Raw genomic sequence first — 55538 nt, 5'->3', positions numbered from 1 at the left:
ATAGTCAGGCATATGGACGCTGATTCACCAATAAAAGTCAGTCGCTGAGCTGATCGGTGTCCGCCAGGAGTTTGATCGCTGTCGCACCGACCTTGCGAACCGCGTCTTCGATCTGCGGTGTTGGTTTGGCAGCGTAGTTCATGCGCAGGCAATTGCGGTACTTGCCCGAGGCGGAAAAAATACTGCCCACGGCAATCTGTACGCCTTGGTCGTGCAAGGCGCGATTCAGTTTCAGGGTGTCGAAGCCTTCCGGCAGTTCGACCCACAGCATGAAGCTGCCTTGCGGGCGACTGGCGCGGGTGCCGGCCGGGAAGTAGCGGGTTACCCAATCAATCATCAAGTCGCGATTGCGCTGGTATTGCGTGCGCATCCGCCGCAAATGCGGTTCGAAATGGCCGCCCTTGAGAAATTCGGCGATGGCGATCTGCGGTTGCGGCGCGGTAGAGCCGGTGCTGATGTATTTCATGTGCAGCACCCGTTCCAGATAGCGGCCGGGCGCGACCCAGCCGATGCGCAGGCCCGGGGCCAGGGACTTGGAAAACGAACTGCACAACAGGACGCGACCGTCCTCATCGAAGGACTTGATCGTACGCGGACGTGGATAGGTGTAGGCCAGTTCGCCATACACATCGTCCTCGATGATCGCCACGTCAAACCGCTGCGCAAGCGTCAACAACGCGCGTTTACGCGACTCGGGCATGATGTAGCCCAACGGGTTGTTGCAGTTGGGGGTCAACTGTATGACCTTGATTGGCCACTGCTCCAGGGCCAGTTCCAGCGCTTCGAGGCTGATGCCGGTCAGTGGATCGGTGGGGATTTCCAGGGCCTTCATGCCCAGGCCCTTGAGGGTCTGCATCGCACCGTGAAAGCTCGGCGAGTCCACCGCCACAATGTCTCCCGGTTCGCAGATCGCCCGAATGCTGGTGGACAGCGCTTCGTGGCAACCGGTGGTCACTACCAGGTCGCTGGCGCCCAACTGGCAGCCGGAATCGAGCATCAGGCGGGCGATCTGTTCGCGCAGTTCGAGGTTGCCGTGGATGTTGTCGTAATACAGACCGGGCATGTCCTGCCGCCGGCTGATCCGTGCCAGGTCGCGCAACAGTGGCTTCATGGTTGGACTGGTGATGTCCGGCATACCGCGGCCCAGTTGCACCACGTCTTTGCGCGGCACGGCGCGAATCAACTCCAGCACCTGATCCCATTGGGAGATGTCCACCGGCCGTTGGGCCGGGCGGCCGACTGCCGGCAAATCCGGCAGTTCGCGGCTGGCCGGGACGAAGTACCCGGACTTGGGACGCGGCGTGGCCAGCCCGCTGTCTTCCAGCACCCGATAGGCCTGCTGCACCGTGCTCAGGCTGACGCCGTGCTCGACGCTCAGCGCCCGTACCGAGGGCAGCCGGTCACCGGGGCGATAGAAGCCCTGCTCGATACGCGTGCCGAGCAATTCGGCCAGGTTGACGTAAAGGGTCATGGTGCAGCCTCGATAGGGATGATTCGGTCAACCAGTACAGATCAGACGAAAAATCGGGATTCAGTGGCGGAATCGGCAAAACTGTATGGAGTTAATACAGCCGCTTTGAATCTGTAATGCTTTTACCCGCCCGCGCATCATGGAACCTCTGGCTACCCAAGTAAACAGGAGCATCCAAGATGAACGGTTTGAGCGATGTGCGGCTGACGTTACACAGTCAGGAACTGGCGACAGGGCAGAACAACGGCGCGCGGGAGGCGGGCATGCACACTGCGTCGTCCGGCCTGAGTCGTTGGGACCAGTTCTGGCGTCGGCTGCACACGCGCAAGGCGTTGCTGGCGCTGACCCCCGACCAGCTCAAGGACATCGGGCTGACGCGGGAGCAGGCGCGGGAGGAGGGACTGAAGCCTTTCTGGCGGATCTGAATGTTGCAGTGTTCTTCAGGGCCTCATCGCGAGCAAGCTCGCTCCCACAAGGACCGGCGGTGAACACAATTCTTGTGAACACCATCATTCCCTGTGGGAGCGAGCTTGCTCGCGATAACGTCGGCACAGACACCGCCAATCCTTCAGACCAACTCTTTAAGCCGATGCCACAACATCCCCAGCGCCAGTAACGGCGAGCGCAAATGCTTGCCGCCGGGGAAGGTGATGTGCGGCACCCGGGCGAACAGATCGAAGCCGCGGCTGTGCTGGCCGCTGATGGCTTCGGCCAGCAGCTTGCCGGCCAGGTGCGTGGCATTCACGCCATGACCGGAATAGGCCTGGGCGTAATACACATTCGGCTGTTCCTTGAGCCGGCCGATCTGCGGCAGGCGGTTGGCGCCGATGCCGATCATGCCGCCCCATTGGTAATCGATCTTCACTGCGCTCAACTGCGGGAAAACCTCGAGCATTTTCGGACGCATATACGCGGCGATGTCTTTCGGGTCGCGGCCGGAGTAATGGCAAGCGCCGCCAAACAGCAGGCGCCGGTCTGCCGAGAGCCGGTAGTAGTCCAGCGCCACCCGTTGGTCACAGACCGCCATGTTTTGCGGCAGCAGGGCGTGGGCCTGCTCCTCGCTCAGTGGTTCGGTGGCGATGATGTAGCTGCCGGCGGGCAGGACTTTACCGCTGAGTTCCGGGTTGAGGTTGTTGAGGTAGGCGTTGCAACCCAGCACCAGGGTTTTGGCGCGCACCGAGCCCTCGGCGGTATGGACCTTGACCTCGGGGCCATAGTCGATGCGGGTCACGGCCGACCGTTCGAACAGTCGGACCCCCAGTTGTTGCGCCGCCGCCGCTTCACCCAAAACCAGGTTCAGTGGGTGCAGGTGCCCCGAGCCCATATCGATCAGGCCGCCGACGTACCGTGTGGAGCCGACCACCGTGTGCATCTCATTGGCTTGCAACAAGCGGGTCTCGTAGCGATATCCGAGGCTGCGCAGTTCTTCGGCATCCTCGGCGAACCCTTCAAGGTCGCGGGGCTTGTTGGCGAGGTCGCAGTAACCCCAGGTCAGGTCGCAGGGGATCTGGAACTGCTCGACCCGTTGCCGGACGATTTCCACGGCTTCCAGGCCCATGAGTTTCATTTGCCGTACGCCTTCGGCACCGATGACGTTGGCGAATTGATCGAGGCCGTGGCCGACGCCACGAATCAGCTGCCCGCCATTGCGTCCACTGGCGCCCCACCCGATTCTGTGGGCTTCAAGCAACACCACGCTGAGCCCGCGTTCGGCCAACTCAAGTGCCGTGTTCACCCCCGAAAACCCGCCGCCCACCACACAGACATCGGCCAGCACTTCGCCTTTGAGCACCGGAAGTTCGGGCTGCGGCAGGCAGGTGGCGGCGTAGTAGGACGCGGCGTGGTTCAGAGCAGGCTGTTGAGCACGGGGGGTCATGTGCGTGTTCCTGATTCTTGCGTTTAGAAAATTTGACGGAGCATAAGCCGGACCTTCCCGGACGGGCAACATTGGTCGGGTGGTGCTGTCTGGATCGCGGCTTTTGCGTCAGAATCGCGCTCTATTCCGCTTTGGGTCACCGCTCCAATGAGCTGCAACAGTCAGACAATCCGCACATTGCGCCAACAGATTCCCTCGTTCGAGTGCGTGCCCGGCTGCCATGACTGCTGCGGGCCGGTGACCACCTCGCCGGAAGAAATGTCGCGCCTGCCGCGCAAGACGCGCGCCGAACAGGATGCCGCCATGGAAGAGCTCAACTGTGTGCATCTGGGGCCCAATGGCTGCACGGTGTATGACGAACGGCCGCTGATCTGCCGGTTGTTCGGTACCACCAAGACCTTGCCGTGCCCCAATGGGCGCGGGCCGGTGGAGTTGATTCATCCGCGGGTGGAGAAGCAGGTGTTCGAGTATATGGCCAGTACCCGGCAGGTGCTGGTTTAAAGGATCGCAGCGGGCCACGCGCTCCTATGTAGGAGCTGCCGAAGGCTGCGATCTTTTGATCTTTTGTTCCTCAATCCGGAATCGGCAGAGTCAAACTCTCCTTCACCTCTTCCATCACGATATAGCTCTTGGATTCCCGCACATGGGGCAGCTTGAGCAGGATGTCGCCCAGCAATTTGCGGTACGAGGCCATCTCGGAAATCCGCGCCTTCACCAGGTAGTCGAAATCCCCTGACACCAGATGACACTCCAGCACATGGGGCAATTTCAGCACCGCACGTCGGAACTCTTCGAACGTATCGCCGGATTTGTAATCCAGGCTGATCTCGACGAACACCAGCAGACTACCCTTCAGGTGTTGCGGATTCAGCCTGGCGTTGTAGCCCATGATGATCCCCTCGCGCTCCAGACGCCGGACCCGCTCAGTACAGGGCGTGGTCGAGAGCCCGACCTTTTCCCCAAGCTCGGTAAAGGAAATCCGCCCGTCCGCTTGCAGGATCCGCAGGATGTTGCGGTCGATCTTGTCCAGCTCACGTTTGGTCTGAGTGTTGGTACGCATAGGGGATGCGCCTCCGTGAAAAGGGTTTTTGCCGAGAATTGTCGCCAAATATAGGCACTTATATAGTGAAAAGCACTGGCAAATCTTTTTTACACTGCGCGCATCTAAAGCTCTGAACAACAAACGTCAGCGGTTAGCCGCGATGAGGGATATGAAAATGCGCGTCATGGTCTTGGGCAGCGGCGTCATCGGTACCACCAGTGCTTATTATCTGGCCCGTGCCGGGTTTGAAGTGGTGGTCGTCGACCGGCAGCCGGCTGCTGCCATGGAGACCAGTTTCGCCAACGCCGGGCAGGTCTCGCCCGGTTATGCCTCGCCGTGGGCCGCACCGGGTGTGCCGCTCAAGGCCATCAAGTGGCTGTTGCAGCGCCACGCGCCCCTGGCAATCAAGGCCACTGCCGACATCGACCAGTACCTGTGGATGGCACAGATGCTGCGCAACTGCACCGCCAGCCGTTATGCGGTGAACAAGGAGCGCATGGTCCGTCTGTCCGAGTACAGCCGTGACTGCCTCGATGAACTACGCGCCGAAACCGGCATCGCCTACGAAGGCCGCAGCCTCGGCACCACCCAACTGTTCCGCACCCAGGCTCAACTGGACGGCGCCGCGAAAGACATCGCCGTGCTGAAAGAGTCCGGTGTGCCGTTCGAATTGCTCGACCGCGAAGGCATCGCCCGCGTTGAGCCGGCGCTGGCCAGCGTGACGGACATCCTCGCCGGTGCCCTGCGCCTGCCGAACGACCAGACTGGCGACTGCCAGATGTTCACCACCAAGCTCGCAGAAATGGCCGCGAACCTCGGTGTGCAATTCCGTTTCGGCCAGGACATTCAGCGTCTGGACTTCGCCGGTGACCGCATCAACGGCGTATGGATCGACGGCAAGCTGGAAACCGCCGACCGCTACGTACTGGCCCTGGGCAGCTACTCGCCACAACTGCTCAAGCCGCTGGGGATCAAGGCGCCGGTGTACCCGCTCAAGGGCTACTCCCTGACTGTGCCGATCACCAACTCGGCGATGGCCCCGACCTCGACCATTCTCGACGAGACCTACAAGGTCGCGATCACCCGTTTCGACAACCGCATCCGCGTCGGCGGCATGGCCGAGATTGCCGGTTTTGACTTGTCGCTGAACCCGCGTCGCCGCGAAACCCTGGAGATGATCGTCAACGATCTTTATCCTCAGGGCGGCGATCTGGCCCAGGCCAGCTTCTGGACCGGTCTGCGTCCGACTACTCCGGACGGCACCCCGATCGTTGGCGCCACCCCGTTCAAGAACCTGTTCCTGAACACCGGTCACGGCACGCTCGGCTGGACCATGGCCTGTGGCTCCGGCCGTTTGCTGGCCGACCTGATGGCGAAGAAAAAGCCGCAGATCAGCGCCGAAGGCCTCGATATTTCCCGTTACGGCAACAAAACCCAGGAGTCTGCAAAGCATGTCAGTCCAGCGCCAGCTCACCAATGAGCGCATGAGTCAGATCGTCACCCATAACGGCACGGTTTACCTGGCCGGACAGGTAGGCGACGACATGAACGCCGGGATTGAACAGCAGACCCGTGAAACCCTCGCCAACATCGAGCGTTTGCTCGATCTGGCCGGCACCGACAAGCACAACCTGCTGTCGGTGACGATTTACCTGAAAGACATCGATGCGCACTTCGAAGGCATGAACGCGGTGTGGGACAACTGGCTGCCAAAAGGCGTCGCCCCGGCCCGTGCCACCGTTGAAGCGAAATTGTGTGAACCGGAAATCCTGGTCGAGCTGTCGGTTGTAGCCGCTCTGCCATAAGCCTGTCAGAAAAGATCCCTCTCCCGGTGCTGTTGGTGGTTCACGCTGTCAGCCAGCACCGGTTTTTCTTCCCGATAACCCGACCAGAAGTGTGCCGCCATGCGTCCTGCCCGTGCCCTGATCGACCTTCAAGCCCTGCGCAACAACTACCGAATCGCCCGTGAGCTCACGGGGGCCAAAGCCCTCGCGGTGATCAAGGCCGATGCCTATGGCCATGGCGCGGTGCGTTGCGCCCAGGCGCTGGAAGCCGAGGCGGACGGGTTTGCCGTGGCCTGCATCGAAGAGGCGCTGGAGCTGCGGGCGGCGGGCATTCGTGCGCCGGTCCTGCTGCTGGAAGGTTTTTTTGAAGCCGATGAGCTGGCGCTGATCGTCGAGCATGATTTCTGGTGCGTGGTGCATTCGCTGTGGCAACTCGAAGCCATCGAGAAAGCGGCGTTGAGCAAGCCGATCACCGTGTGGCTGAAGCTCGATTCGGGCATGCACCGCGTGGGGCTGCACCCGGCGGATTATCAGGCGGCCTATCAACGGCTGCTGGCCAGCGGCAAGGTCGCGAAGATAGTGCTGATGAGCCACTTTGCGCGTGCCGATGAACTGCACGAACAGGCCAGTGCCGATCAGGTGGCGGTATTTGAAGCGGCGCGCAAGGGCTTGTCCGCCGAGGTCAGCCTGCGCAACTCGCCGGCGGTGCTTGGTTGGCCGCAGATTCCGAGCGATTGGGTACGTCCCGGCATCATGCTCTATGGCGCCACGCCGTTCGAAGAGGCCAATGAAGTGGCATCACGCCTGCAACCCGTGATGACCCTTGAGTCGAAAGTCATCAGTGTCCGCGAACTGCCGGCTGGCGAGCCAGTCGGTTACGGCGCCAGGTTCATAACGCCCAAACCGATGCGCATTGGTGTGGTGGCCATGGGGTACGCCGACGGCTACCCGCGTCTGGCACCGACAGGCACCCCCGTGCTGGTTGCCGGGCAGCGCAGCCAGTTGATCGGCCGGGTGTCGATGGACATGCTCTGCATCGACCTGACCGATGTGCCGCAGGCCGGTCTCGGTTCGACCGTCGAATTGTGGGGCAAAAACATCCTCGCCAGCGACGTGGCCATGGCCGCTGGTACGATTCCGTACCAGATTTTCTGCAACCTGCGCCGGGTGCCACTGCTCTATTCCGGGGCTTAGTGCGCAAGGCTCCAGACCGGAAGTCGCCTCGCTGAGCAGGATTCAGGTCAAGGTGTTGTAAATACTGAACGCTGTCGCCATGATAACGTCCACTATTCCAACAATTTTGAATCCTGGAGGCGCAAGCTTTGGACGTCGGTGAACGACTGCAATCCATCCGTAGGCTCAAAGGCCTTTCCCAGCGTGAGCTCGCCAAACGGGCGGGTGTCACCAACAGCACCATTTCGATGATCGAAAAGAACAGCGTGAGCCCTTCGATCAGTTCGTTGCGCAAGGTGTTGGGCGGGATTCCCATGTCCATGGTCGAGTTCTTTTCCGAAGAAATACTGCAGGAAAAGCCGACCCAGATCGTCTACAAGGCCAACGAGCTGATCGATATTTCCGATGGCGCCGTGACCATGAAACTGGTCGGCCGGGCCCACCCGAGCCGGGCTATCGCATTCCTCAATGAAATCTATCCGCCAGGCGCCGACACCGGTGACGAGATGCTTACCCATGAGGGTGAGGAAACCGGCATCCTGGTCGAAGGAAAACTGGAACTGGTGGTCGGTCTCGAAACTTTTGTCCTCGAAGCCGGTGATAGCTACTACTTTGAAAGTACCAAGCCACACCGTTTCCGGAATCCGTTCGATGCGCCTGCGCGACTAATCAGCGCAGCCACGCCGGCGAATTTCTAAGAAAAGAGGCGTCCTGCCAGCATCGCAGAGGCGCCCGGGCCGTTTTTCCGCCGCAGCCTAAGACCCTTGCGACTTTGGGGTTGTTTCAGTGCGGCGGGCTTACCGCTATACTTGCGCCCGCCTGCGAACCGTGGCCGTAGGCGTGACTAGCCACCATTGAGGGTGAACGCGTGAACCTAATTATGAAAATGCTGGCTGCACCAGCAACCGTACTGGCCCTATGGGCTGTCAGTGTCAGCGCTCAGGCTGCGACCAACGACGATATCGCCAAACGCCTTGAGCCAGTCGGCCAGGTCTGTGTTCAGGGTAAAGAGTGCAAGGGCATGGAAGTGGCCGCTTCCGCCGGCGGCGGGGGTGGTGCAAAAACTCCGGATGAAGTGATTGCAAAACATTGCAACGCTTGCCACGGTTCAGGCCTGTTGGGCGCACCGAAAATCGGTGATGCTGCCGCTTGGGGCGAGCGCGCCAAGAAAGAAGGTGGTGTTGACGGCCTGCTTGCCAAAGCGATCTCCGGTATCAACGCGATGCCGCCAAAAGGCACCTGCGCCGATTGCGCAGACGCTGACCTCAAAGGCGCCATCCAGAAGATGTCCGGCTTGAAGTAAGCGCCAGATCTTCCGCAAAAAAACCGTCTTCGGACGGTTTTTTTGTGCCCCCAATCCCTGTGGGAGCGAGCTTGCTCGCGATGAATTCGAAGGCGCCGTGGGGTGTCAGGCTCGCCGCGTTATCGTTGACGACCATCGCGAGCGAGCTCGCTCCTACAAGGTTTTGTGTCGGTCGATTGGCCCATACAGGCTGTTCATTGCAGCAAAGACCCGGCAAGCTCGGTCCAGGCCCAAGTCATGGAACGTGAGGGAGGATCCGATGGTTCAGCTGTGCTCTATCGAACAGGCAGTCGATGACGTCCTGGCAAGGTTGCCGGCGCATATCCACATGGGCTTGCCTCTGGGGTTGGGTAAACCCAATCACTTCGTCAACGCGTTGTATCGACGAATCGCACAGTTGCCCGAGCGGCGGCTGACGATCTACACCGCGTTGTGCCTGGGCCGCCCGCCCTTGGGTGACGGATTGCAAAAGCGCTTCCTCGAACCCTTTGTCGAACGGGTTTTCGGCGATTATCCGGAGCTGGATTTCCTCGCCGACCTGCGTCGCGATCAGCTCCCGGGCAACATCCACATCCAGCAGTTTTTCATGCAGCCCGGCAGCCTGCTCAACAGTGCCACGGCGCAGCAGGATTACGTCAGCAGCAACTACAGCCATGCGGCGCGGGACATCAACGCCGCCGGGTTGAACCTGGTGGCGCAACTGGTGGCCAGCCATGCCGAGCATCCCGACCGCTTGAGCCTGAGCTGCAACCCCGACATCACCCTCGACCTGTTGCCGATGATCGCCAAGCGCCGCGCCGCCGGAGAAACCATCCTGATGGTCGGCCAGGTGCACAACGATCTGCCTTACATGCCCGGCGATGCGGAGCTCGGCATCGACACCTTCGACCTGCTGATCGATGAGAAAGACCACACCACGCTGTTTTCCACGCCGAACATGCCGGTGGGGTGCCAGGACCATTTCATCGGCTTGCATGCCAGCACCCTGGTGCGCGACGGCGGTACGTTGCAGATCGGCATCGGCTCCATGGGCGATGCGCTGACGGCGGCGCTACTGGCGCGGCAAGCGGACAACGACGCTTACAAGGCGTTGCTGGCCGACGTAAACCTGAGCCACTGGGCGCAACTGATCGAGCGCGAGGGCGGTATCGAACCGTTTGCCAAAGGCCTGTATGGCTGTAGCGAAATGTTCGTCAACGGCTTGTTGGTACTGGCTGATGCCGGGATCGTGCGGCGCAAGGTTTATCCGGACGTGGCGACCCAGCAGCAAGCGAATGCCGGCAGCCTCGACGAGGCTGCGCAAACCGATGGCATCTCGGTGCACGGCGGTTTCTTCCTCGGTCCGCGCAGCTACTACGAACGCTTGCGCGAGTTGCCACAAAACAAGCGGCTCGAATTCAACATGACCCGCATCAGCTACATCAACGAGCTCTACGGGCAGGAAGAACTCAAGCGCTTGCAGCGCCTGGATGCGCGGTTCATCAACACCGCGTTCACCGTGACCTTGCTGGGTGCCGCGGTGGCGGATCAGCTCGAAGACGGACGTGTGCTCAGCGGCGTAGGCGGGCAATACAACTTCGTGGTTCAGGGCCATGCGTTGCAGGGGGCGCGCTCGGTGCTGCTGCTGCGCAGCTGGCGTGAGTCTGGCGGCGACGTCAGCTCGAACATCGTTTGGGAGTATGGCCACTGCACGATTCCCCGGCACTTGCGGGACATGGTGGTCACCGAATATGGCATTGCCGATCTTCGTGGCAAAACCGATGCGGCAGTGATCGAGGCCTTGCTCAATATCAGCGACTCGCGTTTTCAGTCGGGATTGATTGAGCAGGCGCAGAAGGTCGGCAAATTGCCCAAGGACTTCCGACTAGAGCCGCGCTTTACCGATAACACTCCGCAGCGGTTGCAGGAGATCCAGGCGCGGCATCCGCGGCTATTCCCAGAGTATCCGCTGGGGTGTGATTTCACCGAGGTCGAGCGAGATGTGTTGCGGGCGCTGAACTGGCTCAAGAGCAAGTTCAAGCTGAGCGAGGTGCTGGAGTTGGGCAAGGCAGCGCTGGATGCGCCGGAGGCAGCAGCGTTCCCGGAGCATCTGGAACGCATGCAGCTGGCCAATCCGGAGGGGCTGAAGGAGGATTTGTATCAGCGGTTGCTGCTGGCTGGCCTGAAAGCCACTGCGTAATAACAGCCAACATAAATCAAATGTGGGAGCGGGCTTGCTCGCGAAGGCGGTGTATCAGTCAAAAATCAGTCGACTGACACACCGCCTTCGCGAGCAAGCCCGCTCCCACAGGGGGAATTGCGGTGTGGCGGCTTACTCGATAAAGGTCACGACACCATCGGCCAGCGACTTCACACGGGCCAACGACTCCACGCGATAACCCTGCGAATCCAGCTCCGCACGGCCGCCCTGGAACGACTTCTCGATCACGATGCCCAGGCCCGCCACGGTCGCGCCGGCCTGCTTGATGATCGAAATCAGCGCCTGGGACGCCTTACCGTTGGCCAAAAAGTCATCGATGATCAGCACGCGGTCACTGCTGGTCAGGTGGCGCGGGGAGATCGCCACGGTGCTTTCGGTCTGCTTGGTGAACGAGTACACGGTCGCCGACAGCAGGTTTTCGGTCAGGGTCAGGGACTGGTGCTTGCGGGCGAAGATCACCGGCACGCCGAGGTTCAGGCCGGTCATGATCGCCGGGGCGATGCCCGAGGCTTCGATGGTGACGATCTTGGTGATGCCCGAGTCCTTGAACAGCGTGGCGAATTCGTCGCCGATCAGCTTCATCAGGGCCGGGTCGATCTGGTGGTTCAGAAAGGCGTCGACCTTCAGGACCTGGTCGGAAAGCACAATGCCTTGTTCGCGAATTTTCTGGTGCAGGGCTTCCATGAAGCTGTCCTCTTTTGGCGCCTGTGCGCCGAAGGTCATATAAAAGTGGTCAATTCTAGCGCTTTAACATCGCGCGTATATCTGCCAATGCGTTGTTGCCCCGCACGGCTTTGACTTCGGTCGGTGTGTCGTCGTTGCCTTCCCAGGCCAGATCGTCCGGTGGCAGCTCATCGAGGAAGCGGCTCGGCGCGCAATCGATGATCTCGCCGTACTGCTTGCGCTTGGCGGCGAAGGTGAAGGCCAGGGTCTGGCGCGCGCGGGTAATGCCCACGTAGGCCAGGCGACGTTCTTCTTCGATGGTGTCGGCCTCGATACTGGAACGGTGCGGGAGGATTTCCTCCTCCATGCCCATGATGAACACGTAGGGGAATTCCAGGCCCTTGGACGCATGCAAGGTCATCATCTGCACGCCTTCGGCACCGTCTTCCTCTTCCTGCTGACGCTCGAGCATGTCACGCAGGACGAGTTTGCCGATGGCGTCCTCGACGGTCATTTCGCCTTCTTCGTCTTTTTCCAGGGTGTTCTTCAGCGCCTCGATCAGGAACCACACGTTACCCATGCGGTAATCGGCGGCCTTGTCGCTGGAGCTGTTGGTGCGCAGCCAGTTCTCGTAGTCGATGTCCATGACCATGCTGCGCAGGGCGGAGATCGGGTCTTCACCAGCGCACTGCTCGCGAACCCTGTCCATGAAGCGCTTGAAGCGCGACAGGCGATCGGTGAAGCGGCTGTCCAGATGCTCGCCCAGGCCGATTTCGTCGGTGGCGGCGTACATCGAGATCTTGCGCTCGGTGGCATAGTTGCCGAGCTTCTCCAGCGTGGTCGAGCCGATCTCGCGGCGCGGCACGTTGATTACCCGCAGGAAGGCGTTGTCGTCATCCGGGTTCACGATCAGGCGGAAGTAGGCCATCAGGTCCTTCACTTCCTGACGGCCGAAAAAGCTGTTGCCGCCGGACAGGCGATACGGCACCTGGTGGTGCTGCAATTTCAGCTCGATCAGCTTGGCCTGGTAGTTGCCGCGATAGAGGATCGCGAAATCACTGTACGGACGGTCGGTGCGCAAGTGCAGGCTGAGGATTTCCATGGCCACACGCTCGGCCTCGGCGTCCTCGTTGCGGCAGCGGATCACACGGATCTCGTCGCCGTGCCCCATTTCACTCCACAGCTGCTTTTCGAATTCGTGGGGGTTGTTCGAGATCAGCACGTTGGCGCAGCGCAGGATGCGGCTGGTGGAGCGGTAGTTCTGCTCCAGCATCACCACTTTCAAGGACGGGTAGTCCTCCTTGAGCAGCATCAGGTTTTCCGGGCGGGCACCGCGCCAGGCGTAGATCGACTGGTCGTCGTCGCCCACCACGGTGAACTGGTTGCGTTTGCCGATGAGCATTTTCACCAGCAAATACTGGCTGGCGTTGGTGTCCTGGTATTCGTCGACCAGCAGGTAGCGCACCTTGTTCTGCCACTTTTCCAGGATGTCGGCGTGTTCTTCGAACAGCTTCACCGGCAGCAGGATCAGGTCGTCGAAGTCCACTGCGTTGAACGCCTTGAGCGTGCGCTGGTAGTGGGTGTAGACGATGGCGGCGGTCTGCTCCTTGGGGTTGCGCGCGTTTTCCAGGGCCTGGGCCGGCAGGATCAGGTCGTTTTTCCAGGCGCCGATCATGTTCTTGATCTCGTCGACACCGTCGTCGCCCGAGTATTCCTTCTGCATGATGTCGGTCATCAGGGCTTTGACGTCGGTCTCGTCGAAGATCGAGAAGCCCGGTTTGTAGCCCAGCCGCACGTGTTCCTTGCGGATGATGTTCAGGCCCAGGTTGTGGAAGGTGCAGACCGTCAGCCCGCGACCTTCACCGGCACGCAGCAGGGTGCCGACCCGTTCCTTCATCTCGCGGGCGGCCTTGTTGGTAAAGGTCATGGCGACGATGTACTGGGCGCGGATGCCGCAGCTCTGGATCAGGTGCGCGATTTTGCGCGTGATCACACTGGTCTTGCCGGAGCCTGCACCGGCGAGCACCAAAAGAGGGCCGCCGACGTAGCTCACGGCTTCTTGCTGCCGGGGATTGAGTCGGGACATAGGTAAATTCAGGAGTCAGTCACGAAATGGGCCGGCATTTTAACAGGCTCAGCGAATTGTGCTGCTCTGTCCGACTTGTGACGTACCGCGCTATCTGCAATTGCCGGTTTTGTTACTTTCACGCAGGATGCGCAACGAATTTGCGGCTAATGTTCGTAATTCCAGATACAAAGGGCTCGTTTTGATAACTGATGTCATTGTCATTGGTCATCGGGACGGCATAATGCCCGTCGCCTACATCTTTGCAGAGTCTAGGGAGCTAGCTTGTCTACGCCTGTCGAACCCTTGCGTTTGCTGCTACTGGCCGAAGAGCCAGCGTGGGCAGCGTTGTTGCGCGAGTGTCTGGCTCCGATGGGGAGCTCGGCCGTGCTCATCAGCGCGCCGAGTTGGGAGTCGGTCAGCAGCCTGTTCGATGACAACCGCAGCGCGGTGTTATTGACCATCCCGCAACTTCAACCGGCGCCGGGCCGTTGCAGCCTGCCGACGGTGTTGCTGCTCGACCATGAGCCGCTGACCCCGCCCGACGGTGTAAGCGACTGGCTGGTGCGCGATCATCTCGATCCGGGCATGTTGCGCCGTTGCCTGCGCCATGTGCGCGAACGTGGCGTGCTGGAAAACACTCTGCAACGCCTGGCCGAGCAAGATCCGCTCACCGGCATCGCCAACCGCCAGGGCTTTCAGACCCTGTTGACGGCGCGGCTGGCGGAAAACGACGGTCGCGGCCTGGCTCTCGGTCATCTCGACCTCGACAATTTCCGTTACGCCAACGACGCCCTCGGCCATCAGGCCGGTGACCGCCTGATCCTGCAAGTGGTGGCGCGGCTCAAGAGTCAGCTTGAAGCCGGCGATCAACTCGCGCGCCTGGGCAGTGATGAATTCGCGCTGCTGATCGACACCCGTCGCGCACCCCAGCGTGCCGAGTGGATGGCCGAGCGCATCAGCGAAGCGCTGGCCGAGCCCTATTGGATCGACGGCGAAAGCCTGTTGATCGGCTCCAGCCTGGGCATTGCCCACGCCCGGGCCCAGGCTGGTGCGGACCCGCTGATGTGGCACGCGCACATTGCCATGCAGCAGGCCAAAAGCACCCAAGGCTGCACCTTTCACATTTTCAACGAACGCATCAATCGCAATGCCCGCAGCATCGCCGACCTCGAAACCGAACTGCGCCGGGCACTGCGCCGCGATGAGCTGGAACTGCACTACCAGCCACGGCTGAACCTTGAAGACGGACAGATCGTCGGCCTCGAAGCGTTGGTGCGCTGGCGCCATGCCGAGCGCGGCTTGCTGCCACCGAGCGAATTCGTGCCGCTGGCCGAGCAAAGCGGCCTGATCGTGCCGCTGGGCTACTGGGTGATTTCCCGGGCCTTGCGCGACATGCAGGCGCTGCTTGAGCTGGGTTTGCCGCCGTTGCACATGGCGATCAACCTGTCGTTCCGGCAGTTCCAGGACAGCCAGTTGCTCTCGACCCTGAGCCGCTTGATTGCCGAGCGCGGCGTCGAGGCGCAGTGGCTGGAGTTCGAACTGACCGAAACCGCCGTGATGCGCCGCAGCGACCTGGTCAAGCAGACCATGGACGCACTCGGGCGCCTCGGTGTGCGCTTCTCCCTCGACGACTTTGGCACCGGCTTCTCGTCGTTCGTGCACCTCAACAGCCTGCCGATCACTTTGCTGAAGATCGACAAGAGCTTTGTCGGTGGTATGGAGCAGCGTGAGGAAAACCGCAATCTGGTCCACGCGATGATCAACCTGGCGCACAACCTCAACCTTGAAGTGGTCGCCGAAGGTGTGGAGACACCGGAGCAGCTGGATCTGTTGCGCGGGTTCGAGTGCGATCAGGTGCAGGGGTATCTGATCAGCAGGCCATTGCCGTTGGCCGAGCTGGTGGAATATCTGATGTTTGGCTCCAGCCAGCAGCCGCCACTGGAAGTCGTAAGCTGATCACGAGTAATTGGTTGCCACCGAACCCTGTAGGAGCGAGCTTGCTCGCGATGGTCGTCAACGATAACGCTGGTTGGCAGGTGCCCCGCGGCGTTCTCGGGTTTATCGCGAGCGGGCTCGCTCCTACAAGGGATCTCAGTCAGGCTGAGCGACTTCGAAGCGCTGCTCTGACGTCGTTTCGCGTTTGATCATCCGCTTCATCTTCCACTCAAACCCCAGCGTCAGGCTCACCGCCGCACACGCCAGCCCCAACGCCAGGCCCCACCAGACACCCGTTGGCCCCCAGTCCAGGTGGAACGCCATCCACCACGCCGCCGGAGCGCCAATCAGCCAATAGCAACCCAAACCCACCAGGAACGTGGTCTTGGCATCCTTGAGCCCGCGAATGCAGCCCATGGCGATGGTTTGCGTGCCGTCGAACAGCTCGAACCATGCCGCCACCGCCAGCAGGCTCACGGCGAGGTTGATGACATCGCGGAACGCCGGGTCGTTGTGGTCGAGAAACAGACCGACCAACTGATTCGGCAACAGCCAGAAGACCATGGCGAAACACAGCATCGCCGCCGCCCCGAACGCAATGCCGACCCGTCCGGCCAGCCGCGCATCCAGCAGTTGCCCGGCGCCGTAGTGCTGACCGATGCGCATGGTGATCGCATAGGAAATCCCCGCCGGCACCATGAACGCCACCGAAACGATTTGCAGGGCGATCTGGTGTGCACCCAGTTGCGTACTGCCCATGGTGCCCATGCACAGCGCGGCGAAGGCAAACAGCCCGACTTCCACCGCGTAGGTGCCGCCAATCGGCAGGCCCAGACGCCACAACTCCTTCAGGTACTGGCGATTCAGCCGCGACAGGCCCTGGCGCAGCGGATAGGCCTCATAAGCCGGATGCCGACGAATGTGCCACGCCAGTGCCAGGGCCATCAGGTTGGCGACAATCGCCGTGACCAGTCCGATGCCCATCAGCCCCAGCTTCGGCAGGCCGAACATGCCGGTAATCAGCGCGTAGTTGAGCAGGAAGTTGGCCACGGTTCCGCCCAGGCTGATCACCATCACCGGTGTCGCGCGGCCAATGGCGCTGGTGAACCCGCGCAGGGCCATGAAGCTCAGGTAGCCGGGCAGGGCGAACGGCAGGAAGATCAAAAACTGCCCGGCCATCTGGACATTGCTTTCGGTCTGGCCGAACAGCAGCAGTACCGGTTTGAGGTTCCACAGCAGCAAACCGGCGACCAGCGCCATCAGCCATGCCAGCCACAACCCGGCCTGGGTCAGCCGGGTCGCCCCGAGAATGTCGCCAGCCCCCTGACGGATCGCCACCAGTGTGCCGACGGCAGCAATCACGCCGATGCAGAAAATCGACACGAACGAATAGGTCGCCGCGCCGAGCCCGCCACCGGCCAGTGCCTCGGGACTCAGGCGCGCCATCATCAGGGTGTCGGTGAGGACCATCAGCATGTGCGCCAACTGCGAGGCAATCAGCGGCCCCGCCAGCCGCAGGATGGCCCAGAGTTCAGTACGTGCTGGATGCTGCATGGTCATCACGCTCGATTCTGGAAGTGGACAGGAAAGCGTCGATTCTCGGCGCTCTGCGGCGTTTGCACAAAGGGATAAAAAGGATGGGTAGCATGATTCAAACTCATGCTGGATAGTTTCTGCTAGGGTATCCCAAAACCGCTGTAGGAGCTTTCCTGATGTCGCGTCGTCTTCCTCCCTTGTATGCCCTGCGCGCATTTGAAGCGGCGGCGCGACACACGTCGTTTACCCGGGCCGCGGAAGAGCTGTCGATTACTCAAAGTGCGGTCAGCCGGCACATTCGTACGCTCGAAGAGCATTTTGCCTGCCGCTTGTTTCACCGCAGTGGCCGCAACCTGCAACTGACCGAGTCGGCCCGTTTGCTGTTGCCGGGTATTCGCGAGGGCTTCACCGCCCTGGAGCGCGCCTGCAATACCTTGCGCGCCGAAGACGACATCCTGCGCATGAAAGCCCCGTCGACCCTGACCATGCGCTGGTTGCTGGCGCGCCTCAGTCGCTTCCGCCATCTGCAACCGGGAAACGAAGTGCAGCTGACCAGTGCGTGGATGGACGTCGATTCCGTGGATTTCAACGACGAGCCGTTCGACTGTGCGGTGCTGTTAAGCAACGGACATTTCCCTCCGGACTGGGAGGCGAGTTACCTGTTCCCCGAGGAGTTGATCCCGGTCGGCGCGCCCAACCTGCGAGGCGACCAACCCTGGGATGTCGAGCGCCTGAGCAACACCGAGTTGCTGCACCCGACGCCGGACCGCCGCGACTGGCGCAACTGGCTGGAGCGCATGGGCTTGGCCGAACAGGTGTCGCTCAAGGGCGGGCAGGTGTTCGATACCCTGGAACTGGGCATGATCGCCGCTGCGCGAGGCTATGGCGTGTCCATGGGCGATCTGCTGATGGTCGCGGAGGACGTGGCGCAGGGCCGCTTGAGCCTGCCGTGGCCGACAGCGGTGGCCAGCGGCTTGTGTTACTACCTCGTGTGGCCGAAAACCCGTCCCGGCGGCGAACGCATGCGCCGGCTCAGCGACTTTCTGCAAAACGAAGTCCGGTCCATGGAATTGCCGGATGTCGTGCACTTGAGTTGAACGATGTCTCCGCTTTCTCCCCTCATCGCCGTCCCCTGTGGGAGCGAGCCTGCTCGCGAAGGGCGCGCCTCGGTTTCAGCACTCACTGAGTCGCCGGCCGATACTGCAACGCCTCCGCCAAATGCTCACGGCTGATCGCATCAACCTGTTCCAGATCCGCCAGCGTCCGCGCCACCTTGAGCAAACGGTGCGCCGAACGCAGTGACAGGGTCAGTCGTTCACAGGCGGATTCCAGCCAGTGCTCATCGGCTGTGGATAACTCGCAGTGCCGGCGCAGACCCGGCAGATCGAGAAACGCATTGGCACAACCCTGGCGGTTCTGCTGGCGCTCACGAGCCTCGGCGACAAGCACCGCAGCACTGGCGCTGTTCTCGCCTGGCTTCACTTTGGGATTCAACGCCGTGGCTTCCCGGGCGACAGTCAGATGCAGGTCGATGCGATCGAGCAGCGGCCCCGACAGCTTGTTGCGATAACGCTGCACCATGTCCGGCGTGCAGGAGCAGCGCCCGCTTGGCTCGCCAAGATATCCACAGGGACACGGATTCATCGCCGCCACCAACTGGAAGCGTGCCGGAAAGCGCACGCGATCTTTCGCCCGCGAGATGACGATATGCCCGGATTCCATCGGCTCCCTCAGGACTTCCAAGACTCTGCGTTCAAACTCGGGAAGCTCATCAAGAAACAGGACGCCGTGGTGGGCGAGGGTAATTTCACCCGGCTGCGGTTTCGAACCGCCACCCACTAAGGCGGGGCCAGAGGCGGAGTGATGGGGCTGGCGAAAGGGGCGCTGTGGCCAGTGACGCAAGGGCACACAACTGGTGACCGATTGAATCGCCGCCACTTCCAGCGCCTCGCTTTCGGTCAGCGGCGGCAGCAGCCCTGGCAGGCGACTCGCCAGCAAGGTTTTTCCGGTTCCGGGGGGACCACTGAGCAACAGGTTGTGAGCGCCTGCAGCCGCAATCAGCAGCGCACGCTTGGCCGCCAGCTGCCCTTGTACTTCATTCAGGTCGGGATAAGGTTTGCTGGCGCAGAGCAGTCCATCGGAAGCGTAAGGCTCGATCGGTGTATGCCCGTTGAAATGCGCGACGGCCTCCAGCAAATGGTCAACAGCAATCACTTTCAGTCCCGACGCCAGGCACGCTTCCTCAGCGTTCGCCCGTGGCACCATCAGCCAGCGCCCGGCCTTGCGCGCCGCCAACGCCGCCGGCAACACCCCTCGAACTGCCCGTACCGCACCGGACAGGGCCAACTCCCCCAAACACTCCACGTCATCCAGTGTCAGCGTCGGCACCTGCACGCTGGCCGAGAGAATCCCCAGGGCAATCGCCAGATCGAACCGCCCGCCATCCTTGGGCAAATCCGCCGGCGCCAGATTCAACGTGATCCGCCGCGCCGGAAATTGCAGCCCCGAATTGATGATCGCACTGCGCACCCGGTCCTTGCTTTCCTTCACCGCCGCTTCGGGCAGGCCGACCATGGTCAGGGATGGCAGGCCGTTGGCCAGATGAACTTCTACGGTGACGGCGGGTGCCTCCACGCCGATCTGGGCGCGGCTGTGGACGATGGAGAGGGACATGGGCGTTCCTTGAGTTGAAGAGCACCGCTTCCTGCGGGTTTTTGAAGGGTAGTCGTGGGAGGGCGTTGCGGTGTGGGGGCTGGGGCGGCAAACATTCACCGGATGTTGCGAGACCGACAGTCACCACCCTGTGGCGAGGGCGCTTGCTCCCGTTGGACGGCGTAGCCGTCCCTCTTTTGGGGCCGCTTCGCGACCCAATGGGAGCAAGCTCCCTCGCCACAGGTCATTCACCGCTCGGTCTGTTTCTGCACAGGGTGGGTGCCACATGAGTGACTTCTTTGGGCTCAGCGCGGTTGCAGTACCCGCGAAGCTCGCCTCCACCACGGCTCGCTCACCGCATGCTGTGGTCGTTCGTGGTCAGGCAGCATCTGCGGAACATCCTGCAACCGAATCCACGGCTGGTTATTCCAGTGCAGCAGGCTCAACGACATTTCCGGCCAGTTGAGCAGGCTCAGTTGTGGGCGTTCGGTTGTGGTGGGGTGTTGGGCGTCTCGCAGGGCGGGGACGACTTCGTGGGTGAGCCATTCACGCAAGGCTCGGTATTCGGGGCAGTAGTGGTAGACGAGCATGGCGTAGACACCGGATTCGCTGATCAGCAGGGTGTTTTCGATGTGACCGTGGATGAGGGTTTTGGTGGTTTGGTATTGGTCGGGATCGAGTTTTCGGAGTTGGCGGTCGTTGAGATGGATGCGCAGTAATCGGCCGAGGTCGCGGGCGCTGAACCAGGGTTGGTTTTGCAGGAGGAGGGCGTGGAGGTGGAGTTTGTGGCGGGTGAAGATATGAGGTGTTAGATAGTTTTCGTCCATGTTGTAGTACCCAAATTCGCATGAAGGACACTGCCGCTTATCGTCGCCAAACAATAAGGGTGGCAGCTGTGCGCGGGTTGGCGAACCGGTGCATGCGAAAAACCGGCAGACCCGAAGGTCTCCCACGCCCAGCCGCCATAATTCGAAAGGGAAAATGCCCGATATCGAACGTGGTCACTGTGCGTCACATGCTATTCAGGTCGCCAAACCCAGTGCTGAACATTCAGCGGGGATGAGCTTAGAGACCGGATACCTGGCGACGCAATCGGACGGCGGTGTGATGTTTGTAGGACGTTGCCGGGATTTTTGCGGGGCTTGGGATCAAAAGATCGCAGCCTTCGGCAGCTCCTACAGGGGGCTGTGTTTCAAAGCGGGATTGATGGGTTACTCGGTTGGCGGGTTGAGCTTCGCTTCCATCTCCGCGACCTTCGTTTCAAGAGCTTCCAGTCGCGCCCGCGTGCGCGCCAGTACAACCATCTGGCTATCGAACTCTTCCCGGCTCACCAGATCCAGCTTGCTGAAGCCGCTCTGCAGCAACATTTTGAACTGGCTTTCGATTTCGGCTTTCGGCAGAGGCGTGTCACCGCTGAAGAGGCGGGAGGCGGTGCCGGTCAGGGCGTCGAGGAAGTCTTTTGGCGCGAGCATGGGCAATGTCCTGGAAACAATGACGGGCAGTGTATCACGCAGTGTCTATAGTCATTTGCGCGGGCAAAGGGTGCACGGTTTTCGCGCATCGGGACGGGCGGTGTCGCACCGTTGTTGTGCGTAACGTGCCGGGTGTTGTCGCGAAGTATCCGCTATCCACCGGTAAAGACTTGAAAACAGTCAGTTTTGTGGAGATGGCAAGCTTTCTGCTTAGATGCTGGTGACCCATGCACTGATGCAGTCGCTGTGACGAATGCAGTGCGCCAGGCGAATCACGGGGAGTGCTTCGCAAGGAGCGGTTAGCTGGCGTCGGACGGGCAGGTAAGGCCGACGATGCGTTACAAAGCCAGGCACTGCGCTTAGACTTGAGACGGGTTTGTTTTCCTGGGGCAAGTCCACCAATTCGGGAGAGAGTTTTCATGAAGCTAGTCACTGCCATCATCAAGCCGTTCAAGCTGGACGACGTACGCGAGTCGCTGTCCGAGATCGGCGTGCAGGGCATTACCGTCACTGAAGTCAAAGGCTTTGGCCGGCAGAAGGGGCACACCGAGCTGTATCGCGGCGCGGAATACGTGGTCGATTTCCTGCCCAAGGTGAAGATCGACGTCGCCATCGACGACAAGGATCTGGACCGGGTAATCGAGGCCATCACCAAGGCGGCCAACACCGGCAAGATCGGTGACGGCAAGATCTTCGTGGTCAATCTGGAACAGGCGATTCGCATCCGTACCGGCGAAACCGATACCGACGCAATCTAAGCCGCCACAAACCCAACGCCCCAGGAGAAAACAATATGACTCTGCGTAAATTCGCAGGGCTAGGAGCCCTGTTGTCCATCGTAATGCCCAGCCTTGCTTTGGCGGCAGACGAAGTGGCGGCCCCGGTCCTCAACTCTGGCGACACTGCCTGGATGTTGACCTCTACAGCCTTGGTGCTGTTCATGACCATTCCCGGCCTCGCGCTGTTCTACGGCGGCATGGTCCGGTCGAAAAACATTCTTTCCGTGATGATGCAGTGCTTCGCCATTACCGGTCTGATCAGCGTCCTGTGGGTCATCTATGGCTACAGCATCGCGTTCGACACCACCGGCATGGAGCAGGGCGTCGTCAACTTCAACTCGTTCTTCGGCGGCATGGGCAAGGCATTCCTGGCCGGTGTCACGCCAGCCAGCCTGACCGGTCCTGCGGCGCTGTTCCCTGAAGCGGTGTTCATCACCTTCCAGATGACCTTCGCCATCATCACGCCGGCGCTGATCGTCGGTGCCTTCGCCGAGCGGATGAAGTTCTCCGCGATGCTGGTCTTCATGGGCATCTGGTTCACCCTGGTTTACGCGCCGATTGCGCACATGGTCTGGTCCGGTAACGGCGGCCTGATGTGGGACTGGGGCGTTCTGGACTTCGCCGGCGGCACCGTGGTGCACATCAACGCCGGTGTGGCCGGTCTGGTTGCCTGCCTGGTGCTGGGCAAGCGCAAGGGCTTCCCGACCACGCCGATGGCACCGCACAACCTCGGTTATACCCTGATGGGCGCGGCCATGCTGTGGGTCGGCTGGTTCGGTTTCAACGCCGGTTCCGCCGCTGCGGCCAACGGTACCGCCGGTATGGCGATGCTGGTGACGCAAATCGCGACTGCCGCTGCTGCGCTGGGCTGGATGTTTGCCGAGTGGGTCACCCATGGCAAACCTAGCGCACTGGGCATCGCTTCGGGCGTGGTTGCCGGCCTGGTGGCAATTACCCCGGCTGCCGGCACCGTTGGCCCGATGGGTGCGCTGGTCATCGGTCTGGCGGCTGGCGTGGTGTGCTTCTTCTGCGCGACCACCCTGAAACGCAAGCTCGGCTATGACGATTCCCTGGACGCCTTCGGCGTACACGGTATCGGCGGTATCCTCGGCGCAATCCTGACCGGTGTGTTCGCTGCGCCGTCCCTGGGTGGCTTCGGCACCGTGACCGACATCGCCGCACAAGTGTGGATTCAGTGCAAAGGCGTAGGTTTCACGGTGATCTACACCGCAATCGCCACGTACATCATCCTCAAGGTGCTGGATGCGGTCATGGGTCTGCGCATCAATGAAGAAGAAGAGGCGGTCGGCATCGATCTGGCGCTTCACAACGAACGCGGCTACAACTTGTAAGCACGCGCATAAAAAACTTGCCCGGCTTGCCGGGCATTTTTTTGTCTGAAATTTGTCTTTGCAGGGTGAGCTGAAAGGTTTTTTCCTACAGGTTTTAAGATGTTTACGTCGGGTGTTTTTGTGCGGTCGAAGGCTTACATGATTGAAGGAATATTAGGGCCTTTGTTTTTTCCCAGAGCGCGCTAGAATGCGCCCCGAACGTGCGGAGAACTGTATGTGGCAACAGACTCTGATTACCTTGCGGGCGAGGCCCCGAGGCTTTCACCTGGTAACGGACGAGTTACTCGCCGGCCTGCCTGAACTCAAGGTGTGTCGGGTCGGTCTGTTGCACTTGTGGCTGCAGCATACCTCGGCGTCGTTGACCATCAACGAGAACGCCGATCCGGCGGTACGTCGCGACTTCGAACGGTTTTTCAATCGTCTGATCCCACAAGGAACAGACGGCTATGAGCATAACGACGAAGGCCAGGACGACCTCCCGGCGCACTTCAAGGCCAGCGTGCTTGGCTGTCAGCTCTGTTTGCCGATTTCGGCAGGCCGGCTGGCGTTGGGAACCTGGCAAGGCGTTTACCTGGGCGAGCACCGCGATCATGGCGGTGCCCGTAAAGTCCTCGCCACCGTGCACGGTGAAGAGGCATAACCGCTGGTCAGCAGCGGCTGTTGATTTTTTTCCGGCAGCCTTCGACAGAGGGCAAAGCTGGGCTATAACTAATCTGCTTTTCGCAAGTCATGAGGTAGAACATGAGCGACGATGATCTGGAAAACGACGACCTCGAAGTAGGCGACGACGACGAAACCGAAGAAGGTCTGGAAGCAGCGGCGGAAGACGTCGCTGAAGACGACGGCGGTGATGCGCCGGTTCCGGCCGCCAAAGGCAAGGCCAAGGCAGCGGTATCGGTCGATGAGCTGCCGAGTGTCGAAGCCAAGAACAAGGAACGCGATGCCCTGGCCAAGGCCATGGAAGAGTTCCTTGCGCGTGGTGGCAAGGTGCAGGAAGTGGAGGCCAATGTGGTCGCCGATCCTCCCAAGAAGCCGGATAACAAGTACGGCAGCCGGCCTATCTGAGCCTGCTACCCGCTTGCTGAAAAAGCCCGCCGTCGCTGCGGGCTTTTTCATGCCCGGAACAAAAAATATGAAACCTGTGGTGATCCCTGTGGGAGCGAGCTTGCTCCGGGCGGCGATCCGACGATGGCGGAGTGTCAGGCAACATTATTTTGAATGTTAAGCCCTCATCGCGAGCAAGCTCGCTCCCACAGGTTTCTTCGTCAGGCCGAAGCCTTGTTCCACCGCGCCAACAACGCCGGCAATTCGGTCAGGCTGCAAATCTCGGCATCCGGCAACCGTTCCGCTTCCCAGACCTTGCCCGCCGGGTTGAACCAGATCGCCCGCATCCCCGCTTGTTGCGCACCGGCTATGTCATCGCCCGGATGATCGCCAATATGCACCGCCGTATCAGCCGTCGCGCCGCCGCGTTGCAAGGCTTCATGGAACAGCCGTGCATCAGGTTTGGCGATGCCGATGTCTTCGGCGCACAACGCAAACTTGAAGTAGTCCGCCAGCCCCAGCCGACGCACATCGGCGTTGCCATTGGTGACCACGCCGAGGGCGTAATGGTTGGCCAGCAACTCCAGGGTCGGTTGCACCTCCGGAAATATTTCCAGCTGATGCCGGGCATGCAGAAACACTTCGAAACTCTGATCGGCCAGGTCCGACGCTTCGGCATGGGGATATCCGGCTTCTTCCAGGGCCTGGAACAACACGCGCCGGCGCAAGGCGCTGATGCGGTGCTTGAGGTTCGGCTCGATGCTCAGGATGCGTTCGCGTATGGCCCACAAATGTTCCACCGGCACCGCCCCCAGGTTGGGCGCATGTTCGGTCAGCCATGCACGCAATATGGCTTCGGCGCTGACGATGACGGGTGCGGTGTCCCACAAGGTGTCGTCGAGGTCGAAGGTGATCAACTGAATGCTCATGAATCGTCGCCCTTAATGCGTTTGGCCCGTGGGTGGGCGCTGTCGTAGACCGTGGCCAGGTGCTGGAAGTCCAGATGGGTGTAGATCTGCGTGGTCTTGATGTCCGAGTGTCCGAGCAGTTCCTGCACCGCGCGCAGGTCCTGGGAGGATTCCAGCAAATGGCTGGCGAAGGAGTGCCGCAGCATGTGCGGATGCAGGTTCTGTCCCAGTTCGCGCTCGCCGGCAGCCTTGACCCGCACCTGGATCGTTCGGGGGCCGAGACGTCGACCCTGTTGGCTGACGAACACCGCATCGTCCACCGGGTTGGCCATGGCCCGCAGTGGCAGCCACTGCTCCAGCGCTTCGCGGGCTTTTTTCCCCACCGGCAGCAGGCGGGTCTTGCTGCCTTTGCCGAGCACCTGGACCATGCCGTCGGCGAGGTCGAGTTGATCGAGATTGAGTCCTGTCAGCTCCGACAGCCGCAGCCCGGAAGAGTAGAACAACTCCAGAATCGCCTGGTCCCGACGTGCCAGAAAGTCATCCTCCACACCACCTTCCAGCAGTTGCAGGGCGCGGTCTGTGTCGAGGGTTTTCGGCAGGCGGCGTTCACCTTTCGGCGGCGCCAGGCCATTGGCCGGATCGTGGTCGCACAGGCCTTCGCGATTGAGGTAGTGATAGAGCCCGCGAACGGCCGACAGCAATCGCGCCAGGCTGCGGGACGATTGCCCTTGAGCGTGCAGGCGGGCAATCAGGCTGCGCAGGCGCTGGATGTCCAGCGCCGCCCAACTGCCGATGTTCTGTTTGACGCACCAGCCCAGCACTTTATCGAGGTCGCGGCGGTAGGCTGACAGCGTGTGCGGCGACACCTGCCGCTCACTGCGCAGGTGTTCGCAGTAAGCGTCCAGTTGTCGTTCCATGTTCAGCGTACCGAGCGCAGGGAATTGTTGACCCGTGGCAGCACGCGACCCATGACTTCAGCGATGTAGCTCAGGAACAAGGTGCCCACCGAGCTTTTGTAGTGCTGCGGATCACGGCTGGCGATGGCCAGGATGCCGTGGATGCCCTGGTGGCTGATGGCGACGACCGCGGTGGAGCCGATCTGCTTGCGCTGTTCTTCGCCGAACAGGAAGTCCAGCTCATGCTCGCGCAGGCTGCCGCTGACGCTCTTGTCTTCCGAGAGCAAACCGCCGATGGCCACTTGAGCTTCGGCGTGAGTGGCCCAGCGGCCCACCGGCATGGCGTTGTCGCCGAGCAGGATGAGGCTGACGAAGGGCACCTGGAATTCCTGGCGCAGGCTGTCTTCGACGCACATCACCACGTCTTCCAGGCTGGCGGCGTCCATCAGCGCGAGGATCAGGCGACGGGTCTTTTCGAACAGCCGGTCGTTGTCCCGGGCCACGTCCATCAAATGCGACAGGCGATGACGCAGTTCAATGTTGCGGTCGCGCAGAATGGTCATCTGACGCTCCACCAGCGACACGGTATCGCCGCGTCGATGGGGAATACGCAGGGACGGGAGCAGCTCTTCGTGCTCGACGAAGAAGTCCGGATGAGCCTCCAGGTACGCGGCAACAGCCGCCGCCTCCAGGCTTTCGGACGGTGATTCGTCAGCTTGTCGTGCGGGTACCTGAGGCTTGTCTGTCATGGATTTCGCTCACTCAAAGACGCACTTGTCCTTCGTATACGCGCACTGCCGGGCCGGTCATCATCACCGGTTGGCCAGGGCCTGCCCATTCGATGGACAAGCGCCCGCCAGGCAGGTCGATCAATAGCGGCGAATCCATCCACCCCTGGCTGATCGCGGCCACTGCGGCGGCACAGGCGCCGGTTCCGCAAGCCTGGGTTTCCCCGGCTCCACGCTCCCAGACGCGCAACTGCGCGCGGCTCCGGTCGATGACCTGGAGAAAGCCGACATTGACCCGTGCCGGAAAGCGCGGGTGATGTTCGATTTTCGGCCCCAGTTCATGCACCGGCGCGTTGTTGATATCGCTGACCCGCAGCACGGCATGGGGGTTGCCCATGGACACGGCGGCCAGATCGACCGGGGTGCCGTCGACGTCGACCTGATAACTCTTGGCCTGCTCCGGTGCCTGGAACGGAATATCCGCCGGCACCAAGCGCGGGGCGCCCATGTTCACGCTGATCTGGCCGTCGTTACGCACGTCGAGCTCGATAATGCCGCTTTTGGTCTCGACCCGAATCAGCCGTTTTGCGGTCAGGCGCTTGTCGAGTACGAAGCGGGCGAAGCAGCGCGCACCGTTGCCGCACTGTTCCACTTCGGAGCCGTCGGCGTTGAAGATCCGGTAGCGGAAATCCACGTCCGGATTGCTCGGTGCCTCGACGATCAGCAACTGGTCGAAACCGATGCCGGTGTGCCGGTCGCCCCATTGCTTGGCATGCTTGGGCAGGATGTGCGCGTGCTGGCTGACCAGGTCGAGGACCATGAAGTCATTGCCCAGGCCGTGCATCTTGGTAAAACGCAGCAGCATGGTTTTACTCCGGCAGCAGGCTTTCGCCAGCAAACAACTCGGCTACCGTTTCACGGCGACGCACTTCAAATGCCTGATCACCGTCCACCAACACTTCAGCGCTACGGCCGCGGGTGTTGTAGTTGGAACTCATGACAAACCCGTAGGCACCGGCCGAATGCACGGCCAGCAGGTCGCCTTCTTCCAGGGCCAGCTGACGATCCTTGGCCAGGAAGTCGCCGGTCTCGCAGATCGGGCCGACGATGTCGTAGGCGCGGGCCGCCGATTGACGCGGGCGCACGGCCGTGACGTCCATCCAGGCCTGGTACAGCGCCGGGCGGATCAGGTCGTTCATGGCGGCGTCGACGATGGCGAAGTCTTTGTGCTCGGTGTGCTTGAGGTATTCGACCTGGGTCAGCAATACACCGGCGTTTGCGACGATGAAGCGGCCCGGCTCGAACACCAGCGCCAGGTCGCGACCATCGAGGCGTTCACGCACGGCCTTGATGTAGTCGGCAGCCAGTGGTGGCTCTTCGTCCTTGTAGCGCACGCCCAGGCCACCACCGAGATCGATGTGGCGCAGGTAGATGCCGCAATCGCCGAGGCGGTCGACCAGGCCCAGCAGGCGGTCGAGGGCGTCGATGAACGGCGGCAGGGTGGTCAGTTGCGAACCGATGTGGCAATCGACGCCGACCACTTCCAGGTTCGGCAACTGCGCGGCGCGCACGTACACGTCTTCGGCGTCGGCGATGGCGATGCCGAACTTGTTCTCTTTCAGACCGGTGGAAATGTATGGGTGGGTGCCGGCATCGACGTCCGGGTTGACGCGCAACGAAATCGGCGCGCGAACGCCCAGTTCGGCAGCGACCACTTGCAGGCGTTCGAGCTCGTCGGTGGATTCGACGTTGAAGCAGTGCACGCCGACTTCCAGGGCGCGACGCATGTCGTCACGGGTCTTGCCGACGCCGGAGAACACGATCTTGTCGGCGCTGCCGCCAGCGGCCAGTACACGCTCCAGTTCACCACGGGAGACGATGTCGAAACCGGCGCCCAGACGCGCCAGGACATTCAGGACGCCCAGGTTGGAGTTGGCCTTGACTGCGAAGCACACCAGGTGCGGCGTGCCGGCCAGCGCATCGGCATAAGCCAGGTACTGGGCTTCGATGTGTGCACGGGAGTAAACGTAGGTCGGTGTGCCAAAGCGCTCGGCGATGGCAGACAGGGCAACACCTTCCGCGAACAGTTCACCGTCACGGTAGTTAAAAGCGTCCATGAGGTTCCCTTATTATTGGTAGACGTCGTGCTTGTGTGCTTTGGAGGCAGGCTGCTGCTGCGACGACTTGGCTTGCTCGACAGGGTCCTGGTCTTCATCGGGCAGGTACAGCGGGCCTTTTTGACCGCAGGCCGACACAAGGCAGGCAACCGCGAGGAGCGCAGCAAGGGAAGAGATCAGGCGCTTCATGGCGAAATCCTTGAAAATGCATTAATTGCGCCGGAGTATACCGGCCACCCGGCAGCTTGCCTATGCAACGGACCGCCCGTCCGGCGGGGGTTGGGCCGATGTCCGTAACATAAGTGCAATCCATTGTGGGAGCGGGCTTGCTCGCGAAAGCGCTGCATCAGTCAATGCGGATGTCGACTGACACACCGCATTCGCGAGCAAGCCCGCTCCCACAGGTACAGCACTTGACCTATTGATATCGGCCCGCGGTCGTTATTCTTTGCATTCAGCAGGGCTCGGTCGTATCTTGCGGCGCTTGAGCCTGATCAGACACTTTTTGAGGTTGCCGTAATGAGTTTGTCCGAAGCGCGTTTCCACGACCTGGTCGATGCCACCCAGCAAACCCTGGAGGACATCTTTGACGACAGCGACCTGGATATCGACCTCGAAAGCTCGGCCGGTGTGCTGACCGTCAAGTTCGAGAACGGCAGCCAGTTGATCTTCAGTCGCCAGGAGCCGCTGCGTCAGCTGTGGCTGGCGGCGGTGTCCGGTGGTTTCCACTTCGACTACGACGAAGAAAGCGAGCGCTGGATGTGCGACAAGAGTGAAGAGCAGTTGGGTGAAATGCTCGAGCGTATCGTCCAGCAGCAGGCCGGTGTCGAGCTCGATTTCGAAGGCCTGTGAGATCGTGACCCAGCCTGCGTCTGTCCGCCCACCGAAGCCGCTCTACAGCAATGTCAGCCCGGCGGTGCCGTCGCCGTGCAGCGGTGTGTGTCGGCTGGACGAGCAAAAAGTCTGCCTCGGCTGCTTCCGCCATGTCGAAGACATCCGCGAATGGCGCTCGGCGGACGATGATCGCCGCCGTGTCATTTGCGCCCAGGCCTCTGAGCGCAAAGCCACCGCCCTGTAGGAGCTGTCGAGCGAAGCGAGGCTGCGATATTTTGATCTTCAGCGTCTTCAGAGCCGCCAAAAATCCAGATCAAAAGATCGCAGCCTTCGGCAGCTCCTACAGGGGGCGGTGCTGGCATCCGGCCCCGGCTTGTATATTTTTTGAGCTGTGATAGTGTCCAGATACGCCTCAACCCATCGAGGCTTGTGAAAACCCCGCCTTTTTCTGGCGGGGTTTTGCTTTTTTCGTGCAGAAGAAAGGAGTCTGCCCAGATCATGACCGCACCTTCCATCACCCTTACCCGTCTGGACGTCCAGCGTCTGGAGCGTCTGATCGACAGCCTGGACGACACGCTGCCGGGCGTTATTGCGTTGCAAACCGAACTGGATCGCGCCGATACCGTGGTCGGCCACGATGAAGTGCCGGCGGATGTCGTGACTATGAATTCCCGTGTGCATTGCCGGGAAGAAGGCAGTGGCAAGGACTACCACCTGACCCTGGTGTACCCCAAGGATGCGAATGCCGACGAAGGCAAGGTCTCGATCCTGGCGCCAGTGGGCAGCGCGCTGCTCGGCCTGAAGGTTGGCCAGCACATCGATTGGCCGGCTCCGGGCGGCAAGACCCTGAAGCTGACGCTGCTGGAAGTCGAATCGCAGCCGGCCAATGGCGGCGCGTTCCCGGAGTGACATCCCCTCAGACCTGATCGAGCGCCTCGTTCAATGCCTGCTCCAGGTCTGCTTTGTAGCGCAGGTACAGATGGGTGGAACTCTGCCCTTCGCCGAGCAGGCCTGACAGGTCGAGGTCGGTGATGTAGCAGCGGTAGCGTTCGGTTTCCCGGCGCTGCCCGACGATTTCCCGGGCGACCACGCTGAACAGCTGGTCGCCATGCTCCAGTTCGGAAAACTCCCGTTGATTGCAATACAGCGTCACCTGCACCTGACCCGGTGCGGCTTTGCCGACGATCGCCTGTACGTCGTAAAACGGTTTGTTCGCTGGCGTCTGCGGTACCGGCCGGGCTTCAATGCGGCGTGCCCGACCAGGGCCTGACGGCAGCAACTGGCAATACCGGGTGTCGAGGTTCAAGGGGTGGGCAGCGTCCATCGGCAACAGGGCATCGCGACGGTACTGGATCGATTGCAGGAAACGCTGCAGCGGCACCAGCAGGCTTTGCTCGTCGTGCCAGGGCAGGCGTTGCTGCCACAGGGCGTTGAATTCATCGAGCACGTACAGATCAGCCTGATCTTCGTTGACCCGATAGAACACTTGAATACAGTCCGGCTGGCCCGTTGGCAGGAACAGCGCAAGGTCGTGCTCTTCCAGTGCGTTTGGGTCCAGGTGAAGCGGGCTGTAGCTCGCCATGTCTTCACCCAGGTAGTCGATCAACGCCGGCAGGGTGGCCAGTGCGATGTGCTGGACCTGTCCCGGCACCAGCTCCAGCACGTGGTAGTGCTGCTGGACCTGGATCAGGTAGCGGTGATTGAGCCGGCTCAGAAGCAGGTTCTGCGCGGTGTCGAGGATGTCTTCCACCCGTTGGGCGATGAACTGCGCGCGGTTATGGCAGAAACAGCGCACCCTCAGCTTCGGCTGTTGCGGCCCGGCTGGCAGGTTGTTGAGATAGTCGCGAATGCAGTCGAGCAGGGCATGGGGGCCGTCGTAGCGAGCCACCAGCACTTCGTTCCAGCTATTGAGCGTGACCTGGTCCAGCGTCAGCACCAGGTTTTCCCGAACCCCGGCGTAGCTCAGGGAATCGGTGCGCTCGGTGGTCATCAGGATGTTCAGGTCGCGATGGTGCTTGAGCGGATCGATGCCGACATTCACCAGAATCAGCACTTCACTCGGCACGCTGGCGCGCAACAGAGGTTCTTCGGCGACCGTGGGCAAGGGCAGGGCGATAGTCTGTTGCAGGCTGCCGAGCAGGTTGAACAACTCGAACTCGCTCAAGTCGCTGGTGCCAGGGTGCAGGGCCAGGCGGGTACTGCTGTCGATTACGCCATTGCGGTGGCACCAGCTCAGCAGCTCGAGCAAGTGACGGCTGCGTTTGATCGGCGCGAAATGTTCCCACTCCAGCGCCGTCAGGCTGCCGTTGTACACACCCCACTGGCTTTGCCCCGGTTCTTTCCTGTTCGGCGCGTGCACCAGCGTCAGGGTGTCTTCAGCCAGGTCCGGGGCGATCCCGGGGTTGATGAATTCGACTTTGCCGGCCTTGCGCTCGAACGCGGCGTATAGCCGACGTCCGAGCACGCTCAGGTCGCGCTTGTTGATGCGGCTGACCGTTTGCTCCTGTCGGGCAAACTGGGTGAGGAAGCGGTAGCTGTAGTTCAGTTCATTGACCAGCGCCCGCCGCTCGGAGCCGACCTGGCGGACTTTCCACTGACTGCGGCTATCGAGCAGGGCCAGTTGGCGCTGGTCCCAGCGCCATTCATGGGCCAGGCGCTCGAGCAAAGAGCGTTGCCAGCTCTGGGTGCGGCTGCTGCCGGTCAGTTTGCGATTGACCTTCAGGTACAGCGCGCGACGCACCAGTTCCAGCCGTTCCGGTTCGTTGCGGGCGATCAGGTATTCCTCGATGCGCCGGTACACCACGACGTACGGGTCCAGTTCGTCGAGGTCGAGCCGGTTGGCGAACACCGCTTGCTTGAAGCGCAGGCTCAGGCAATGAACCCTGGGGTGTTCGCTGGCATAGACCTCGGTCAGCAGCAGCTTGAGTACCGACTTGTAGGGCGACTCGATGCCCTTGAACAGCTGCCAGAGCCCGGCGCCGATAAATTCGCCGGGCGGGATAAAGGCCAGGTTGCCGAGGTCGAGGGTTTCATCGGCGCGGATAAAGCGTTTGGAGATCAAGGTATGGGTGTAGCGGTCGTAACTCGATTCTTCGTAGACAGGCACCAGCCACCAGATCGGCGTACGCCCGGCCAGCCAGATCGCGGTGCGGTAAAACTCGTCCAGCAACAGGTAGTGCTGGGTAGTGCCGCAATCTTCCGAGCTCAACTGGGTGTCGCGCTCGCCACGGACGAAACGGGTCGGTTCGATCAGGAAAAAGTGCGCTTCGGCGCCCTGGCTGGCGGCCCAGGCTTCCAGCAGCTGGCATTTTTTGCGCAGTTCGGCGAGTTCGTTCTCGGTCAGGTCCGGCCCATGGCAGACCCACACATCCATGTCGCTCTGGTCGGCCTGGGCCAGGGTGCCGAGGCTGCCCATCAGGAACAGTCCGTGAATCGGCCTCGGCGGGTTGCTCCCGTGGCGAGGCTTGTAGGAAAACGAGCGGGTCAGGCGCTGGGCTTCTGCGAGGACACTGGCGTCCGGTTCGAAATTCGACAGCCCCGCCGGCGTACTGCCGGAAACGTAGCCGGGCAATAGCGGATGATTAACGTGGAAAAACAGCGGCAGCAAGGTCAGGACCCCTTGCTGGCGGGTCGACAAGCCTTCCATGGCGCGCGCCATGCGTCCTTCGTTGAGTTTCAGAAAACGTGCGCGCAGCTGGCTGAGAACCTTGCGGTCGATTCCCTCGTCCAGATCGGGGCGGATTTCATGGGTGCGCGTCATGTCAGCTCAAACCGGCTCGCAGGGCTCGGACGTGGGGCTTTTCGGATGAGGGGCAGTTTAGCGCCTTGAGGCGAGGACTTTTAAGCTGATTTATTTTTCTGGCGTCAGATTTTTATCGGTGGAGACAGAAATCAGGGGGGGGATGTGCCCGCGGAAATCCCTGGATCGGGGTCTCCGTGGGCGATGCGGCAGAATTCAGGCTGTTACTTCGGCGTTAAGAATTGTCAGCACGCTTTGCACATTTTGCGCGGCATCACGACCCAGGCTGGTCAGGTAGCCACCATCAGGCTGATCGGTCAGTTCTTTTTCAAAGAGGCGTTTGGCGGCGGCAATGTGTTTCGGGGCAGCGGTCTGATGAATTTTCAGACCTTCCTGGGAACTGTCCAGGTTGAAGAGTGCGAGGACTTCCAGTTCGGCAACCAGCTCAGGGGTAAGCGACATAAGGACTCCAGACTTTCTAGGAATTGGACGACAGCGCTCCTAAGGTGAACCCGCTTGTCCGGCATGTCCAGTGCTGGCGACAGAGATTTTTTGCCTCGCATAAAAAAGATCGCAGCCTGCGGCAGCTCCTACATGGATCGCATTCCAGGTAGGAGCTGCCGCAGGCTGCGATCTTTTGATCCTACTGCTTTTGCGGCGGCAACTCGGGCAATGCGCGCAGCGCAGCTTCGTACCATTCGGTGTTGAACGCGCGGTCTTCTTCGAGGATCGCGTCGATTTCTACCGCCAAAACGTGAGCCATCAGGTTGAGAATCTCTTCCCGCTCGTAGCCCACCAGGGTCAGCTTGTTGAAGGTCGCCTTGGCCGCTGGCGGGTTGTCGCTTTCGATCTGGTTTTCGATAGCTTCGATCAGGGTATTTTCGGCGAACTCTTCTTCGTCGTCTTCGATATCGATTGGCTCGCTCATGGCAGGCTCCTTAGGGAAAGGCGGCCAGTTTACCCGTATTCATTGGCGTGATGCTGCTGGCAAGAAACCCTCGAGCGTTCTATAAACAGGCACTGCCCACCCCGCACGGCCTGGAGGCTTTGTGATGATCAAGCTTTATGGATTCTCCGTCAGTAACTACTACAACATGGTCAAACTGGCGCTGCTGGAAAAAGGACTGCCTTTCGAAGAAGTGCCGTTTTATGGCGGCACTGCCCCCGAAGCTCTGGCCATCAGCCCGCGTGGAAAGGTCCCGGTGCTGCACGTTGAACAGGGGTTCATCAATGAAACCAGCATAATCCTCGAGTACCTCGAGCAAAATCACAACGGCACGCCGCTGCTGCCGAGCGACCCGTTCGAGCGCGCGCAGGTGCTGGCACTGGCCAGGGAAATCGAACTGTATATCGAGCTGCCGGCGCGAGCCTGCTACGCCGAAGCGTTTTTCGGCATGAGCCTGCCGGATGCGATCAAGGAAAAAACCAAGGCTGAACTGTTGCTGGGGATGGCTGCGCTGGGCCGGCACGGCAAATTCAGCCCTTACGTGGCGGGTGACAGCTTGAGCGTGGCGGATCTGTATTTCCTGTATAGCGTGCCGCTGGCGTGTGGCGTGGCGCACAAGTTGTTCGGCATTGATTTGTTGGCTGAAATGCCGAAGGCCAAGGCGTTGCTGGAGCGTCTGGAGCAGAATCCGAATGTGCAGCGGATCGCGGCTGACAAGGAGGCGGCGATGCCGGCGTTCATGGCGATGATTGCGGCCAGGAAGTAGATTTTTGCGGCGTTCTGTCGATCGCCTTCGCGAGCAAGCCCGCTCCCACAATGGATTGGGTTCTCACATCAAACCTGTGGGAGCGGGCTTGCTCGCGAAGCTTTTGACGATTTAGCGGCTGGCCAGAAGTGCCTGACCGCGAGCCACAGCAGCCTTCACCTGCGCCGGCGCGGTGCCGCCGATGTGGTTACGGGCATTGACCGAGCCTTCGAGGGTCAGCACGGCGAACACGTCCTGATCGATCTGGTCGCTAAACTTGCGCAGTTCTTCCAGGCTCATTTCCGCCAGGTCCTTGCCGCTGTCCACGCCGTACTTGACGGCATGGCCGACGATTTCGTGGCAATCACGGAATGGCAGGCCGCGACGCACCAGGTAGTCGGCCAGGTCGGTGGCGGTGGAGAAGCCGCGCAGGGCTGCTTCGCGCATCATCGCGTGCTTGGGCTTGATCGCCGGCACCATGTCGGCAAAGGCCCGCAGCGAGTCGCGCAAGGTGTCGGCGGCGTCGAACAGCGGCTCCTTGTCTTCCTGGTTGTCCTTGTTGTAGGCCAGGGGCTGGCCTTTCATCAGGGTCAGCAGGCCCATCAGCGCGCCGAATACGCGACCGGTCTTGCCGCGCACCAGCTCCGGCACGTCCGGGTTTTTCTTTTGCGGCATGATCGAGCTGCCGGTGCAGAAGCGGTCGGGCAGGTCGATGAACTGGAATTGCGCGCTGGTCCACAGCACCAGCTCCTCGGAGAAGCGCGACAGGTGCATCATCGCGATGCTGGCGGCCGAGCAGAATTCGATGGCGAAATCGCGATCGGAGACGTTATCCAGCGAATTGCCGCCAACCGCGTCGAAACCCAGCAGTTGGGCGGTGTATTCACGATCGATCGGGTAGGTGGTGCCGGCCAGTGCCGCGCTGCCCAGCGGCATGCGGTTGGTGCGCTTGCGGCAGTCGACCAGGCGCTCGTAGTCGCGGCTGAGCATCTCGAACCAGGCCAGCATGTGGTGCCCGAAGGTCACTGGCTGGGCGGTCTGCAGGTGGGTGAACCCCGGCATGATGCTGGCGGCTTCGCGCTCGGCCTGCTCCAGCAAGCCTTTTTGCAGGCGGGTGATTTCGGCCAGGATCAGGTCGATTTCGTCACGCAACCACAGGCGGATGTCGGTGGCGACCTGATCGTTACGGCTGCGGCCGGTGTGCAGTTTTTTACCGGTCACGCCGATGCGGTCGGTCAGCCGCGCCTCGATGTTCATGTGGACGTCTTCAAGGTCGATGCGCCAGTCGAACTGGCCGGCCTCGATTTCACCCTGGATGGTCTTCAGGCCATCGATGATGCTGTCGCGCTCGGCATCGGTCAGCACGCCGACCTTGGCCAGCATGGTGGCGTGGGCGATCGAACCCATGATGTCGTGGCGATACAGGCGCTGGTCGAAAGTGACGGAGGCGGTGAAGCGGGCGACGAAGGCGTCGACGGGTTCACTGAAGCGGCCGCCCCAGGACTGATTGGTCTTGTCAGTGCTCATGAATTCGCTCGTATCGGCTTGAAGAAAGAAGGCGTGGAACGCTGGCGCGGATAATAACAGGGTTGCCAACCCTGTCGCTGACACTGGTCGATACGTTTTTTTGTGTAGGAGCGAGCTTGCTCGCGATGAACCTGAAGTCGACACGTTTATCCAGGAGGCACGCGTTATCGTTAACGCTCATCGCGAGCAAGCTCGCTCCTACGTTAGCGCAACGATATTTTTCAATTGAGCAATAACGTCCCGGCAACCGTCTACAGTTGGACAGTAGGGTCAGCGCACTTCTCGGTGCAGCCGCTGACCATAAGAAGAGGGGGGGTGTTCATATTGCATATCAGCAAACCCTGTGGCGATGTGTCGCCAATGCGGGCCTGGGCCGCCAATCGCCCGGCAGATGAAAATTTAGCCGCCGGACCAGCGGCACTTTTTGACGCTCGGGCTAGTCTTAGCGTGGATCGCGGTGACGGACGTCACTTCACCTGTCTACGCTATCCTTGTGCGAGACTCACGCAGGAATCCAGCGCAATATGAATGTCCTGATCGTTGATGACGAACCCTTGGCCCGCGAGCGCCTGTGCCGAATGGTTGGCGAACTCGAGGGGTACAGTGTCCTGGAGCCTAGTGCCACGAATGGCGAAGAGGCGTTGGCACTGATCGACAGCCACAAGCCGGATATCGTGCTGCTTGATATCCGCATGCCCGGCCTCGATGGCCTGCAAGTGGCTGCACGGTTATGCGAACGCGAAACTCCGCCCGCCGTGGTGTTCTGCGCCGGGCCCGATGAATTTGCCGTGGAAGCCTTACAGGCCAGCGCCGTAGGCTATCTGGTGAAACCTGTGAGAACTGAACAGTTACATGACGCATTAAAGAGAGCCGAGCGCCCAAATCGTGCCCAGCTCGCCGCCCTGACCCGCCCTGCTGCCGAAAGCGGCAGCGGACCGCGCAGCCATATCAGCGCCCGAACCCGTAAAGGGATCGAGCTGATTCCGCTGGATCAGGTGGTGTACTTCATTGCCGACCACAAATACGTAACCTTGCGTCACGAAAGCGGTGAAGTGCTGCTCGATGAGCCACTCAAGGCCCTTGAGGACGAATTCGGTGACCGTTTCGTGCGTATCCATCGCAACGCACTGGTCGCCCGTGAGCGTATCGAGCGACTGCAACGCACACCCCTGGGGCATTTCCAGCTGTTCCTCAAAGGCCTCAATGGTGATGCGCTGATCGTCAGCCGGCGCCATGTGGCTGGCGTGCGCAAGATGATGCAACAGCTCTAAAAAGCTGTGCGCAGGCGAATTTCACACCCGATTGCCGGACATCCGGGGCCAGGGAGGCCGAGTAGTATCTGATACAAGTCAAAGTGGATTTGGCTGAGCTGTTATTATCCGCCGTATCTATTCAGTACGGATTGATCCATGTCCTCTCGCCAGATCCGCATCGCCACCCGCAAAAGCGCTCTCGCCCTGTGGCAGGCCGAATACGTCAAAGCCCGCCTTGAAGCGGCTCATCCGGGCCTGCTGGTGACCCTCGTTCCCATGGTCAGCCGTGGTGACAAGTTGCTTGACTCACCGCTGTCGAAAATCGGCGGCAAGGGCCTGTTCGTCAAGGAGCTCGAAACCGCGCTGTTGGACAATGAAGCCGACATCGCCGTGCACTCCATGAAGGACGTGCCGATGGACTTCCCTGAAGGTCTTGGCCTGTACTGCATTTGCGAACGGGAAGACCCGCGCGACGCCTTCGTTTCCAACACCTTCACCAGCCTGGATGAGTTGCCTCAGGGCAGCATCGTCGGCACCTCCAGCCTGCGCCGCCAGGCTCAATTGCTGACCCGTCGCCCTGATCTGGAGATCCGCTTCCTGCGCGGCAACGTCAACACGCGCCTGGCCAAGCTCGATGCCGGTGAATACGACGCCATCATCCTGGCCGCTGCCGGCCTGATCCGGCTGGGCTTTGAAGATCGCATCACTTCGGCCATCAGTGTCGACGACAGCCTTCCGGCCGGTGGCCAGGGCGCGGTGGGTATCGAATGCCGCAGTGCCGACAGTGAAATCCATGCGCTGCTGGCGCCCCTGCATCACCAGGACACCGCCACCCGCGTGACCGCCGAACGTGCCCTCAACAAGCACCTCAATGGCGGTTGCCAGGTACCGATTGCCTGCTACGCCGTGCTGGAGGGTGAACAGCTCTGGTTGCGCGGGCTGGTGGGCGACCCAGCCGGTGGCCTGCTGCTCAGCGCACAAGCCCGTGCCCCTCGCGGCGATGCCGAGGCACTGGGTGTGCGTGTCGCTGAAGACCTTCTGAGCCAGGGTGCCGACGCCATTCTCAAAGCGGTCTATGGCGAGGCAGGTCACGAGTGACCGGCTGGCGCTTGCTGCTGACACGTCCCGCCGATGAGTCGGCGGCGCTGGGCAGTCTTTTGGCCGAGCAGGGGATATTCAGTAACAGTCTGCCGCTTTTGGACATCGTGCCGATTACGGCGACTGACACAATGCGCCAGGTGATTCAGACGCTGGAAAGGTTCTGCGCAATCATCGTGGTCAGCAAGCCTGCCGCCCGGATCGGCGTCGAACTGCTCGAGCGGTTTCGGCCAGCGCCGCCCGCTGTGAAGTGGTTCAGCGTCGGCGCGGCGACAGCGCAGATCCTCCAGTCTCACGGATTGGATGTGAGCTTCCCGGCAGAAGGCGATGACAGTGAAGCCCTGCTCGAACTTTCCCGTCTGCGCGAGGCTATCGCACCACCCGATGCGCGGGTGCTGATCCTGCGCGGGGAGGGTGGGCGCGAGTTGCTGGCTGAGCGTTTGCGTGAGCTTGGTGCTAGTGTCGAGTATCTGGAGCTGTACCGCCGGGCAATGCCGATTTACCCGCCGCAAGTGCTGCCGCAACGGATCCAGGCGGAACGCCTGAACGGGCTGGTGGTCAGCAGTGGACAAGGTTTTGAGCACCTGCATCAATTGGCCGGCGATGCCTGGCCGCAGTTGGCGCGGTTGCCGTTGTTTGTACCAAGCCCCAGGGTTGCCGAGCTGGCGCGTGCCGCCGGGGCCAAAACAGTTGTGGATTGTCGCGGCGCGAGTGCCGCGGCCTTGCTGACGGCGTTACGGGAGCAACCCGTACCCGTTTTCTGATGCAAAGGATGGATACGTGAGCGAAACAGCCCTGCCTAAAGATGACTCGCGACCGGTGCTTGATGCACCTGTTGATGCTCCTCTAGAAGAAATGCCGCCGCCACCAGCTGCCGAGCAGCGTAGAGGCAATGGTCTGGCAATCCTCGCACTGTTGCTGGGCGCGGCCGGTGTCGCGGTGGGCGGTTGGGGTGTCTGGCAGGTGCGTCACCTGCAGGCCAACAATCAGCAGCAACTGAGCCAGGTGCAGGCGCTGAATGACCAGGCGCAGAACCTCAAGCTCAATGAGGAACGCCTGAGCGCACGCCTGGCACAATTGCCGCCTGCCGATGAGCTGGAAGCACGCAGTCGCCTGGTGATCCAGCTGCAAGGTGATCAGCAGCGTTTGAACCAGCGTCTGGAAACCGTACTCGGCGCCAGTCGCAAGGACTGGCGTCTGGCCGAGGCCGAGCACTTGCTGCGTCTGGCCAGTCTGCGACTGTCTGCCTTGCAGGACATCAGCAGCGCCCAGGCACTGGTCCAGGGTGCCGACGAGATCCTGCGCGAGCAGAACGATCCGGGCTCCTTTGCCGCGCGCGAGCAGGTGGCCAAGACCCTGATTGCCTTGCGCAGCACCGAGCAACCGGACCGTACCGGGCTGTTTCTGCGTCTGGGCGCGCTGCGCGATCAAGTGGCCAGCCTCACCGAGCTGGCACCGGAGTACAAGGACCGTGGCGATTCGCTGCTGGGCCTGACTGCCGATGGCGACGGTGCCAGTCGCTGGGCGCAATGGTGGGATCAGATATCGCGCTACATCCGTATCGATTTCAATGCCGATAAAAACGTTCGCCCATTGCTGGCCGGTCAGAGCCTGAGTCAGGTACGCCTGGCCCTGAGCCTGGCGCTGGAGCAGGCACAGTGGGCCGCACTCAATGGTCAGCCTGCGGTGTACTCCCAAGTGCTGGACGAAGCGCGGGACATCCTCAAGGGCAACTTCAACCCGGACAACTCGCAAAGCAAAGTCATGCTTGAGCAGGTAGCCGAGCTGAGCAGGCAACCTGTCACCGTAGTCACTCCAGACATGACCGGCACCCTGAGCGCGGTGCAGGGGTACCTGGAACGACGCAACGTCAACGCCGAAGATTCGGTCAAGCCAATGGCCAGGCCTGCCGCGAGCACCGCGCTGGAGGCCACGCCATGAAGCGCCTCTATGTGATCGTGTTCCTCGCGATTGCCGCTACCGCTGCATTGGGGCTGGCGATCGCCGAACATTCCGGTTACGTGCTGATTGCTTACAAGACCTTCCGCTATGAGTCGAGCCTGTGGGCTACTTTGGCACTGGTGGCCGTGCTGTGGTTGGTGATCTGGGGTATCAAGGCGCTGGTCGAACTGGTGATGGCTTCCAGCGGGGTGGTCAACCCGTGGTCGCGGCGTAACCGCAGCCGCCGGGTGCAGGTGGCGATCGAGCACGGTCAACTGGACCTGGCCGAGGGGCGCTGGGCCAGCGCGCAACGTCACTTGCATCGGGCTGCCGAGGCCGAGCGCCAGCCGTTGCTTTACTACCTCGGTGCGGCCCGTGCCGCAAACGAACAAGGCAATTACGAAGAAAGCGACAACTTGCTGGAGCGCGCCCTGGAGCGTCAGCCTCAGGCCGAGTTGGCGATCGCCTTGAACCACGCCCAGTTGCAGACCGACCGCGGTGATACCGACGGCGCCCTCGCCACCCTGCAAGCCATGCGTGAGCGCCATCCTCATAATGCACAGACCCTGCGTCAGTTGCAGCGCCTGCTTCAGCAGCGTGGTGACTGGTCGTCAGTCATTCGCCTGCTGCCGGAGCTGCGCAAGGACAAAGTTCTGCCGGCGGCCGAACTCGCAGAACTGGAGCGTCGGGCCTGGGGGGCGAACCTGTCCCTGGCGGCGCAACGGGAAGAGAACGGAGCGGTGGGGCAGCAAGCGCTCGAACGTGCCTGGCAGCAACTGACCTCGGCGCAACGCCAGGAGCCACAACTGGTGCTCGCCTATGCCGAGCAACTGCGGCAACTGGGGGCTCAGGTCGAAGCCGAGGAAGTCCTGCGCACCGCGCTCAAGCGCAGCTACGACAGTCATCTGGCTCGCCTCTACGGGCTGGTGCGCGGCAATGATCCGGCCCGCCAGTTGCAGGCCGCTGAAGGCTGGCTCAAGGACCATCCGGCCGATCCGGGCCTGCTGCTGACACTGGGCCGTCTGTGCCTGCAAAACAGTTTGTGGGGCAAGGCCCGGGACTATCTGGAAAGCAGCCTGCGTGTACAACGCAATCCGGAAGCCTGTGCAGAGCTGGCGCGGCTGTTGGCGCAAATGGGTGATGCCGAGCGCAGCAACCAGCTGTTTCAGGAAGGCCTGGGATTGTTGGATGAACGCTTGCTTGCGGCCCCTCTACCCGTGTCAGTCCGCGCTTGACCCATTCGCTGGGGCCAGGCTCCGGCGACTGTGTGATGAACTGCGGCGAGGAAGTAATTGTCCTCGTCGCAGTGAGATAATTCGCTGAAATTCGGTTACCCATTCTCGTCGCAGGCAAAGTCCTACAGAGGACTACTTTTTATCCTCTCTTATGCGTCGGGATTTCCCTACACTTCTGCTGAAGTCTCCGTGGGCGCCTGCCTTGAAAGGCCGCCGCGCTTTCCTCTACCGTAACGGTCTGTCACTACTTTTACGGATAAGCCATGTCTTTGGCCTGCTCACGCTCCTTGTTTTTCATGGCTTTCATTGCGGGTGCCCTGGCGTTGGGCGTTTCCTACTACCTGGAATATGCGGTCGGCCTGAGGCCTTGCGGCTTGTGTCTGGTGCAGCGGTTTTGTCTGGCGCTCCTGACCGGTGTCTGCCTGATGGCTTCGGTCCATGGTCCAGGTCGCATCGGAACCGTTCTGTATTGGCTGCTCAGTCTTGGATGCAGCCTGGCCGGCACTGTCACGGCGTGGCGGCAGGTTCTGTTGCAAAGCCTTCCGATGGAACAGGCCGCAGCGTGCTCGACCCATCTGGCGGATCTGCTCGCCGGTTCTCCGTGGCTTTCCGTCCTGCAGCAAGTGTTCAAGGGCGCTGTCGATTGTGTGGAAATTTCCTGGACGCTGTTCGACCTGAGTCTCACGGAGTGGAGCCTGCTGTTCTTCGTCGCGATGATGATTCTGGCCGTTTACCAGTCGTTGCGACTGGTCTGGATCAGCTATCAGCGACCGCTCAGCGACGAGTCGTCGCACCGGGCCTTTGCCGGCGATTAAACACTTGTATGAACTTTATCGCCTGCGTACCTTGAAGCCAGTGTCGTGCGGGCATAATCTGGCCCGCACGTGTCATTGGAATTATGTTGCTCGATGACGCTCTGCCTGACCGCCCACCGATGTTACAAGAGGCGTGCGGGCATAGAGCAGCTGACCCACAAGGGAAGAGAGATCACCATGCTCGAAAGTTGTCAGAATGCTCAGGAACGCTGGGGTGGAGTGCACCTGCTGATCGATCGCTGGTTGCAGGAACGACACGAACTGATCGGGGCCTATGACGCTCTTGGCGCAAAGCCTGAGGCGTTGGGTGAGAACCGCAAGCCTTTGCAGGAGTTCTGCGGCGTGCTGGTCGATTATGTATCGGCCGGGCACTTCGAGATCTACGAGCAGCTGACGGGGGAGGCCAAGGCCTTCAACGACACGCGTGGCCTGGAGCTCGCCGAGACGATCTACCCGCGCATCGACGTCATCACCGAGAAGCTGCTCGCGTTCAATGACCTGTGCGATGAAGGTAAATGCGTCGCCGAGAAATTCAAGGAACTGGGTGGCCTGCTGCATGAGCGCTTCGAGCTGGAAGACTGCCTGATCGAAGTGCTGCACACAGCCCACAAGGAAGCCGATTCGGTTCAGGCCTGAAGCGCTTTCTGCAAGATCTCGAAACGGCGTGCCAAGGCACGCCGTTTTTCGTTTGTGTCGTCAGCCGGTGGCACCGCGCAATTCGACTTCAAACACCAGTGGTGTGAACGGTGCGATCACGTCACCGGCACCCTCGGCGCCATAGGCCTGGGCCGATGGAATCACCAGTCGCCATTTCGCCCCGACCGGCATGTTTTGCAATGCGCTGCGCCATCCGGCGATCACGCTGTCGAGACTGAACCATTGAGGCTGACTGTTCTGATCGAACACCGTACCGTCGGGCAAGCGACCGATGTACAGCACCTGCACCTTGCCGTTGGGTCCTGCCTTGGCGCCAGCGCCCGGCGTCAACTCGGTCAGCAGTACGCCGTCAGCCAGTTCGCGCACGCCAGGCTTGGCTTTCTCGGCGGCGAGAAAACGCTGTTCCTTTTCCAGTGCCAATTCGCTCTGCGGCTCGGCTGACTGAATGGAAATCTGCGCTTCATGCTCGGTCAATATCTGCTGGATCTGCTCGTCTTTCAACGCCAGCGGCTTGCCCTGATAGGCTTGTTGCAATCCCTCGACCAGTGCCTGGAGTTGCAGGTCGGGAGCCTCTTGGCGCAAGCGTTCGCCAAGGCTCGCACCCAGGCTGTAAGCGAGATCGTGGGCGTCATTTTCCGGTGTTGTTTCGGCGGCCTGGGCGACCGAAAAAAACACGCACAGCGATAAAAAAAGGCAGCGCGACATGGGCACTCTCCGACCTGAATTGCGGACGATTATGCCAGCGAGAATGCGCGCAACGGTGAACTGCTTTCGCGTCGAAGCAGAAGTTTTTCAGTCCTTTGCAACACAACGCTTTCGATAGTGTCAACATGCCCTAGCGGCGGTTGCTGCAGAGGTCTAGTATGAGCCGCACTCACTTCAGCCAGGAGGTAAACCATGTCGGCCACCAAGAAGCCAGTAAGCACTCCATTGCACCTGCTCCAACAACTCTCGGGCAGCCTGCTCGAGCATCTGGAAACCGCTTGTTCCGAAGCCTTGGCTGATGCTGAAAAACTGCTCGCCAAACTGGAAAAGCAGCGCGGAAAAGCGCAAGAAAAACTGCACAAGTCCCGCACCAAATTGCAGGACGCTGCGGCGGCCGGAAAAGCCAAGGCGCAAGCCAAGGCCAAGGGAGCAGTGACCGATCTTGAGGAGCTGCTCGATGCCCTCAAGGATCGTCAATCGGAAACCCGCGGCTACATTCTGCAACTCAAGCGCGATGCCCAGGAAAGCCTGAAACTGGCCCAGGGCGTCGGTCGTGTACAAGAGGCTGTCGGCAAGGTGTTGTCCCTGCGCGCGGCCAAGCCTGCTGCGGCACCTGCGAAGAAAGCCGCTGCCAAGCCGGCTGCTGCAAAAGCACCGGCCAAGCCTGCTGCTGCAAAACCGGCAGCTGCCAAACCGGTCGCTAAAACCGCCGCAGCCAAACCGGCTGCAAAACCTGCAGCGAGAAAACCGGCCGCTGCCAGCGCCGCAAAACCGGCTGCTAAAACCACGGCTGCCAAACCTGCCGCTGCACGTCCTGCTGCTGCAAAAACCGCGGCTGCCAAACCAGCCGCTGCTAAAACCGCTGCTGCTAAACCGGCTGCAAAACCAGCTGCAAAAACCGCGGCAAAACCAGCCGCCAAACCAGCTGCCCGCACCGCTGCTGCGAAACCTGCTGCCAAGCCGGCTGCAAAACCTGTCGCTGCAAAACCGGCCGCTAAACCAGCAGCCAAGCCAGCGGCAAAACCTGCTGTAAAAGCGGCTGCCAAACCTGCTGCTAAACCAGCCGCCAAACCAGCTGCAGCAAAACCAGTCGTTGCCGCCAAGCCAGCAGCGGCCAAACCAGCTGCTAAACCAGCTGCGGCTAAACCAGCTGCAAAACCTGCTGCAAAACCCGCAGCCAAACCTGCTGTGAAGAAGCCGGTTGCCGCCAAGCCAGCCACCGCTCCGGTTGCAAAGCCAGCCACCGCACCGGCTGCCAAGCCAGCCAACCCGGCTCCGGTAGCAACGTCTACTTTGGCAGCAGCCACCTCGACAGCCACGCCAGCGCCAACGCCGGCCGCCGCATCGATCGCAGCAACCACCCCAACCAGCGCTTCCTAAGTGCCGGTTACCGCGACGCGCAGCTGATGCAGCGCGTCGCGGTGCAGGTGGGCGGCCTCGGTCGCCGCACCTTCCAGCCAGGCCGCCAGATCGGTCTCGGCATTTTGCGGCCAACTCTGCGCCGCTCTCTCCAGCCGCAACAACAGATGCCGTTCGGCTTCCAGCTCGAGTGCCTTCACTTGTTCACGCAAGGTCTGCAAGTCGGCGTCTTCCGTGGCCGCGGCTTTCCACTGTGTGCGCAAGGTGCGCAACGGCCGCACGACTTCGATGTCCCACGAGGTGGCCACACTGCGCAGTTGCTGCAAGCGCTGCTCATCGCAGGCCACGCCTCGGTGTCCCAGCCACGCACCACACAGCAACAGACACACATTGACCCCCGCCGACTGCAATTGCAGGCATGCCTGCTCAACACCGGGACGGGCGTAAGTGGTCAGGGAAAAGCTCCACAGGTCAGAGGACATAGTGCTACTCGCGCCAGTTGCGAGCGAAGCTGGTAGACTCCGCCGCCATTATGATTCGACTTCAGAACCTGACTTTACAGCGTGGCCCGCAACGTCTGCTAGAAGACGCCGAGCTGACCCTGCACGCCGGCCAGAAAGCCGGCCTCATCGGTGCCAATGGCGCCGGCAAATCGAGCCTGTTCGCCTTGCTTCGGGGCGAGCTGCACCCGGACTCGGGTGATTGCTTCCTGCTGGCCGACTGGCGTATCGCCCACATGCGCCAGGAGGTCGACACCCTCGAACGCCTGGCGGTCGACTACGTGCTCGATGGCGACCTGCGCCTGCGCCAGGTGCAACGCGACCTGGCGGCAGCCGAAGCGGCCCATGACGGTGCCGCACAGGCCCGCCTGCATTCGGAACTCGACAGCGCCGACGGTTACACCGCCGACGCCCGGGCACGCAAGTTGCTGGCCGGTCTTGGGTTCATCAACGAGCAGATGGATCGCCAGGTCGGGGATTTCTCCGGTGGCTGGCGGATGCGTCTGAACCTGGCGCAGGCCTTGATGTGCCCATCGGACCTGCTGCTGCTCGACGAACCGACCAACCACCTGGATCTCGACGCCATCATCTGGCTTGAGGAATGGCTCAAGAGCTATCCGGGCACCCTGATGCTGATCTCCCACGATCGGGACTTCCTCGATGCCGTGGTTGACCACGTGGCCCACGTCGATCAGCGCAAGATCACCCTATACCGCGGTGGCTACAGCGCCTTCGAGCGCGCCCGTGCCGAACGCCTGGCCCAGCAACAGCAAGCGTACGAGAAGCAGCAGGCGCAACGTGCGCACATGGAAAGCTACATCGCCCGCTTCAAGGCCCAGGCCACCAAGGCCCGTCAGGCCCAGAGCCGGATCAAGGCCCTGGAGCGGATGGAAGAGCTGACCGCTGCCCACGTCGATTCGCCGTTCGACTTTGTCTTCCGTGAATCGCAGAAAATTTCCAGCCCGCTGATCGACCTGTCCGATGCCCGCCTGGGTTACGGTGACAAAGCCGTGCTGGAGAAGGTCAAGCTGCAACTGACCCCGGGTGCGCGCATCGGTCTGCTCGGCCCTAACGGTGCCGGTAAATCGACCCTGATCAAGAACCTCGCCGGTGAGCTCTCGCCATTGGCCGGTCGCTTGACCCGTGGCGAGAACACCGTGGTCGGTTACTTCGCCCAGCATCAGCTCGACTCTCTGGATTCCAAGGCCAGCCCGTTGCTGCACCTGCAGCGCCTGGCACCGACCGAGCGTGAACAGGCCCTGCGCGACTTCCTCGGCGGTTTCGATTTCCGTGGCGCGCGGATCGACGAGCCGGTGCTGAATTTTTCCGGTGGTGAAAAGGCGCGCCTGGCCCTGGCACTGATTGCCTGGGACCGGCCGAACCTGTTGCTGCTCGACGAACCGACCAACCACCTGGACCTGGAAATGCGCCTGGCGCTGACCATGGCCCTGCAGGAGTTCAGTGGTGCGGTACTGGTGGTCTCTCACGATCGTCATTTGCTCAAAAGCACCACCGACAATTTCTATCTGGTGGCGGATGGCAAGGTCGAAGAGTTCGACGGCGACCTGGAGGACTACACCCGCTGGCTGGTGGAGTATCGCCAGCGTAATGCCCCGGTCAGCAGCACCCCGGTCAACCCGGACAAAACCGACAAGAAAGCCCAGCGCCAGGCCGCAGCGGCGTTGCGTCAGCAACTGGCCCCGCACAAGCGTGAGGCTGACAAGCTTGAAGCCGAACTGGGCAAGCTCCACGAAAAACTGGCGAAGGTCGATACCAGCCTCGGCGACAGTGACATCTACGAGCCGGCACGCAAGAACGAGTTGCGTGATCTGCTGGCCGAGCAGGCCAAGCTGAAAGTGCGTGAAGCGGAGCTGGAAGAGGCGTGGATGGAGGCCCTGGAATTGCTGGAAAGCATGCAGGCGGAGCTGGAGGCGCTGTCCTGATGGACGCCTTCAAGCTGCCGTTGCCGGCGGTGTGGGTCGAGCCGATCTGGCTCGGCGTGCAAATCCTGCTGATCCTGCTCGCCGGCTACTTCACCCAGCGCTTCGTCGCCAAAGGCCTGACCCGTCTCGGTGAGCGTTACCCGTTTCCGCCGCAATTGATGATGCCGCTGCGGGGCGGCTTGCGCTGGCTGATCATGGGCAGCGCGCTGATTTTCGTCCTCGAGCGACTCGGCGTATCGGCCACGGTGCTCTGGACCGCGTTGTCCGGTTTCGTCGCGGTCGCGGCGGTGGCGTTTTTTGCCATGTGGAGCGTGCTCTCGAACCTGCTGTGCGCGATCCTGATCTTTACCGTCGGCCCGTTCCGCATCGGTGACGTGGTCGAGTTGGTGGACACCACCGACAAGCCCGGCGTCAAAGGTCGGGTGGTGGCGATCAATCTTCTTTACACCACGTTGCTCGAGGCCGAAGAAGTCGGCACCGGCAGCGCCATGGTGCAAGTGCCCAACAGCCTGTTCTTCCAGCGTTCGGTACGGCGCTGGCGGGGAACTGATGTGTTCCCTTCGAGCGGGTTCGAAAAGTAAGCAGGCTTGCGGAAAAGATCGCAGCCTTCGGCAGCTCCTACAGGGAATCGCATTTCAATGTAGGAGCTGCCGGAGGCTGCGATCTTTTGCTTTTGCCGTTTAACGATCGTCGGCTCCCCACAAAAAATCGGTAGTCACCAACCCAAAGCCGCATTAGCTTAGACATCTGTCACGAGTCCGAGTCGAGGTGTGCAATGGAGCTTCAAACATGGCTGGCGTTTTTTGCCGCCTGCTGGGTGATCAGCCTGTCCCCCGGTGCCGGCGCCATTGCGTCGATGTCCAGCGGTCTGCAATACGGCTTCTGGCGCGGCTACTGGAATGCCCTGGGCCTGCAACTGGGCCTGGCTTTGCAGATCGCCATCGTCGGTGCCGGTGTCGGCGCTATCCTCACGGCTTCGGCCACGGCCTTCTACGCCATCAAATGGTTTGGCGTGGCGTATCTGGTCTACCTCGCGATCAAGCAATGGCGTGCGCTGCCCAGCGATATGAGCGATGACGCGGCGGTGCGCCAGATCGGCAAGCCGATGGCCCTGGTGTTCCGTGGTTTTCTGGTGAACATCAGCAACCCCAAGGCGCTGGTGTTCATGCTGGCGGTGTTGCCGCAGTTCATCGACCCCCATGCTCCGCTGCTGATCCAGTACCTGGTGATCGGCGTGACCATGGTCTGCGTCGATCTGATCGTCATGGCGGGCTACACCGGTCTGGCGTCCAAAGTGCTGCGTCTGCTGCGCACACCGAAACAGCAAAAGCGCATGAACCGGACCTTTGCCGGGCTGTTCATCGGCGCGGCGGCGTTTATGGCGACGTTGCGCAGGGCCGCCGTGTAATACGGCGACTGACAAAAAAAGGCGGCCCTGGTGGTCGCCTTTTTCGTTTGGGGAGCCGTTCCCGAAACCGATGCAATTACGAAGAAGTATCAACAAAGCTTGAGCGAAACCCGTCAGGCGTTAACAATGTGTAACTTCGTATTTCCAATTGAGATTCATTCATGATTGCCCCCTCCCGTTTCCTGGCCTGGCTGTTGCTGCCGCTGTTGGCTGCGTGCAGCTTTCAACTGCTGGCCGCCTCCGTCGAAGGTACGCCGCAGGCGCTGCACTTGCTCGACTACATCGGCGCGGATTACCCGGACACGGTGCAGGCGGGCAGCATCACGGACCAGGCCGGATTTCGCGCGCAGCAAGACTCGGTCAAGACGCTGGGAAGCCTGATTGCAGCCCTGCCGGCCACATCGGAAAAAGCCGCGTTGGAGCAAAGCCTGGCCGCGCTGGGAAATTCCATCGGCGCCCATCAGGACGGTGCCGACGTCGCGCGCCAGGCCCGGCAACTGGGTGCGAAGCTGGCCGTGGCCTATGAAGTCAGCCAGGCCCCGGTCATTACGCCGGACCCGGTAAGAGGCGCGCCGCTGTTCGCTCAGCAATGCTCGGTCTGCCATGGCGACTCAGGGGCCGGCGACGGCCCGGCAGGTGTCGGCATGACGCCTGCGCCGACCAATCTGCGTGACGCCTCACGGCTGGACCGCCTGAGCCTCTACGCGATCTACAGCACCCTCGGCCAAGGCATTGAGGGCACTGACATGCCGGCCTTCGCCGACCAGCTGGATGATCGTCAGCGTTGGGACCTGGCCACCTATATCGCCAGCTTCAGTGTTGACCCAGCGACGGCCAAGGCTGAAAAGACCTACAACATCGCCGACCTCGCCCGTCAGACCCCGGCCGAAGTACAGGCCGTCGAAGGCCCGCAAGCCGCCGCGACCTTCCGTGCCCAGCGGGCGCAACCGCCCCAGGTCAAGCGTGGCCCGGCGCAACTGCTTGACTACACGGCGGCCACCCTGGACAAGAGCATCGCGGCGTATCGTGCCGGTGAGCATGATCAGGCCTATGACTTATCGGTAGCGGCGTATCTGGAAGGCTTCGAGCTGGTCGAGAGCTCGCTGGACAACATTGACGCCAACGTGCGTAAAGACACGGAAAAATCCCTGATGGCCTACCGTCAGTCGTTGCAGGACGGCTTGCCGGTGAGCGAGGTCGAGCAACGCCTGGACGTGGCCAAGGACAAGTTGAAGGCATCGGCCGGCTTGTTGGGCAACGACGGTTTGAGCTGGTCGCTGAGTTACATTTCCGGCTTGCTGATTCTGCTGCGCGAAGGTCTGGAAGCGATCCTGGTGCTGGCGGCGATCCTGGCCTTCCTGCGTAACACGGGCCAACAGGCGGCGGTGCGCAGCGTCAACGTCGGTTGGGGGCTGGCATTTCTGGCCGGATTGGGCACCTGGGCGCTGGCAGCTTATGTGATCGATGTCAGCGGTTCGCAGCGCGAACTGTTGGAAGGCGCGACGGCGTTGTTTGCCAGTGTCATGGTGCTGTGGCTGGGCGTGTGGATGCATGACCGTCGTCACGCGGCGGCCTGGCAGGATTACATCAAGACCAGCCTGGTGGGGGGCGGTGGGCGTTTCGGCTTTGCGACCCTGGCGTTTTTCTCGGTGTATCGCGAACTGTTCGAAGTGATTCTGTTCTACGAAACCCTGTGGTTGCAGGCAGGTCCCGCAGGGCACAACGCCGTGTTGGCCGGTGGGGCCACGGCGGTGGTGCTGCTGGTCGGCCTGGCCTGGGTGATTTTGCGCGGTTCGGCGAAGTTGCCGCTGGCGCTGTTCTTCAGCATCAACGCGGGTCTGCTGTGCGCCTTGTCGGTGGTGTTTGCCGGGCATGGCGTGAAAGCGCTGCAGGAAGCCGGGATTTTCGGCACGCGGCCGGTGCCGTTCTTTGACTTTGACTGGCTGGGGATCCACGCCGATGCGTATTCGTTGAGCGCCCAGGCCGTGGCGATCATTGCGATTGTCGTGTTGTATGGTCGTAGCCGGGTGGTTGAGAAGCAGCGGGTGCAGGTTTCCTAAAAGCATTCGCTGCGCTCATTTTCGCGAGCAGGCTCGCTCCCACAAGGATCGTGTTGTACCTGTGGGAGCGAGCCTGCTCGCGATGCTTTTTCAGAAAGGATAAAAACATGCGTGTATGGATCGATGCCGATGCCTGTCCGCGGGCGGCCAAGGATCTGGTGGTGAAGTTCGCTCTCAAGCGCCAGTTCGAAGTGGTGCTGGTGGCCGGGCAGCCACAGACCAAGCCGGGGCTGGCGCTGGTCAAGCTGATCGTGGTGCCGAGCGGCCCGGATGCGGCGGATGATTACCTGGTGGAGCACGCGGTGCCTGGTGAACTGGTGATCTGCAGCGATGTGCCGCTGGCCGATCGTCTGGTGAAGAAGGGCGTGGCAGCGCTCGACCCACGGGGCAAGGAATTTGATGCGCAGAACATGGGCGAGCGGCTGGCGGTGCGCAACCTGTTTACCGATTTGCGCGAACAGGGGCAGATGGGGGGCGGGCCAGCGCCGTTTGGCGAGCGTGAGAAGCAGGCGTTCGCCAATGCGCTGGACCGGATCCTCACACGGCTGGCCCGCAATTCTTGAGACCTGCGGCGAACCTTGTGGGAGCGAGCTTGCTCGCGATAGCGGACTTACAGACAACATCAAAGTTGAATGTGTTGGCCCCATCGCGAGCAAGCTCGCTCCCACATTTTTGAAGGGTGTCAGGCGTCGTTTTCGTGGGTCAGTTCCAGCACCCGGTCTACCAGCTTGTTGATCCCCGAGGCCACTTCACTGATCGACTGCGCCAGCATATAGGCCGGGGTGCTCACCAGTTTGCGTGCCTTGTCTTCGACGATGTCACTGACCGCGCAGTCGGTATGGGTCGCGCCCATCTTGTTCATCGCGGCAGCGGTGTCGGTGTCATTGCCAATGGTGCAGGTGACGCCGGGACCGTAGATCTTGGCCGCCAGGGCAGGGGAAATGCACATCAACCCCACCGGCTTGCCGGCCTCGGCAAAGGCTTCGGTCAGTGCCAGGACATCCGGTTGAACGGTGCAGCCGGCGCCTTCAATGGCGAAGTTGGACAGGTTCTTGGCTGAGCCGAAGCCGCCGGGCACGATCAACGCGTCGAAGTCATCGACGTTCGCGTCACGGATATCCTGGATGTTGCCCCGGGCAATTCGCGCCGACTCGACCAGCACGTTGCGCGATTCGGGCATTTCTTCGCCGGTCAGGTGATTGATTACATGCAACTGCGCGATGTTTGGTGCGAAGCACTGCACCTGCGCCCCGCGTTGATCCAGGCGCAACAGGGTGATGACGCTCTCGTGGAGCTCGGCGCCGTCGTACACGCCACAACCGGAAAGGATCACTGCAACTTTTTTGCTCATGGGCTTTTCTCCAGATTCATGGCGTTAAATGTCCACTAATTTGTCACTCGTTGCCATAGGGTTAATTCGCGGTTACACATAGCATTTGTCCTCGGGATTCCGATCAGGGCGCGTCATGGACTTCATTCTGTACGCGGTGCCGTTCTTCTTTGTGCTGATCGCCCTCGAGCTGCTGGCCGACCGCAGGCGCGGGGTGAGCAACTATCGGGTGGCTGACGCGATCAACAGCATCAGCACCGGCGTGCTGTCGACCACCACGGGATTGCTGACCAAAGGCATTGGACTGGTGACCTACGCGTTCGCTTTCAAGCATCTGGCGCTGTTCGAGTTGTCGGCCGACAGCGTCTGGACCTGGGTGTTTGCCTTCGTCTTCTACGATTTCTGCTACTACTGGCTGCATCGCCTGGGCCACGAGCGCAACATTCTCTGGGCCGCGCATTCGGTGCATCACCAGAGCGAGGACTACAACCTGTCCACGGCGTTGCGCCAGACCAGTACCGGATTCCTCCTGGGCTGGATCTTCTATCTGCCAATGGCGGTGTTTGGCGTGCCGCTGCTGGTGTTCGTCAGTGTCGCGGCGTTGAACCTGCTGTATCAGTTCTGGGTGCATACGCGGCACATTCCCAAGCTTGGCTGGTTCGAATGGTTTTTTGTCACGCCATCCAATCATCGGGCCCACCATGCACAGAACGCTCTCTACATGGATCGCAACTACGGCGGCGTGTTCATTATTTGGGACCGTCTGTTCGGCTCGTTCCAGGAAGAAGACGACAACGAGCCGGTGGTCTTCGGCGTGACCACGCCGCTGGCGAGCTGGAATCCCCTGTGGGCGAACGTGCAGTTCTACGCGCAGTTGTGGGCCGATGCGCGGCGTGCCGAAAGCACCTGGGACAAGCTGCGGATCTGGTTCATGCGCACGGGCTGGCGCCCGGCGGACGTGGCGGCCAGATACCCGATGAACAAGCCGGACCTGAGCCAGTTCCGCAAATTCGAGGTGCCGCTGGACGGTCGTCAGCAGCGCTACGTCCTGTTGCAGTTCTGCGTCTATATCGCACTGGGCAGCTACTTGATGAATCTCGAACCGAAGCTGTCAGTCGCCGCCCTGGTGCTGGGCTGGGGGGCGGTGGTATTCGGTCTGTTTGTGCTGGGCGTGGCCCTGGAGAATCGCCCGTGGGCGTTGAAGCTGGAGCTGGTGCGGCTGGCATCGAATCTGCCATTGGCATGGCTGGCCCCGATGGTGGGGCTGTGGCCGGCCAGCGCGGTGGGCTGGGTCGGCCTGCTCAGTTACAGCCTGTTGAGCGGCATCGGTCTCTACTGTTGCAGAAACCGCATCACTCGGTTGGCGTCGTAGGGCCTTCGGTATTAGTCCGCGCAGCTTTCAGGGCCTGCTCGTCGGCATAGACCTGCTTGGCCAGGCGGGCATTCTTGAAGCGCCGGCGCAACCACAGCACGAGGCCCAGGACCAGCAGGGCGCCGAGCACCCAAAGTTCGTACTTCTTCACACTGCCGAGCATGCCTTCGAGCACTGCGCCGAAATGGTAAGCGGCGGCCGCCAGGGCTGCGGCCCAGATCGCCGCGCCAATGCCGTTGAGCAGCAGGTAACGGCCCGGCGGATAGCCCGACAGCCCGATGGCCACCGGCATGACCGTACGCAAACCGTAGACGAAGCGGAAGCTCAGTACCCAGATGTCCGGATGCTTGCGAATGTGCTCCAGCGCCCGGTCACCCATCATCTGCCAGCGCGGCTTGCGCGCCAGCAGTTTTCGACCGTGCTTGCGTCCCAGGAAATACCACAGTTGGTCGCCGGCATAGCTGCCGAAGAAGGCCACGACCACCACCAGGTTGATGTCCATGTATCCACGGAACGCGAGGAAGCCCGCGAGTACCAGGATGGTTTCGCCTTCGAAGAACGTGCCTAGAAAAAGGGCAAAGTAGCCGAAGTCATGCAGAAATTGTTGGAGCATTGTCTGGGTGCTGGCGAAATGAACGCGCAGCCTAACCCTTCGGACACATTCAGGAAAGTGTCCAAATGTGTCTCGACGTGAACATTTCCTACAACGACAATGGAATGCGGCTACACGTCGCAGGGTGCACATAACTGTCATACGTTCGTCATAATGGGCACTTATAACTGTCACGCTCGCCCGTCTGCGCGGGCTCAGGAGTCTGCCGTGAGCTTTACCCCCGCCAACCGTCTGTTCCCCGCAACCCGCCTGCGCCGCAACCGTCGTGACGACTTCTCGCGTCGACTGGTCCGTGAAAACGTCCTGACCGTCGATGACCTGATCCTGCCGGTGTTCGTTCTGGACGGTGAAAACCGTCGCGAAGCGGTGGCTTCGATGCCGGGCGTCGAACGCCTGACCATCGACTTGTTGCTGGAGGAGGCGGCCAAGTGGGTCGAACTGGGGATTCCGGCGCTGGCG

56 protein-coding genes (1 of these 56 running past the window's edge) are annotated in these 55538 nt (G+C 61.2%); 33 read left to right on the top strand and 23 right to left on the bottom strand.

Going from position 1 to position 55538, the window contains the following annotated elements; genetic code table 11:
• Positions 1–37: 37 nt before the first annotated feature.
• Positions 38–1471 (bottom strand): PLP-dependent aminotransferase family protein, encoded by a 1434-nt coding sequence (locus KW838_RS09950; RefSeq protein ID WP_218501001.1) that lies wholly within the window; start codon positions 1469–1471, stop codon positions 38–40.
• Positions 1472–1650: 179 nt separating this feature from the next.
• Here KW838_RS09950 and KW838_RS09945 point away from each other — a divergent pair, with 179 nt between their 5' ends.
• Positions 1651–1896, top strand: a complete 246-nt coding sequence (locus KW838_RS09945; protein WP_218501000.1) for a DUF1127 domain-containing protein — start codon at positions 1651–1653, stop codon at positions 1894–1896.
• A gap of 143 nt (positions 1897–2039) precedes the next feature.
• On the opposite strand, the gene KW838_RS09940 is transcribed toward KW838_RS09945, so the two are convergent.
• Positions 2040–3347, bottom strand: a complete 1308-nt coding sequence (locus KW838_RS09940) for an FAD-binding oxidoreductase (RefSeq protein WP_218500999.1) — start codon at positions 3345–3347, stop codon at positions 2040–2042.
• Positions 3348–3494: 147 nt separating this feature from the next.
• Between KW838_RS09940 and KW838_RS09935 the strand changes: the two genes are divergently transcribed.
• Positions 3495–3848, top strand: a complete 354-nt coding sequence (locus tag KW838_RS09935) for a YkgJ family cysteine cluster protein (protein ID WP_007975156.1) — start codon at positions 3495–3497, stop codon at positions 3846–3848.
• A gap of 70 nt (positions 3849–3918) precedes the next feature.
• Here KW838_RS09935 and KW838_RS09930 read toward each other — a convergent pair whose 3' ends face one another.
• On the bottom strand, positions 3919–4407 hold the full coding sequence (locus tag KW838_RS09930; RefSeq protein WP_007975155.1) for an Lrp/AsnC ligand binding domain-containing protein: 489 nt from the start codon (positions 4405–4407) through the stop codon (positions 3919–3921).
• A gap of 157 nt (positions 4408–4564) precedes the next feature.
• Between KW838_RS09930 and dadA the strand changes: the two genes are divergently transcribed.
• From dadA to KW838_RS09900, 6 genes are all read left to right on the top strand, one after another.
• On the top strand, positions 4565–5869 hold the full coding sequence (dadA, locus tag KW838_RS09925) for a D-amino acid dehydrogenase (RefSeq protein ID WP_007975154.1): 1305 nt from the start codon (positions 4565–4567) through the stop codon (positions 5867–5869).
• Entirely contained in the window at positions 5841–6194 is a 354-nt protein-coding gene (locus KW838_RS09920) for a RidA family protein (protein WP_007975152.1), read from the top strand. Before dadA ends, KW838_RS09920 begins: the two co-directional genes overlap by 29 nt.
• 99 nt (positions 6195–6293) lie before the next feature.
• Positions 6294–7367, top strand: a complete 1074-nt coding sequence (alr, locus tag KW838_RS09915) for an alanine racemase (RefSeq protein ID WP_218500998.1) — start codon at positions 6294–6296, stop codon at positions 7365–7367.
• Between the two features lie 128 nt (positions 7368–7495).
• The gene (locus KW838_RS09910) at positions 7496–8044 is read left to right on the top strand and encodes a cupin domain-containing protein (RefSeq protein ID WP_007975150.1); all 549 of its coding nucleotides are present in this window, start codon (positions 7496–7498) and stop codon (positions 8042–8044) included.
• A 182-nt stretch (positions 8045–8226) separates the two neighbouring features.
• Positions 8227–8649: a cytochrome c5 family protein gene (locus KW838_RS09905; RefSeq protein ID WP_102700089.1), complete on the top strand. Its 423-nt coding sequence runs from the start codon at positions 8227–8229 to the stop codon at positions 8647–8649.
• A 259-nt stretch (positions 8650–8908) separates the two neighbouring features.
• Positions 8909–10828, top strand: a complete 1920-nt coding sequence (locus tag KW838_RS09900; protein WP_218500997.1) for an acetyl-CoA hydrolase/transferase C-terminal domain-containing protein — start codon at positions 8909–8911, stop codon at positions 10826–10828.
• Positions 10829–10960: 132 nt separating this feature from the next.
• Here the strand turns inward: KW838_RS09900 and KW838_RS09895 are convergent, their stop codons facing one another.
• Both KW838_RS09895 and rep read right to left on the bottom strand, forming a co-directional pair.
• Positions 10961–11533 (bottom strand): xanthine phosphoribosyltransferase, encoded by a 573-nt coding sequence (locus KW838_RS09895; protein WP_007975145.1) that lies wholly within the window; start codon positions 11531–11533, stop codon positions 10961–10963.
• Positions 11534–11588: 55 nt separating this feature from the next.
• Positions 11589–13598 (bottom strand): DNA helicase Rep, encoded by a 2010-nt coding sequence (rep, locus tag KW838_RS09890; protein ID WP_102699679.1) that lies wholly within the window; start codon positions 13596–13598, stop codon positions 11589–11591.
• A gap of 264 nt (positions 13599–13862) precedes the next feature.
• Between rep and KW838_RS09885 the strand changes: the two genes are divergently transcribed.
• Complete coding sequence (locus tag KW838_RS09885) at positions 13863–15536, top strand: bifunctional diguanylate cyclase/phosphodiesterase (RefSeq protein WP_218500996.1); 1674 nt, start codon at positions 13863–13865, stop codon at positions 15534–15536.
• Between the two features lie 135 nt (positions 15537–15671).
• On the opposite strand, the gene KW838_RS09880 is transcribed toward KW838_RS09885, so the two are convergent.
• Positions 15672–17069 (bottom strand): NorM family multidrug efflux MATE transporter, encoded by a 1398-nt coding sequence (locus KW838_RS09880; protein ID WP_095964442.1) that lies wholly within the window; start codon positions 17067–17069, stop codon positions 15672–15674.
• A gap of 158 nt (positions 17070–17227) precedes the next feature.
• Here KW838_RS09880 and KW838_RS09875 point away from each other — a divergent pair, with 158 nt between their 5' ends.
• On the top strand, positions 17228–18148 hold the full coding sequence (locus tag KW838_RS09875; protein ID WP_015097348.1) for a LysR substrate-binding domain-containing protein: 921 nt from the start codon (positions 17228–17230) through the stop codon (positions 18146–18148).
• Positions 18149–18230: 82 nt separating this feature from the next.
• Here the strand turns inward: KW838_RS09875 and KW838_RS09870 are convergent, their stop codons facing one another.
• The 3 genes from KW838_RS09870 to KW838_RS09860 all read right to left on the bottom strand — a co-directional run bounded on the left by KW838_RS09870 (position 18231) and on the right by KW838_RS09860 (position 21175).
• Complete coding sequence (locus tag KW838_RS09870) at positions 18231–19724, bottom strand: YifB family Mg chelatase-like AAA ATPase (protein ID WP_102699677.1); 1494 nt, start codon at positions 19722–19724, stop codon at positions 18231–18233.
• Between the two features lie 284 nt (positions 19725–20008).
• Entirely contained in the window at positions 20009–20530 is a 522-nt protein-coding gene (locus KW838_RS09865; protein ID WP_218500995.1) for a Bro-N domain-containing protein, read from the bottom strand.
• A gap of 384 nt (positions 20531–20914) precedes the next feature.
• Positions 20915–21175, bottom strand: coding sequence for an accessory factor UbiK family protein (locus tag KW838_RS09860; RefSeq protein WP_007980822.1), 261 nt, complete (start codon positions 21173–21175; stop codon positions 20915–20917).
• A gap of 419 nt (positions 21176–21594) precedes the next feature.
• Between KW838_RS09860 and glnK the strand changes: the two genes are divergently transcribed.
• From glnK to sutA, 4 genes are all read left to right on the top strand, one after another.
• Positions 21595–21933 (top strand): P-II family nitrogen regulator, encoded by a 339-nt coding sequence (glnK, locus tag KW838_RS09855; protein WP_002555808.1) that lies wholly within the window; start codon positions 21595–21597, stop codon positions 21931–21933.
• Between the two features lie 35 nt (positions 21934–21968).
• Positions 21969–23306: an ammonium transporter gene (locus KW838_RS09850; RefSeq protein WP_007980820.1), complete on the top strand. Its 1338-nt coding sequence runs from the start codon at positions 21969–21971 to the stop codon at positions 23304–23306.
• A gap of 214 nt (positions 23307–23520) precedes the next feature.
• A complete protein-coding gene (locus KW838_RS09845) occupies positions 23521–23946 on the top strand; it encodes a secondary thiamine-phosphate synthase enzyme YjbQ (RefSeq protein WP_218500994.1) in 426 nt (141 codons plus the stop codon).
• Between the two features lie 101 nt (positions 23947–24047).
• Entirely contained in the window at positions 24048–24371 is a 324-nt protein-coding gene (sutA, locus tag KW838_RS09840; RefSeq protein WP_007989490.1) for a transcriptional regulator SutA, read from the top strand.
• Between the two features lie 200 nt (positions 24372–24571).
• Here sutA and KW838_RS09835 read toward each other — a convergent pair whose 3' ends face one another.
• From KW838_RS09835 to KW838_RS09810, 6 genes are read right to left on the bottom strand one after another with little or no spacing between them, the layout of a single operon-like run.
• Complete coding sequence (locus KW838_RS09835; protein WP_102699674.1) at positions 24572–25279, bottom strand: HAD family hydrolase; 708 nt, start codon at positions 25277–25279, stop codon at positions 24572–24574.
• The gene (gene xerC, locus KW838_RS09830) at positions 25276–26175 is read right to left on the bottom strand and encodes a tyrosine recombinase XerC (RefSeq protein WP_102699673.1); all 900 of its coding nucleotides are present in this window, start codon (positions 26173–26175) and stop codon (positions 25276–25278) included. The genes KW838_RS09835 and xerC overlap by 4 nt, the downstream gene beginning before the upstream one ends.
• Positions 26176–26177: 2 nt before the next feature.
• Complete coding sequence (locus KW838_RS09825; RefSeq protein WP_007980809.1) at positions 26178–26903, bottom strand: DUF484 family protein; 726 nt, start codon at positions 26901–26903, stop codon at positions 26178–26180.
• Positions 26904–26916: 13 nt separating this feature from the next.
• The gene (gene dapF, locus KW838_RS09820) at positions 26917–27747 is read right to left on the bottom strand and encodes a diaminopimelate epimerase (protein ID WP_095964313.1); all 831 of its coding nucleotides are present in this window, start codon (positions 27745–27747) and stop codon (positions 26917–26919) included.
• A gap of 4 nt (positions 27748–27751) precedes the next feature.
• Complete coding sequence (gene lysA, locus KW838_RS09815) at positions 27752–28999, bottom strand: diaminopimelate decarboxylase (protein WP_102699672.1); 1248 nt, start codon at positions 28997–28999, stop codon at positions 27752–27754.
• Between the two features lie 12 nt (positions 29000–29011).
• Positions 29012–29188 carry a lipoprotein gene (locus KW838_RS09810; RefSeq protein WP_007980804.1) on the bottom strand — a complete coding sequence of 59 codons (177 nt, stop codon included), beginning with the start codon at positions 29186–29188 and terminating at the stop codon, positions 29012–29014.
• A gap of 330 nt (positions 29189–29518) precedes the next feature.
• Here KW838_RS09810 and cyaY point away from each other — a divergent pair, with 330 nt between their 5' ends.
• From cyaY to rnk, 3 genes are all read left to right on the top strand, one after another.
• On the top strand, positions 29519–29851 hold the full coding sequence (gene cyaY, locus KW838_RS09805) for an iron donor protein CyaY (protein WP_007980802.1): 333 nt from the start codon (positions 29519–29521) through the stop codon (positions 29849–29851).
• A 4-nt stretch (positions 29852–29855) separates the two neighbouring features.
• Positions 29856–30077, top strand: a complete 222-nt coding sequence (locus KW838_RS09800; RefSeq protein WP_015097337.1) for a DUF1289 domain-containing protein — start codon at positions 29856–29858, stop codon at positions 30075–30077.
• Positions 30078–30331: 254 nt separating this feature from the next.
• Entirely contained in the window at positions 30332–30742 is a 411-nt protein-coding gene (gene rnk, locus KW838_RS09795) for a nucleoside diphosphate kinase regulator (protein ID WP_007980800.1), read from the top strand.
• A 7-nt stretch (positions 30743–30749) separates the two neighbouring features.
• Here rnk and KW838_RS09790 read toward each other — a convergent pair whose 3' ends face one another.
• From KW838_RS09790 to KW838_RS09780, 3 genes are all read right to left on the bottom strand, one after another.
• A complete protein-coding gene (locus KW838_RS09790) occupies positions 30750–33593 on the bottom strand; it encodes a class I adenylate cyclase (protein ID WP_218500993.1) in 2844 nt (947 codons plus the stop codon).
• A 195-nt stretch (positions 33594–33788) separates the two neighbouring features.
• Positions 33789–34034 carry a TIGR02647 family protein gene (locus KW838_RS09785; protein ID WP_007980796.1) on the bottom strand — a complete coding sequence of 82 codons (246 nt, stop codon included), beginning with the start codon at positions 34032–34034 and terminating at the stop codon, positions 33789–33791.
• A gap of 181 nt (positions 34035–34215) precedes the next feature.
• The gene (locus KW838_RS09780) at positions 34216–34500 is read right to left on the bottom strand and encodes a hypothetical protein (RefSeq protein ID WP_007978820.1); all 285 of its coding nucleotides are present in this window, start codon (positions 34498–34500) and stop codon (positions 34216–34218) included.
• Positions 34501–34624: 124 nt separating this feature from the next.
• Between KW838_RS09780 and KW838_RS09775 the strand changes: the two genes are divergently transcribed.
• Positions 34625–35284: a glutathione S-transferase family protein gene (locus tag KW838_RS09775; RefSeq protein WP_218500992.1), complete on the top strand. Its 660-nt coding sequence runs from the start codon at positions 34625–34627 to the stop codon at positions 35282–35284.
• Between the two features lie 111 nt (positions 35285–35395).
• On the opposite strand, the gene argH is transcribed toward KW838_RS09775, so the two are convergent.
• Complete coding sequence (argH, locus tag KW838_RS09770; protein ID WP_007978825.1) at positions 35396–36790, bottom strand: argininosuccinate lyase; 1395 nt, start codon at positions 36788–36790, stop codon at positions 35396–35398.
• 524 nt (positions 36791–37314) lie between these two features.
• Here argH and KW838_RS09765 point away from each other — a divergent pair.
• The 7 genes from KW838_RS09765 to KW838_RS09735 all read left to right on the top strand — a co-directional run bounded on the left by KW838_RS09765 (position 37315) and on the right by KW838_RS09735 (position 43768).
• Positions 37315–38061: a LytTR family DNA-binding domain-containing protein gene (locus tag KW838_RS09765; protein ID WP_102699667.1), complete on the top strand. Its 747-nt coding sequence runs from the start codon at positions 37315–37317 to the stop codon at positions 38059–38061.
• 138 nt (positions 38062–38199) lie between these two features.
• Positions 38200–39141, top strand: a complete 942-nt coding sequence (gene hemC, locus KW838_RS09760; RefSeq protein WP_102673521.1) for a hydroxymethylbilane synthase — start codon at positions 38200–38202, stop codon at positions 39139–39141.
• Positions 39138–39905 carry a uroporphyrinogen-III synthase gene (locus KW838_RS09755; RefSeq protein WP_102699666.1) on the top strand — a complete coding sequence of 256 codons (768 nt, stop codon included), beginning with the start codon at positions 39138–39140 and terminating at the stop codon, positions 39903–39905. Before hemC ends, KW838_RS09755 begins: the two co-directional genes overlap by 4 nt.
• A gap of 16 nt (positions 39906–39921) precedes the next feature.
• Complete coding sequence (locus KW838_RS09750) at positions 39922–41082, top strand: uroporphyrinogen-III C-methyltransferase (RefSeq protein WP_218500991.1); 1161 nt, start codon at positions 39922–39924, stop codon at positions 41080–41082.
• Positions 41079–42317, top strand: a complete 1239-nt coding sequence (locus tag KW838_RS09745; RefSeq protein ID WP_102699664.1) for a heme biosynthesis HemY N-terminal domain-containing protein — start codon at positions 41079–41081, stop codon at positions 42315–42317. The genes KW838_RS09750 and KW838_RS09745 overlap by 4 nt, the downstream gene beginning before the upstream one ends.
• A 263-nt stretch (positions 42318–42580) precedes the next feature.
• Positions 42581–43132, top strand: coding sequence for a disulfide bond formation protein B (locus KW838_RS09740; protein WP_102699663.1), 552 nt, complete (start codon positions 42581–42583; stop codon positions 43130–43132).
• A gap of 177 nt (positions 43133–43309) precedes the next feature.
• Complete coding sequence (locus KW838_RS09735) at positions 43310–43768, top strand: Rsd/AlgQ family anti-sigma factor (protein WP_015097328.1); 459 nt, start codon at positions 43310–43312, stop codon at positions 43766–43768.
• 60 nt (positions 43769–43828) lie between these two features.
• On the opposite strand, the gene KW838_RS09730 is transcribed toward KW838_RS09735, so the two are convergent.
• Positions 43829–44494 carry an FKBP-type peptidyl-prolyl cis-trans isomerase gene (locus KW838_RS09730; protein WP_218500990.1) on the bottom strand — a complete coding sequence of 222 codons (666 nt, stop codon included), beginning with the start codon at positions 44492–44494 and terminating at the stop codon, positions 43829–43831.
• A gap of 192 nt (positions 44495–44686) precedes the next feature.
• Here KW838_RS09730 and KW838_RS09725 point away from each other — a divergent pair, with 192 nt between their 5' ends.
• The gene (locus KW838_RS09725; RefSeq protein ID WP_218500989.1) at positions 44687–45874 is read left to right on the top strand and encodes an AlgP family protein; all 1188 of its coding nucleotides are present in this window, start codon (positions 44687–44689) and stop codon (positions 45872–45874) included.
• On the opposite strand, the gene KW838_RS09720 is transcribed toward KW838_RS09725, so the two are convergent.
• Positions 45871–46335, bottom strand: coding sequence for a TIGR02444 family protein (locus KW838_RS09720; protein ID WP_218500988.1), 465 nt, complete (start codon positions 46333–46335; stop codon positions 45871–45873). The genes KW838_RS09725 and KW838_RS09720 overlap by 4 nt on opposite strands.
• A 50-nt stretch (positions 46336–46385) precedes the next feature.
• Between KW838_RS09720 and KW838_RS09715 the strand changes: the two genes are divergently transcribed.
• The 5 genes from KW838_RS09715 (at position 46386) to KW838_RS09695 (ending at position 52327) form a co-directional block, all read left to right on the top strand.
• On the top strand, positions 46386–48296 hold the full coding sequence (locus tag KW838_RS09715) for an ATP-binding cassette domain-containing protein (protein ID WP_218500987.1): 1911 nt from the start codon (positions 46386–46388) through the stop codon (positions 48294–48296).
• A complete protein-coding gene (locus tag KW838_RS09710; protein ID WP_007978849.1) occupies positions 48296–48877 on the top strand; it encodes a mechanosensitive ion channel family protein in 582 nt (193 codons plus the stop codon). Before KW838_RS09715 ends, KW838_RS09710 begins: the two co-directional genes overlap by 1 nt.
• Positions 48878–49071: 194 nt before the next feature.
• Positions 49072–49704, top strand: coding sequence for a homoserine/homoserine lactone efflux protein (gene rhtB / locus KW838_RS09705; protein ID WP_007998964.1), 633 nt, complete (start codon positions 49072–49074; stop codon positions 49702–49704).
• 161 nt (positions 49705–49865) lie between these two features.
• Positions 49866–51764 (top strand): FTR1 family protein, encoded by a 1899-nt coding sequence (locus KW838_RS09700; RefSeq protein ID WP_218500986.1) that lies wholly within the window; start codon positions 49866–49868, stop codon positions 51762–51764.
• Positions 51765–51871: 107 nt separating this feature from the next.
• Positions 51872–52327, top strand: coding sequence for a YaiI/YqxD family protein (locus KW838_RS09695; protein WP_007978855.1), 456 nt, complete (start codon positions 51872–51874; stop codon positions 52325–52327).
• A 119-nt stretch (positions 52328–52446) separates the two neighbouring features.
• Here the strand turns inward: KW838_RS09695 and elbB are convergent, their stop codons facing one another.
• A complete protein-coding gene (gene elbB / locus KW838_RS09690; RefSeq protein ID WP_007978857.1) occupies positions 52447–53115 on the bottom strand; it encodes an isoprenoid biosynthesis glyoxalase ElbB in 669 nt (222 codons plus the stop codon).
• Positions 53116–53230: 115 nt separating this feature from the next.
• Here elbB and KW838_RS09685 point away from each other — a divergent pair, with 115 nt between their 5' ends.
• Entirely contained in the window at positions 53231–54466 is a 1236-nt protein-coding gene (locus tag KW838_RS09685) for a sterol desaturase family protein (RefSeq protein ID WP_102699656.1), read from the top strand.
• On the opposite strand, the gene KW838_RS09680 is transcribed toward KW838_RS09685, so the two are convergent.
• Entirely contained in the window at positions 54447–55079 is a 633-nt protein-coding gene (locus tag KW838_RS09680; protein WP_007978862.1) for a DedA family protein, read from the bottom strand. The genes KW838_RS09685 and KW838_RS09680 overlap by 20 nt on opposite strands.
• A gap of 207 nt (positions 55080–55286) precedes the next feature.
• Here KW838_RS09680 and hemB point away from each other — a divergent pair, with 207 nt between their 5' ends.
• Positions 55287–55538: the 5' end (the start) of a porphobilinogen synthase gene (gene hemB, locus KW838_RS09675; protein ID WP_007978864.1), read on the top strand. It continues 762 nt past the right edge of the window; only the first 252 of its 1014 coding nucleotides appear in the window; it begins with the start codon at positions 55287–55289; the stop codon falls past the right edge of the window.

The organism is Pseudomonas sp. PDM27 (assembly GCF_019219205.1).
GTDB classification, from domain to species: Bacteria; Pseudomonadota; Gammaproteobacteria; order Pseudomonadales; family Pseudomonadaceae; genus Aquipseudomonas; species Aquipseudomonas laurylsulfatiphila.
This window is presented reverse-complemented; position numbering and strand designations above follow the sequence as displayed.

Excerpts from the sequence above, each read along its gene's own strand:
- KW838_RS09945 (WP_218501000.1), top strand. The coding sequence starts at position 1,651 with ATGAACGGTTTGAGCGATGTGCGGCTGACGTTACACAGTCAGGAACTG.
- KW838_RS09950 (WP_218501001.1), bottom strand. The coding sequence starts at position 1,471 with ATGACCCTTTACGTCAACCTGGCCGAATTGCTCGGCACGCGTATCGAG.
- KW838_RS09710 (WP_007978849.1), top strand. The coding sequence starts at position 48,296 with ATGGACGCCTTCAAGCTGCCGTTGCCGGCGGTGTGGGTCGAGCCGATC.
- KW838_RS09790 (WP_218500993.1), bottom strand. The coding sequence starts at position 33,593 with ATGACGCGCACCCATGAAATCCGCCCCGATCTGGACGAGGGAATCGAC.
- KW838_RS09940 (WP_218500999.1), bottom strand. The coding sequence starts at position 3,347 with ATGACCCCCCGTGCTCAACAGCCTGCTCTGAACCACGCCGCGTCCTAC.
- KW838_RS09875 (WP_015097348.1), top strand. The coding sequence starts at position 17,228 with ATGTCGCGTCGTCTTCCTCCCTTGTATGCCCTGCGCGCATTTGAAGCG.
- cyaY (WP_007980802.1), top strand. The coding sequence starts at position 29,519 with ATGAGTTTGTCCGAAGCGCGTTTCCACGACCTGGTCGATGCCACCCAG.
- KW838_RS09870 (WP_102699677.1), bottom strand. The coding sequence starts at position 19,724 with ATGTCCCTCTCCATCGTCCACAGCCGCGCCCAGATCGGCGTGGAGGCA.
- KW838_RS09880 (WP_095964442.1), bottom strand. The coding sequence starts at position 17,069 with ATGCAGCATCCAGCACGTACTGAACTCTGGGCCATCCTGCGGCTGGCG.
- elbB (WP_007978857.1), bottom strand. The coding sequence starts at position 53,115 with ATGAGCAAAAAAGTTGCAGTGATCCTTTCCGGTTGTGGCGTGTACGAC.
- KW838_RS09775 (WP_218500992.1), top strand. The coding sequence starts at position 34,625 with ATGATCAAGCTTTATGGATTCTCCGTCAGTAACTACTACAACATGGTC.
- KW838_RS09715 (WP_218500987.1), top strand. The coding sequence starts at position 46,386 with ATGATTCGACTTCAGAACCTGACTTTACAGCGTGGCCCGCAACGTCTG.
- KW838_RS09930 (WP_007975155.1), bottom strand. The coding sequence starts at position 4,407 with ATGCGTACCAACACTCAGACCAAACGTGAGCTGGACAAGATCGACCGC.
- KW838_RS09895 (WP_007975145.1), bottom strand. The coding sequence starts at position 11,533 with ATGGAAGCCCTGCACCAGAAAATTCGCGAACAAGGCATTGTGCTTTCC.
- KW838_RS09865 (WP_218500995.1), bottom strand. The coding sequence starts at position 20,530 with ATGGACGAAAACTATCTAACACCTCATATCTTCACCCGCCACAAACTC.
- KW838_RS09695 (WP_007978855.1), top strand. The coding sequence starts at position 51,872 with ATGCGTGTATGGATCGATGCCGATGCCTGTCCGCGGGCGGCCAAGGAT.
- sutA (WP_007989490.1), top strand. The coding sequence starts at position 24,048 with ATGAGCGACGATGATCTGGAAAACGACGACCTCGAAGTAGGCGACGAC.
- rep (WP_102699679.1), bottom strand. The coding sequence starts at position 13,598 with ATGTCCCGACTCAATCCCCGGCAGCAAGAAGCCGTGAGCTACGTCGGC.
- hemC (WP_102673521.1), top strand. The coding sequence starts at position 38,200 with ATGTCCTCTCGCCAGATCCGCATCGCCACCCGCAAAAGCGCTCTCGCC.
- KW838_RS09785 (WP_007980796.1), bottom strand. The coding sequence starts at position 34,034 with ATGTCGCTTACCCCTGAGCTGGTTGCCGAACTGGAAGTCCTCGCACTC.
- KW838_RS09850 (WP_007980820.1), top strand. The coding sequence starts at position 21,969 with ATGACTCTGCGTAAATTCGCAGGGCTAGGAGCCCTGTTGTCCATCGTA.
- KW838_RS09900 (WP_218500997.1), top strand. The coding sequence starts at position 8,909 with ATGGTTCAGCTGTGCTCTATCGAACAGGCAGTCGATGACGTCCTGGCA.
- KW838_RS09680 (WP_007978862.1), bottom strand. The coding sequence starts at position 55,079 with ATGCTCCAACAATTTCTGCATGACTTCGGCTACTTTGCCCTTTTTCTA.
- KW838_RS09920 (WP_007975152.1), top strand. The coding sequence starts at position 5,841 with ATGTCAGTCCAGCGCCAGCTCACCAATGAGCGCATGAGTCAGATCGTC.
- KW838_RS09735 (WP_015097328.1), top strand. The coding sequence starts at position 43,310 with ATGCTCGAAAGTTGTCAGAATGCTCAGGAACGCTGGGGTGGAGTGCAC.
- KW838_RS09765 (WP_102699667.1), top strand. The coding sequence starts at position 37,315 with ATGAATGTCCTGATCGTTGATGACGAACCCTTGGCCCGCGAGCGCCTG.
- KW838_RS09905 (WP_102700089.1), top strand. The coding sequence starts at position 8,227 with ATGAAAATGCTGGCTGCACCAGCAACCGTACTGGCCCTATGGGCTGTC.
- lysA (WP_102699672.1), bottom strand. The coding sequence starts at position 28,999 with ATGGACGCTTTTAACTACCGTGACGGTGAACTGTTCGCGGAAGGTGTT.
- argH (WP_007978825.1), bottom strand. The coding sequence starts at position 36,790 with ATGAGCACTGACAAGACCAATCAGTCCTGGGGCGGCCGCTTCAGTGAA.
- KW838_RS09780 (WP_007978820.1), bottom strand. The coding sequence starts at position 34,500 with ATGAGCGAGCCAATCGATATCGAAGACGACGAAGAAGAGTTCGCCGAA.
- KW838_RS09700 (WP_218500986.1), top strand. The coding sequence starts at position 49,866 with ATGATTGCCCCCTCCCGTTTCCTGGCCTGGCTGTTGCTGCCGCTGTTG.
- KW838_RS09810 (WP_007980804.1), bottom strand. The coding sequence starts at position 29,188 with ATGAAGCGCCTGATCTCTTCCCTTGCTGCGCTCCTCGCGGTTGCCTGC.
- dapF (WP_095964313.1), bottom strand. The coding sequence starts at position 27,747 with ATGCTGCTGCGTTTTACCAAGATGCACGGCCTGGGCAATGACTTCATG.
- KW838_RS09740 (WP_102699663.1), top strand. The coding sequence starts at position 42,581 with ATGTCTTTGGCCTGCTCACGCTCCTTGTTTTTCATGGCTTTCATTGCG.
- KW838_RS09845 (WP_218500994.1), top strand. The coding sequence starts at position 23,521 with ATGTGGCAACAGACTCTGATTACCTTGCGGGCGAGGCCCCGAGGCTTT.
- dadA (WP_007975154.1), top strand. The coding sequence starts at position 4,565 with ATGCGCGTCATGGTCTTGGGCAGCGGCGTCATCGGTACCACCAGTGCT.
- KW838_RS09860 (WP_007980822.1), bottom strand. The coding sequence starts at position 21,175 with ATGCTCGCGCCAAAAGACTTCCTCGACGCCCTGACCGGCACCGCCTCC.
- KW838_RS09745 (WP_102699664.1), top strand. The coding sequence starts at position 41,079 with ATGAAGCGCCTCTATGTGATCGTGTTCCTCGCGATTGCCGCTACCGCT.
- KW838_RS09685 (WP_102699656.1), top strand. The coding sequence starts at position 53,231 with ATGGACTTCATTCTGTACGCGGTGCCGTTCTTCTTTGTGCTGATCGCC.
- KW838_RS09725 (WP_218500989.1), top strand. The coding sequence starts at position 44,687 with ATGTCGGCCACCAAGAAGCCAGTAAGCACTCCATTGCACCTGCTCCAA.
- KW838_RS09730 (WP_218500990.1), bottom strand. The coding sequence starts at position 44,494 with ATGTCGCGCTGCCTTTTTTTATCGCTGTGCGTGTTTTTTTCGGTCGCC.
- KW838_RS09825 (WP_007980809.1), bottom strand. The coding sequence starts at position 26,903 with ATGACAGACAAGCCTCAGGTACCCGCACGACAAGCTGACGAATCACCG.
- xerC (WP_102699673.1), bottom strand. The coding sequence starts at position 26,175 with ATGGAACGACAACTGGACGCTTACTGCGAACACCTGCGCAGTGAGCGG.
- rhtB (WP_007998964.1), top strand. The coding sequence starts at position 49,072 with ATGGAGCTTCAAACATGGCTGGCGTTTTTTGCCGCCTGCTGGGTGATC.
- KW838_RS09720 (WP_218500988.1), bottom strand. The coding sequence starts at position 46,335 with ATGTCCTCTGACCTGTGGAGCTTTTCCCTGACCACTTACGCCCGTCCC.
- glnK (WP_002555808.1), top strand. The coding sequence starts at position 21,595 with ATGAAGCTAGTCACTGCCATCATCAAGCCGTTCAAGCTGGACGACGTA.
- rnk (WP_007980800.1), top strand. The coding sequence starts at position 30,332 with ATGACCGCACCTTCCATCACCCTTACCCGTCTGGACGTCCAGCGTCTG.
- KW838_RS09935 (WP_007975156.1), top strand. The coding sequence starts at position 3,495 with ATGAGCTGCAACAGTCAGACAATCCGCACATTGCGCCAACAGATTCCC.
- alr (WP_218500998.1), top strand. The coding sequence starts at position 6,294 with ATGCGTCCTGCCCGTGCCCTGATCGACCTTCAAGCCCTGCGCAACAAC.
- KW838_RS09835 (WP_102699674.1), bottom strand. The coding sequence starts at position 25,279 with ATGAGCATTCAGTTGATCACCTTCGACCTCGACGACACCTTGTGGGAC.